Annotated in this window: 30 protein-coding genes and 2 tRNA genes; 9 read left to right on the forward strand and 23 right to left on the reverse strand. The window is 52.3% G+C overall.

Annotated elements, in window-relative coordinates; all coding sequences use genetic code 11:
- Positions 1–203: 203 nt before the first annotated feature.
- The 3 genes from K2G41_RS01935 to K2G41_RS01945 form a co-directional block, all read right to left on the reverse strand.
- Positions 204–276 (reverse strand) — tRNA-Phe (locus K2G41_RS01935).
- Between the two features lie 322 nt (positions 277–598).
- Complete coding sequence (locus tag K2G41_RS01940; RefSeq protein ID WP_300113669.1) at positions 599–1,921, reverse strand: NAD(P)-dependent oxidoreductase; 1,323 nt, start codon at positions 1,919–1,921, stop codon at positions 599–601.
- Positions 1,922–1,982: 61 nt separating this feature from the next.
- The gene (locus K2G41_RS01945) at positions 1,983–3,551 is read right to left on the reverse strand and encodes a glycoside hydrolase 43 family protein (protein ID WP_300113672.1); all 1,569 of its coding nucleotides are present in this window, start codon (positions 3,549–3,551) and stop codon (positions 1,983–1,985) included.
- Positions 3,552–3,852: 301 nt separating this feature from the next.
- On the opposite strand from K2G41_RS01945, the gene K2G41_RS01950 reads away from it, so the two are divergent.
- From K2G41_RS01950 to K2G41_RS01990, 9 genes are all read left to right on the forward strand, one after another.
- Positions 3,853–5,409 (forward strand): hypothetical protein, encoded by a 1,557-nt coding sequence (locus tag K2G41_RS01950; RefSeq protein WP_300113675.1) that lies wholly within the window; start codon positions 3,853–3,855, stop codon positions 5,407–5,409.
- Between the two features lie 120 nt (positions 5,410–5,529).
- Positions 5,530–7,713, forward strand: a complete 2,184-nt coding sequence (locus tag K2G41_RS01955; RefSeq protein ID WP_300113678.1) for a S9 family peptidase — start codon at positions 5,530–5,532, stop codon at positions 7,711–7,713.
- Between the two features lie 62 nt (positions 7,714–7,775).
- Entirely contained in the window at positions 7,776–9,107 is a 1,332-nt protein-coding gene (locus K2G41_RS01960; RefSeq protein WP_300113681.1) for a hypothetical protein, read from the forward strand.
- 34 nt (positions 9,108–9,141) lie between these two features.
- A complete protein-coding gene (miaA, locus tag K2G41_RS01965) occupies positions 9,142–10,047 on the forward strand; it encodes a tRNA (adenosine(37)-N6)-dimethylallyltransferase MiaA (RefSeq protein WP_300113684.1) in 906 nt (301 codons plus the stop codon).
- Positions 10,048–10,326: 279 nt separating this feature from the next.
- On the forward strand, positions 10,327–11,211 hold the full coding sequence (locus K2G41_RS01970; RefSeq protein ID WP_300113688.1) for a carbohydrate kinase: 885 nt from the start codon (positions 10,327–10,329) through the stop codon (positions 11,209–11,211).
- 156 nt (positions 11,212–11,367) lie between these two features.
- Complete coding sequence (locus K2G41_RS01975) at positions 11,368–12,813, forward strand: mannitol dehydrogenase family protein (protein ID WP_300113691.1); 1,446 nt, start codon at positions 11,368–11,370, stop codon at positions 12,811–12,813.
- A 7-nt stretch (positions 12,814–12,820) separates the two neighbouring features.
- A complete protein-coding gene (locus tag K2G41_RS01980; RefSeq protein ID WP_300113695.1) occupies positions 12,821–14,176 on the forward strand; it encodes an MFS transporter in 1,356 nt (451 codons plus the stop codon).
- A gap of 168 nt (positions 14,177–14,344) precedes the next feature.
- Positions 14,345–14,426, forward strand: a tRNA-Leu gene (locus K2G41_RS01985).
- Positions 14,427–14,551: 125 nt separating this feature from the next.
- A complete protein-coding gene (locus K2G41_RS01990) occupies positions 14,552–15,268 on the forward strand; it encodes a TlpA disulfide reductase family protein (protein ID WP_300113697.1) in 717 nt (238 codons plus the stop codon).
- A 44-nt stretch (positions 15,269–15,312) separates the two neighbouring features.
- On the opposite strand, the gene K2G41_RS01995 is transcribed toward K2G41_RS01990, so the two are convergent.
- From K2G41_RS01995 to K2G41_RS02090, 20 genes are all read right to left on the reverse strand, one after another.
- A complete protein-coding gene (locus tag K2G41_RS01995) occupies positions 15,313–16,089 on the reverse strand; it encodes a YaaA family protein (RefSeq protein ID WP_300113700.1) in 777 nt (258 codons plus the stop codon).
- A 42-nt stretch (positions 16,090–16,131) separates the two neighbouring features.
- Positions 16,132–17,196, reverse strand: coding sequence for a four-carbon acid sugar kinase family protein (locus K2G41_RS02000; RefSeq protein ID WP_300113703.1), 1,065 nt, complete (start codon positions 17,194–17,196; stop codon positions 16,132–16,134).
- Entirely contained in the window at positions 17,196–18,233 is a 1,038-nt protein-coding gene (pdxA, locus tag K2G41_RS02005; RefSeq protein ID WP_300113707.1) for a 4-hydroxythreonine-4-phosphate dehydrogenase PdxA, read from the reverse strand. Before pdxA ends, K2G41_RS02000 begins: the two co-directional genes overlap by 1 nt.
- A 1-nt stretch (position 18,234) precedes the next feature.
- Positions 18,235–19,380 carry an iron-containing alcohol dehydrogenase gene (locus K2G41_RS02010; protein ID WP_300113709.1) on the reverse strand — a complete coding sequence of 382 codons (1,146 nt, stop codon included), beginning with the start codon at positions 19,378–19,380 and terminating at the stop codon, positions 18,235–18,237.
- 29 nt (positions 19,381–19,409) lie between these two features.
- The gene (locus tag K2G41_RS02015) at positions 19,410–20,999 is read right to left on the reverse strand and encodes a sodium:solute symporter (RefSeq protein ID WP_300113713.1); all 1,590 of its coding nucleotides are present in this window, start codon (positions 20,997–20,999) and stop codon (positions 19,410–19,412) included.
- Entirely contained in the window at positions 20,996–21,880 is an 885-nt protein-coding gene (locus tag K2G41_RS02020) for a dihydrodipicolinate synthase family protein (RefSeq protein ID WP_300113716.1), read from the reverse strand. The genes K2G41_RS02015 and K2G41_RS02020 overlap by 4 nt, the downstream gene beginning before the upstream one ends.
- 338 nt (positions 21,881–22,218) lie before the next feature.
- The gene (gene gdhA / locus K2G41_RS02025) at positions 22,219–23,556 is read right to left on the reverse strand and encodes an NADP-specific glutamate dehydrogenase (protein WP_300113718.1); all 1,338 of its coding nucleotides are present in this window, start codon (positions 23,554–23,556) and stop codon (positions 22,219–22,221) included.
- A 175-nt stretch (positions 23,557–23,731) separates the two neighbouring features.
- Positions 23,732–23,902 carry a 4Fe-4S binding protein gene (locus K2G41_RS02030; protein ID WP_107032135.1) on the reverse strand — a complete coding sequence of 57 codons (171 nt, stop codon included), beginning with the start codon at positions 23,900–23,902 and terminating at the stop codon, positions 23,732–23,734.
- Positions 23,903–24,238: 336 nt separating this feature from the next.
- Complete coding sequence (locus tag K2G41_RS02035) at positions 24,239–25,663, reverse strand: hypothetical protein (RefSeq protein ID WP_300113724.1); 1,425 nt, start codon at positions 25,661–25,663, stop codon at positions 24,239–24,241.
- A gap of 1,160 nt (positions 25,664–26,823) precedes the next feature.
- Positions 26,824–28,326 (reverse strand): MFS transporter, encoded by a 1,503-nt coding sequence (locus tag K2G41_RS02040; RefSeq protein WP_300113727.1) that lies wholly within the window; start codon positions 28,324–28,326, stop codon positions 26,824–26,826.
- A gap of 3 nt (positions 28,327–28,329) precedes the next feature.
- A complete protein-coding gene (uxaC, locus tag K2G41_RS02045) occupies positions 28,330–29,745 on the reverse strand; it encodes a glucuronate isomerase (RefSeq protein ID WP_300113731.1) in 1,416 nt (471 codons plus the stop codon).
- Between the two features lie 141 nt (positions 29,746–29,886).
- The gene (locus tag K2G41_RS02050) at positions 29,887–31,398 is read right to left on the reverse strand and encodes an altronate dehydratase family protein (RefSeq protein WP_300113733.1); all 1,512 of its coding nucleotides are present in this window, start codon (positions 31,396–31,398) and stop codon (positions 29,887–29,889) included.
- 15 nt (positions 31,399–31,413) lie between these two features.
- On the reverse strand, positions 31,414–32,904 hold the full coding sequence (locus K2G41_RS02055) for a tagaturonate reductase (RefSeq protein WP_300113736.1): 1,491 nt from the start codon (positions 32,902–32,904) through the stop codon (positions 31,414–31,416).
- A 67-nt stretch (positions 32,905–32,971) separates the two neighbouring features.
- A complete protein-coding gene (locus K2G41_RS02060) occupies positions 32,972–33,937 on the reverse strand; it encodes a pectinesterase family protein (RefSeq protein ID WP_300113739.1) in 966 nt (321 codons plus the stop codon).
- A gap of 26 nt (positions 33,938–33,963) precedes the next feature.
- A complete protein-coding gene (locus K2G41_RS02065) occupies positions 33,964–35,655 on the reverse strand; it encodes a glycoside hydrolase 43 family protein (RefSeq protein WP_366145371.1) in 1,692 nt (563 codons plus the stop codon).
- Positions 35,656–36,020: 365 nt separating this feature from the next.
- Positions 36,021–37,355, reverse strand: a complete 1,335-nt coding sequence (locus K2G41_RS02070; protein WP_300113757.1) for a glycoside hydrolase family 28 protein — start codon at positions 37,353–37,355, stop codon at positions 36,021–36,023.
- Positions 37,356–37,659: 304 nt separating this feature from the next.
- A complete protein-coding gene (locus K2G41_RS02075) occupies positions 37,660–38,214 on the reverse strand; it encodes a hypothetical protein (RefSeq protein WP_300113744.1) in 555 nt (184 codons plus the stop codon).
- A gap of 203 nt (positions 38,215–38,417) precedes the next feature.
- Positions 38,418–40,793 carry a right-handed parallel beta-helix repeat-containing protein gene (locus tag K2G41_RS02080; RefSeq protein ID WP_300113747.1) on the reverse strand — a complete coding sequence of 792 codons (2,376 nt, stop codon included), beginning with the start codon at positions 40,791–40,793 and terminating at the stop codon, positions 38,418–38,420.
- Positions 40,794–40,821: 28 nt separating this feature from the next.
- Complete coding sequence (locus K2G41_RS02085) at positions 40,822–42,837, reverse strand: RagB/SusD family nutrient uptake outer membrane protein (protein ID WP_300113750.1); 2,016 nt, start codon at positions 42,835–42,837, stop codon at positions 40,822–40,824.
- Between the two features lie 22 nt (positions 42,838–42,859).
- On the reverse strand, positions 42,860–45,856 hold a 2,997-nt coding region (locus tag K2G41_RS02090), incomplete at its 5' end, for a TonB-dependent receptor (RefSeq protein ID WP_300113753.1).

The raw sequence follows: 45,856 nt of genomic DNA on the forward strand, positions 1-45,856 counted from the left end.
CAAGTTCTTTATGTTCAGACTATCCACACTATACTCTTAATCTATGCACTCACCCACCGTATAAATCCGCTGACCCGTTTTAACAATTCAACCGGGTTTTGCATCTGATCCGTTATAGGTAACTTTATAGGGAACTCGCCCGATTTGGGTTGAATGAAAAATCGCTAACAATCTGTAAATTAGATTATTAGCGATTTTAGAGGTGGTGCCACCAGGAATCGAACCGGGGACACAAGGATTTTCAGTCCTTTGCTCTACCAACTGAGCTATGGCACCATCGTTATGTCTTTGCTTTTGGAGGTGTTTCTCCGTTTTTGCGTTGCAAAGGTAGGGGTTTTATTTGGTGTGTGCAAATTTTTTTGAAACTTTTTTTGGAATGAATGCATTTTTTTCATCTGATGGTTTCAGATGAAACCATAAATAAGTAGTAAAAAGCAACTGTAAACAATTGATTAAAAGTTTAATACAGATATAAGATATGCACTAATATGATTTAAGCTTAGATCAGTTCATTAAAAGCCAATACCGATCCCAATAGGTTTCAATATCGGGATCGGTATTGGCTTTGTGTCAGTGTAGGCTACGATGGAGAGATTTCTCAGATCTCCTCGCTGTCAATCTTTGCCATGAGTTTGATTGCATCGACATATTGCATGATGCCTTCGGCGACTTTCTGGGCGTCCTGCATGGCGTGGACAACAGTTGCGGGACGATTGGTGACGTCGCCACCGGCAAAGACACCCTTGCGGCTGGTCATGCCGTAGGGATTCTCTCTGGCGAGCACATAGCCTTTTTCATCCACCTTTATGCCTTCAGTTGTTGAGACAATACGGCTTGCGGGCTGACTGCCGACTGCCATTATGACCTTATTGGCCGGAAGGGTAATCGTCTCGCCTTCGCGGTCGATGACGACCTCGCTTATCTGTCCATCCTCGCCACGGATCTCGGTGATGGAGGAATTCCACATAAATTCAACACCTTCCTCGACGGCTTCGTCATATTCGGCACGCAGGGCACTCATCTTTTCGATGGAGCGGTGATAAACCACCGTGACCGACTTGGCGTCCATGCGCAGGGCTGTGCGGGCGGCATCCATAGCGGTGTTTCCACAGCCGATCACATATACTCTGTCGCCCTCCTTGACCGGAATTTCATCGCGGCCGATGAGGCCGGAATTATAGAGACTGACGCGACGCAGAAAGTAGATGGCCTGACGGACGCCATCGAAATGGTTACCGGGGATGGAAAGTTTTTTAGGTTTGCCCGCGCCCGTACCCATGAAAATTGCGTCGAAGCCCTGTGCGAACAGGTCATCTACGGTGTAGTCACGCCCGATGGTGACATTGCAGTGCACCCGGACTCCGAGCTCCGAGATTTTCTTGATTTCGTGGCGCACCACATCCTTGGGTAAGCGGTATTCGGGGATACCGAACATGAGGACACCACCGGCATCAGGCTCCATCTCGAAGATCTCGACATCGAAACCCTTGCGCGATAGCTCGCCTGCGACGGTCAGCCCTGCGGGGCCGCTACCGATCACTGCCACGCGGCCGCGCGTCTTGGGTACGAGATGCTCATGTGTCAGGCTCATCACGCTGTCGAAGTCGGCCACGAAGCGTTCAAGCTTACCGATGTTGATGTGTGCATTCTTCTTGTTAAGGATACAGTTTCCCTCACACTGACGTTCGTGGGCGCAGACGCGTCCGCATACAGCCGGGAGGTTGCTCTTGGCGTTTATGATGGACATCGCGTTTCCGAGATTGCCCATGGAAAGCTCATGAATCCAGTCGGGTATATCCTGACTTATAGGGCATCCTTTTTTGCAAAGGGGATTTTTGCAGTGAAGACAGCGTTTGGCCTCATTGATGGCCTCAAGCATAGTGTAGCCTTCGGATGCTGAATCATTAAGACGTCTGTTCATAATTTTTATTAGAGATCACGATTTATAGATCAGTTCATTATTCGTTCCGGTATTCGTAGTATTATCGTCGGGAGAGTGACGGCGGTCCGTCGTGAGTGTAGCGGAAGTAATCGAAATGGGTTTCGCCGGGTAGTGGAGATGTCGTATAAGCGTAGAGACCCGTGCGCACGCCTTTCCAGAAACCGCCCTGCATCTCAAACGGCATTCCGAGGGGCTTGAAAGTCTTGCCATCGGTGCTGTAGGAATATGCAAAAAGATTGGCCGCCGTGTCGATCTCAAGACGGATGATCACAGGACGGTTCTTTCTCAGTCCGGGCAGCGGCTGTCGGAAAGTCACCGTGCTGTCAGCCTCCAGATAGATCACGGGGACATTTCTGCCGTCCGTTTTCTCCATCATCACACCTGCTCCCATGAAACGCTGGCCGAGACATGCGAGTCCGCTGCGGTCACCCTCCTTCATATCGCTCCAGTCTATGGCTGTCGATGCGACGGATTTGAATCCCATGATCTTTTGGGTCAGCTGATTGCGCGCTTCGCGCAGCTTTGCCGCATTGAGCGGCCGTAGGGTCAGATGACCTTTACGCTTGGCGAGCGAGATATTTTCATCCACGGGATTATGGTTGGTCTGCCACTGGATGCCGGGACGGTCGCCGTCAAACTCATCGGAGGTCTGCGGGGTGAAGGATTCAGCAGATTTGCCGAATGGCATCGGGACTATGTGCATCGGTTCGCCTACGCCATTACCGTCATAGTCAGTTCCGATCACAGGCCAGCCGTCAGCCCAAGTGACGGGTTGCAGATGGAGCACGCGGCCTCTCGTGCCGGCTGACTGGAAGTGATAGAACCACCAGTCGCCCTGAGGGGTCTCAATGAGCGATCCCTGATGCGGGCCGTTGATGTCGGTCGATCCGCGTTCGAGCACACGGCGTGATTCATAAGGGCCATAGATGTCGCGTGAGCGCAGTATCGTCTGCCATCCTTTGCTTACACCGCCTTCAGGAATACTTATATAGTAATAACCATCCTTTTTGAACATCTTCGGACCTTCCGCCACCGGCCCTTTATAGACAGTGACACCCTCGTCGAGAAGTTCACGTCCGTCAGGACTCATGCGGTGTATGATGATAGGTCCGGCCCGGTGGCGGCTACGCACGAGGTATGCCTGTCCGTCCTCGTCCCAGAAAGGGCAGGGGTCTTCCCATTTATCGATCCCTTTCACGAGATGCAGCGGTTGCCAAGGACCGGCGGGATTCTCGGCATTGGTCATGAAAAGACCCTCCTCCGGAGTGCATACGAAAATCCAGAGTTTTCCGTCGTGATAGCCGAACGCAGGAGCCCAAGTACCCTCGGCATACTTTGTCATGTCGGAATAGCCCGGCAGGTCGATGCGGTCATAGACCTGACCGATTATGCGCCAGTTGACCATGTCGTCTGATTCGAGCATGGGCATCCCCATGTAATGGAACTCCGAACAGGTCAGATAATACTTGTCGCCTATACGTATGATATCCGGATCGGAATAGTCGGCGTTTAGTACCGGATTGGCAAACGTCCCGTCGCCGAGATCGCCCCACGCGGGTATGCCGTTTCTGTCCGTTCCCCTCGCAGTGAAGAAGATAGCTAATGCCAAGGTCAAAACAATTGCGGTTCTCACGTCTGAAAAATGATTAAATAAGCTATTACTGCGCAAATTTACGCAGATTTTTTCATCCGTTTGAGAAATTTTGGTTACAATTGTCGGCGAGAGTGGCGGTTTTTGGAAATTTTCAGCTATCTTTGCATTGTGGCATACTGAAGTCTCACGGCCCGGCTGACGGGCTGCGTTTCAGTCAGGTGGCACCAGTGCAAGAATTAACGCTATACCTTGAAATCGGACGGACGTCGGTCATACAGCCGGCGTGCCCACTCAATATTGTGCAAATATGGCTATAATGAGACTTTTACGTCGTGCTTTCGGCTTTTCACCGGAAACGGAGGAGGATATTGATTACGATCCTTCCGTCCCGACCTATGCCTCAAACGAACAGACCGAGGATGACGGACAGACTACACAGACTGAAGCAGAACCGGAGGAGCCTGCCGCTGATCTCAGTGAGGAGGCCGTAGCAGTGACCGAGCCGGTTGTTGAGCCGGACACAGCCGGGATTGAACAGGACAGTGCGCTGACGGACGATATCTTTGATGAGGTGATCGAGCTTTTCAACCGTACACAGCCGGACTTTGTCAGGGAATGTCTGAACATCGAAGCTCAGCGACGCTACATACTTAATTCTCTTTCTGAAAATCTCCGGCAGAGGCTGCGTTCAGCCCTTTCGCCGCAAGGAAGCCAGTGGGAAAGTGAAAAGGATAGGCTTGAAAAGAAAATAGCGGAGCTTGAAAGTAATGATGACAGCGAGAAGGAGACTCTGCGCAAGGAGAATCATAAACTCCAGCTGACCGTTGATTCTCAGAAACGTGCCCTCCTTGACCGCATTCAGGATCTCGAATCACAGCTTTCACAGCAGGCAAAGGAACACGATCTCCTTTGTTCCCGCAAGAATATCGCTGATCCCGAACAGCTCAGCCGGGCCAATGCAAGGGTGATGGAACTTGAGGCTGAGGCAGAGACCATGCGTGACCGCAACGAGCAGCTCGACAGCCGCATAGCCGAAATGGATCTCCAGATCAAGGATCTCGAATCAAAGGCATTGGCTGAGGAGACGGTGGAACAATCAGTTGAACCGACGGCTGACCCCGCCACCCCGATGTCTGAACTTCAGACCCGGATTGACAGTATCGAGAAGCTCAATTCAGTACTTGAGACTGAAAAAAACGCCATAGTCGAGGAGCGCGACAGCCTTGCCGAAGAGAACCGCAGGCTTCATTCCGAGCTGTCTGAACTTGACGCGCAGTGCGCTGCGCTGCGCGAGGAAGTGTCGCGCCAGACCATTCTCCGTGAGCAGCTTGAGGTCAAGACCGCAATGAGCGACGCGATGATCAACGATCTGCGCAATCAGGCTGCTGCCGCCCGCAACGAACTGGAACAGATGCAGCACGAGCAGGAATCGGTCCTCCTTCAGATTCAGGAGCAGCTTGACGGTTTCGAAGATCTGAAGGCACGGAAGGATGCCAAGATCCATGAGCTTCAGGAGTCGAACGCATCGCTGCGCCGCACGATAGAGACCAATCTCTATAATCAAGCCAATAGCGAGATGAAACTCCGGAGTGAGATCAAGGATCTGAAAGCAGAGATAGCCCGCCTTTCGCCTGATGATCATAAGGAGTCGGAGAGCACTGTCAGCTATCCGACCACAAAGCATGCACCTGCGGTGGCAGAACGTCCCGCCAAGCGGCGCGGACGTCCGAAGAAGGCACGCATCGACACTGATCTCGACAATACTGACTGGTTTGCGGGGACAGCTCCGAAGCACGACGATCCCGATTTCGGTTATCACGAGCCTCCGCGCAAGCCGGTCAACGATAATGAAGCGCAGCTTACGCTCTTCTGATGTAATTCACTCCTTAGGAATCGCTTAAACCGACGACTATCAAATACAAGCAATCAATCCACGCGCTCACGACTTTAGTCGAAGCGGCTTTCACAATATGAACTCTCTCCCGCAATGAATATGAAAAAAGTTATAGCATACGTCGCCATGGCAGCCGCCGCTTTTCAGATCAGTGCGGCCGACATATCTAATGATAAGGCTCTTGCGGACTACGTCTATCCGCTCAATGCTCCCGCGCGTCTCGGCCGTCCGGCCTATACTGCCGACGGTCTGCATTATCTCGCCCTCTCGGCCGACGGTCAGAAGGTGATCAAGTACGAGACCGCTTCCGGAAAGGAAGTGGAGACGGTGATGGATGTGACCCACACCCGTGAGACTACCATCTCATCCATCCAGAGTTTCGTTCTCAGCCCTGATGGAACGAAGCTTCTTGTCAGCCGTGACAGAAAGGCGATCTACCGCCGTTCATCCATGTCGCGCAACTATGTCTATAACATCCGCACACGTCAGCTCCACCCGCTCTCGGTCAACTTCGAGTATCAGCGGGAACCGCTCTTCTCGCCCGACGGACGTATGGTGGCTTTTGTCGGTCCGGACAACAATATCCATCTCCACAAGATAGACTACAATACCGAGGTCGATGTCACGACTGACGGAAAGACCGACCATGTGATCAACGGTGTTCCCGACTGGGTCTATGAAGAGGAGTTCACCACATCTGTCTCAATGGCATGGGCTCCCGACAACATGACGCTCTGCTACATCAAGTACAACGAATCCGAAGTTCCCGCCTATTCGTTCCCGCTCTACGAAGGCACTTGCGACCCGATGGAGCAGTATGCGCTCTATCCCGGATCGTTCACATATAAATATCCCGTGGCCGGTGAGCCTAACTCAAAAGTGAGTGTCCACAGCTATGATGTCGATAACCGCAAGACCAAAAATCTCACCATACCCACAGGAAATTTCGAATACATCCCCCGTATAGCCTACGGCGGATCACCCGACCGCCTCATAATCACAACGCTCAACCGTGCGCAGACACGCATGGAGCTGTTCTCGATGAATCCGCGCTCGAATGTGGCAAAATCGATCCTCGTCGAGGAAGAGAAGGCTTGGCTTGAATCTGCGGTCTATGAGAATCTGACCCTCAACGCCGATAATTTCGTGGTGCTCTCGTCGCGCACCGGTTATACCCATGCTTATCAATACACCTATTCGGGTGCTATGACCCGTGCCATAACCGCTGGCGATTTCGATGTGCTCGAATATTATGGCACAGATGCCCGTGGCAACCATTATGTTCAGTCAACCGCTACAGGCCCGATCAACCGGGTGGTGTCGCGTATCGATGTCAAAGGTGTGATGAAACATATCACTCCGGAGAAAGGTTGCGCCTCAGCATGGTTCACGCCTGCCAAGAATTATTATACCGTCAACTACAGCAACGCGCAGACTCCTCCCGTCTATACTCTCCGTACGATAGCCGACAAGGATGTGCGAGTGCTTGAGGACAATGCAGCCGTGAAGGCCAAATATGCCTCCGCTCCCAAGTGTGAGTTCTTCACGGTCGATACTCCTGACGGTTCGATAAACGCGTTCATGCTGAAACCGGCTGATTTCTCATCGTCGAAGACCTATCCGGTCATCATGACCCAGTACAGCGGACCCGGTTCGCAGAAGGTGCTCGATTCGTGGTCTATCGACTGGGAACAATATGCGGCCATGAAGGGCTACATCGTCATCTGTGCCGACGGACGCGGCACCGGTGGCCGTGGGCGAGCTTGGGAAACGGTGGTTTATCGCAACCTCGGTCACTACGAGACCATCGACCAGCAGGCCGTGGCCCGTTGGGCTGCATCCCAGCCCTATATCGACGGTAAGCGCATCGGTATCTGCGGCTGGAGCTACGGAGGTTACGAGACACTGATGTGTGTATCCACCCCCTCAACACCCTTTGCTGCGGCTGTGGCCATCGCACCCGTGACAGACTGGCGTTATTATGACACGATCTATGCCGAACGCTACATGCTCACCCCGCAGGAGAATGAGGACGGTTACCGTGTGTCGGCCCCCGTGAACCTCACCTCCAATCTTTCGGTACCCCTGCTCATGATGCACGGCACTGCTGATGACAACGTTCACTTCATGAACACCGTGCAATATACCTCCGCGCTTCAGGCTTCAGGCAAGTGGTGCGATATGTTCATATATCCCAATATGAACCATTCCATCCACGGTTGCGGCGCACGTCTGTCGGTCTATTCTCGTATGCTCGCATACTTCGCGGCTAATCTCCGCTGATCACCGCACTTCTTCTCGCTTCAGAATTAAGAACAGTAGTAATATAACCGCACATTTTATATATGTCACAACATATCACAAATGAGAAAGCCATTTTCACGCTATGGCTTAACTGGACAATAGCTGTCGGAGCTCTTGCCATGCCGCAGTTCTGCGCACTGGTTCTTCCGCGTCCATGGATTCCGGCCGTCACTTTCCTGATGATGTTCCTGCTCATCCTTTACCGCAACACAGGTCATAAATTTCAGGTTTCGTCCTGTGATCTTGTCCAGACCATCTGTGTGCGCACCCTCTGCATCTCTGCAACGATAATGGTGCTTATTTCCATCATCTATGCGCGCGGTTTAATCTCGTTCTTCTATCCGCAGGAGCTTATCAACGTACACGTCCCTTATCTCTCGGTGCTCATCCTTGCCCCTGTAGCTGCTATCAACTGCCTCTACTACGCCCTGCGTGGTGACAAGGCGGGAGTCTGTCGCCGCTGCATCATAAAGTACGGGCCCGCGACTGAACGCGGATTTCTTGGAAAAATCTTCTCGCAGGAGAGCCGTTATCAGGTTCACTGCCTGTTGCTGATCGCTACGGTTCTGTCGGCAATAAGTTGGTTCTACTATGCATATTTCTATGTCAATGTCAACATAAATAGTGCCGATAACTTCTTCTACAACTGGATCCCGCTGATTTTCTACGGACTGTCGATCATTTTCTTCGGTATGCGCTACTTCACTCTCTGGAGCTACTATTACAACCATATCGAGCTTAATCCCAGAGTCCGCATGGATGGCTCCGGAGTCCGTTTCCTCATTATTCACGATGACAGTGTGTTCCTCTCGCGTGTTTCGGAGTTTGACGATATCCCCGACGGAGATAAGTACGACACTCCTGCCAATCTCAGTCTTCGTCACTACCATTATGTGAGTCTTGAAGAGGCTGCCACATATCTGAAGAATATGAGCGGTATGTCGGATGATGACTTTTCACTCCGTTTCATGTACAAGAGCAATGACCTGTCGGGCATGGCCAATGTGTTTCATTTTATTTGTTGCGTGTCATCCAAAAGTGTCGTTGACGAGACCTCTCTGAGAGGTGAGTGGTACACAATCCCTCAGCTCCAGCGTCTGCTCTACAATCATGAGATGTCCCATACGTTGGCAGCCGAGATCCATCGTCTCCACACCGTGACCATGGCTTGGAAAACATACGATATTGATGGATATCGTCTCTACAAGATCAAGAACTATCGGCCGGCTTTCAGGCTTAAAGGAATCTGTGAGTGGAATGTCGATTTCAATAATCCCCGCTGGCTCGATGTGGCCCGCTTCAACGAGGACTCTCCGCTGTTCAAACTGCGCCGTCTGGTGCGTCGCCGTAACCACGCCACCGCACGCCATTGATGTATATAATATCCTTTAAAACAATCATTTCATAATGAGTAAACCACTCATAGTCATCACCGGACCGACTGCGTCCGGTAAGACGCGCCGGGCTGTCAGTCTGGCGCGTGCCATAGGTGCTGAGATCATAAGTGCTGACTCGCGTCAGGTCTATCGCGGGATGGATCTCGGTACGGGTAAGGATATGGAGGAATATGGTGACATCCCTGTGCATCTCATCGACATCTGTCCAGCGGGCTATAAATATAATCTCTACGAGTTTCTCCGCGACTTCGAGACTGCCAAGGCCGACATCGAGAGCCGTGGGAAAAGGGTGATACTCTGCGGTGGCACCGGACTCTACGTTGAAAGTGTGCTGAAAGGTCTGCGTCTCCCCGAAGTTCCGGAGAATCCAGAACTCCGCCGTAGCCTCGAAGGTAAGTCGCTCGACGAACTCACCTCCATGCTTTCCGAGATGAAAACCCTCCACAATGTGACGGATGTCGATACGGCCAAGCGTGCCATACGCGCCATAGAGATCCAGACCTATTATGCCGCTCATCCCGACGCCGCCCGTCAGGCCGAACCGCATCCGCTGACCGATGCGGTGGTCATCGGTGTGGATATCGATCGTGAGTCGCGTCGCCGTCGCATCACGGAGCGTCTCCACTCACGTCTGGAGGCAGGAATGATCGATGAGGTCCGCCATCTACTTCAGTCGGGTATCCCTGCGGCAGATCTTATATATTACGGACTTGAATACAAATTCCTGACTCTTTATCTGACAGGTGCATTGACGCGTGACGAGATGGTCGGCGGCCTTGAAATAGCTATCCACCAGTTCGCCAAACGGCAGATGACATGGTTTCGCGGCATGGAGCACCGTGGTTTTCCCATCCACTGGCTCGCATACGACCTCACTGATGACCGCTTCACCGCTGAGGCGATGAAACTGATATGATTATGATGATGCGTCTGATCTCCTCATTTTTACTTATCCTTTGTTTAATTAGTCTATTTGTCCAAACACGGGTAGGCTTTAAACCGCGGGGCTATGGTTGAACCATGCTCCGCGGTTTCAATTTATGTGGATATTCAATGCCGGTTTGATCAATTTTATAATATCCGTATTTTTGGAAAAATTAATGATAGATGTGATTTAAAACATATCTGTTGATTAATCTTTTGATGGGAGAGGGATGTTGTTCATTATACAGCAATTATTTAAATTAATAAAGTTATGGAAGATAAAGTAGTAGTCGGTATCGGTGAGGCCTTGTGGGATGTCCTGCCTGACGGTAAGAAGATTGGAGGTGCGCCCGCCAATTTCGCATATCATGTCTCGCAGCTGGGACTGCCCAGCATGGCTGTCAGTGCTATCGGCCACGATCGTCTCGGCGAAGAACTGACCGAGAAATTTGAAGAGCGGAAATTGAGGACAAGCATGGCCGTCGTGGATTATCCGACCGGAACTGTGCTTGTGGAGGTTGACGAACTCGGCATACCTTCCTACGATATCAAGCAGAATGTGGCGTGGGACAATATTCCTTTTACGCCTGAGCTGGAAGCTATCGCGGCAAAGACGGTGGCTGTAAGTTTCGGTTCGCTTGCACAGAGGAATGTGGTGTCACGCGAGACCATCCATAAATTTCTTGATGCGATGCCCGACGACAAGGAGACCCTGAAGATCTTCGACATCAATCTGCGTCAGGGCTTCTATACGCCCGAACTCATCGAAAAATCTATGGAGAAATGCAATGTGTTGAAGATCAACGATGAGGAACTTGTACTTATAAGCCGACTTTTCGGCTATCCCGGAATAGATCTGAAGGACAAGTGCTGGATACTCCTCGGCAAGTATAACCTCAAGATACTCATACTCACCTGTGGAGTCAACGGAAGCTATGTTTTCACTCCGGGACATGTGTCGTTTGTCGAGACGCCTAAGGTCGAAGTTGCCGATACGGTCGGCGCGGGTGATTCATTCACGGCTGCATTCACGGCTGCATTGCTCAAGGGACTTCCCGTTGATGAGGCTCATCGTCGTGCGGTTGCCGTATCGGCATTCGTGTGTACACAGCACGGAGCCATGCCGCAATTGCCTGACGAACTTGTGAATGTCTGATCGGGTGGATGTCGTGGGGGCTGTATAAGAATGGATAAATTCCGGATTGTAGGGTCTGCGCTTGCACAGGCCCTACAACCGAGTTGCTTTTGACACGGCATCAATGTCAGTCGGAATATTCAATTAAATTTTACACATAAATACAAACATATTATTATGAAAAGCACAAAGGTAAAGGCGGTTGACTATGACCGCAGTAAAACGAAAAGTGGAATTCTTCATATAGGCGTTGGTAACTTTCATCGCGCCCATGAGGAAGCCTATACGGACGCATTGCTACGGATTGATCCCTCGCAGAACAATTGGGCCATTACCGGCGCGATGTTGCTTCCGTCGGATGAAAAGCTCTACAATGCCCTCAAAGATCAGGACGGCTTATACACTCTGACAGTGTGTGGACGTGACGGTGTCGATGAAGCATACGAGATCGGATCACTCAAAGAGGTGATCTGGGCCCAGAAAGATCACGGAAAGGTGATTGAAAAGATTGCTGATCCTGCTATAAAGATCGTTTCTATGACCATTACCGAGGGTGGATATAACATTGATAAAAAAACAGGTGAATTTGATCTCTCGAATGAGGCTGTCAAGAAGGATCTCGCCAATCCGTCCGCTCCCGTCACGGTGTTTGGTTTCGTGGCCGAAGGATTGAGACAGCGTCGCAATGCCGGAGCGGGGAAGGTGTCAATACTTACCTGTGACAACCTGCAGCATAACGGCGACACAGCTAAGAAGGCTTTTACCAGCTTCATCAAGGCTCAGGATCCCGAACTGGCTGAATGGGTTAAGGATAATGTTACGTTCCCGAACTCGATGGTCGATCGTATCACTCCCGCCACACTCCCCGCCGATGTCGAGCGTCTGAATGCCAAGAACGGCACTGATGATAAAGCACCGGTATATTGTGAGGATTTCATCCAGTGGGTAGTGGAGGATAATTTCGCCAACGGTCGTCCGAAATGGGAGAGGGTAGGTGTCGAGTTTACAGATGATGTTGCTCCTTACGAGAATATGAAATTGTCGCTCCTCAACGCCTCGCATACATTGCTTTCATATCCGTCGTTCCTCGCCGGTTACCGCAAGGTTGATGAGGCCATGAAGGATAAGCGTATCCGTAAATTCGTGGAGGATTTTATGAACATTGACATTACCCCCTACGTCCCTGCGCCCGGTAATATCAATCTCGATGAGTACAAACAGACTCTTGTCGAGCGTTTCGGCAACAGCTCCGTCAGTGATCAGGTGGCACGTCTGTGTTTCGATGGACTTGCCAAATTCCCGGTATATATCATCCCCAATCTTACCAAGATGGTGAAGGACGGCAAGGATCTGACGCGTGTCGCCTATCTTTTCGCATCTTATTATGATTATCTGAAATATAAGACTGATGATAAAGGAGATAAGTATGAAATAGCCGAGCCGTGGATGGATGCCGCTGTCGAGAAAGCCCTTGCAAGCAATGATCCCCTCGATTTCCTTGATTTGCCTGCATTTGCCGGTGCGGATCTCAGGAACTCGAAACCTTTTACGGATCTCTATCTGAAATTTGTGAAGGAGATACGCGATAAGGGGGCTATGGCCACATTGGAAACCATTATATGATGATGCGATGACTGATAGCAAAGCAAATAAGCTTGGACCGTTCGTGGTTCTGACCTTCATCTACTTCGTGGTGGGTTTCCTGACAACTGTCAACGGGCAGTTTCAGGGACCGCTGCAGGTGGCGTTTCTGTCGCATGCCGATGCCATCCGCAACACACTGACCACGATGATATCCTTCTTCTTTTTCCTCGGATATCTCGTGAACAGTTCGCTGGGAGGCCGATGGATCGACACCAAGGGCTACAAGACCACTCTCCTGCGTGCTCTTATGATCATGATCGGAGGTCTTGTGCTCTATTCGCTTTCATCGTTTATAGCAATGCAGTGGGGAATGACCGGAGTGACACTCGGAGAGGATCTCGTCCCTTGGGGCTACTTCGTTTTCCTTCTCGGATCATTCTTCATGGGAACGTCGGCGGCTATACTGCAGGTAGTGATCAATCCCTACATAGCGGCATATAATCTTCCCGGAACAAAGCCCGTGCAGCGAATGAATATCGTTTGCGCCATCAATTCCATAGGCACTACCATCGCGCCGTTCTTCGTGACAGGCGTCATCTTCGCCGGAGTAGCGATGGAGGCGGTGATGCCGGGTCAGCTTCTGATACCGTTCCTTGTTATTGCGGCCGTAATGTTGCTCGTGACAGGTGTGACTTCGCGTCTCTATCTTCCCGATATCAAGGGCACTCGTAGCGACGCAGGAGAGAAACTTCCGCGAAGCGTGTGGAGTTTCAGGCATCTCGCACTTGGCGTAGTAGCTATCTTCTTCTATGTTGGCACTGAAGTGTCAATTGGTGTCAATGTCAATCTTCATGCCATGCAGATGATCGAATCGGGTCACAGGCTATCGTTTTTCGGACTTGAGAATATAGAGCTTGCGGGCTTGAATCTTGGAATACCTGCCTTGCTGGCTACGCTCTACTGGGGAGGCATGATGGTGGGACGACTGGTATTTTCATTTTTTCCGAAAATACCTCCCCGCCGCTTGCTCATATCCGTGACCTCGTTGGCATCAGTACTGGTGATTCTGGCTATGGTGCTTGACAATCTCTGGATTCTGGTCTCTGTCGGACTACTCCACTCGGTGATGTGGGGTTGCATCTTCACTCTTGCTGTGGCGGGATTGTCGAAATATACCTCAAAGGCATCGGGAATATTTATGATGGGAGTGTTTGGCGGTGCTGTCTTCCCGCTCCTGCAAGCTGTGCTTGCCGACAGTCTGGGCAACTGGCAGTGGACATGGTCGATAGCACTCCTGTGTGAACTGTTCATGCTCTATTACGGCATCAGCGGTTGTCATGTCAAGGACAGTGAGGCTCTCGCCAATCTGCGTGCGGAGGCTCCCGGCGATCCGGGTATGTAGGCCATTCAATGCCCCAAATTAATCAAATGACGGGATGCATCGGGATTGAAGTTAATACCGATGCATCCTGTTATTTGTTTTTTATTTCTGCCTTTTCAAATTTATTTGGAAAGTTGGGTGAAAAGTCATAACTTTGCAGACAGAAACGATCATTGTTTTCATAAACCCGCGCATGTGGCGTAATTGGTAGCCGCGTTAGACTTAGGATCTAATGTCTCAGGACGTGGGGGTTCGAGTCCCTTCATGCGCACCTCATTGCTTATTTTTCGGCTGACATCTTCATGAATGTCAGCCGTTTTTTATAAAAAACAGTATTCATCTAACCTTGATCAAACCATGCGCCGACTCCTCATTTCATTTTGTGTACTTATCGGGATGTATTCATTATCTCCTCTACCTGCAATAGGTAGAGTCAGGATTATCAACGGTGTGTTTTTTGAGAAATCACCTTCCGGACTCAAATCCAGCGGTTCGGATGACCGTATGTTTTTCTCCGTCGCTACTGTTAATGATGTGGCGGCTTTCTGTACATACGATCCGGGAATTACACTGACAGAAGAAATGATGACCACGGCAATCCCCGTTGATGAGGTGGAGGAGGGGCACGAACTTCTGCGCCGCTATAAAGATCAAATAGAAAGAAATAAGAACCGGCGTATTCCTTCGACTCCGGGTCCGCAGATAAGAGTGGGTGATAGGTTCCCGAAATTTTCAGCTACTGACGTTGACGGCCATGTATGGACCAACGCCGATGTTGAGGGCAAAGTAATGGTGCTCAACTTGTGGTTTACGGGGTGTGGGCCGTGTAGGGCTGAAATGCCCGAACTTTCGGAGTGGAAGGACGAGATGCCTGACGTGATGTTCTTTTCTTCGACTTACGAGAGTCCGGAAGTGGCCCGTCAGGTACTTGACAAAGGTATTTTCAACTGGATTCCTCTTGTCAACGACCGGCAGTTCTGTGATTTTTTAGGAGATACGGGGTATCCCTTTAATGTTGTGGTCGATAAGACAGGTCATGTTGTAGCTGTAGTGCCGGGAACTTCCATTGAGAAGCGCGAGTGCCTTAAAAGGGCAATTATGTCAGTGAGGTGAAACGAATATTAACCATCGGAGAAGGCCTTGTGACTATTTATTCATCAGACGGTATGAAACACTATTGATCCGTCGGCTTCGGGAGCGTCCGTTCCTGCATAGCTTTCCGAACATAGGCCGAGCAGTCCTTCAGGATCAGTTATATTTTCCGTCACGATCTGGCGTAGCAGCTGACCGCGCAGTGTCTTGAGCCGTCCGGCATTCGGGGTACGGGTTTTTCCGCCGGGAAGCATCTCGCGGAAGTCGGCTTTCCACACCCGCGCATGACTGCTGACAGTTTTCCAGTCGATACACCGCGCTGCATCACCCGGAAGAAGATTGAGTATATTTTTCTCGCCCATCTCGTTAAGATAATGGACTATGGCTTCCGTCACCATTCCGCGCCAATATGCGGCAAAGCTCTTGCCTTCGGGTGCGAGCGGAGTGGTGAAGTCGAAGCGGTAAGCCTTAATGAAATCGTCGGGGCGCAACCATCCGTAGAGCGAGGATATGAGTCTTATTCTTTCGTCTGCACGTAACTTTGCGTCCGACGGCAAGCTTGGATAGTCGAAAGCCTTGAAAACCACTCCCGTGAAACTTTCAATTGCCCTTCCGCCTGTGATTTTATTGGGAAACTCATAGATCATCTGCAGCAGCTTCCGCGCCATCTGCGGACTGATTTTCACATCCGCTGCAAGCGAATCGACCGACGCATCGCGCAGCGATTGCATTATGCCGTAGGCTTCCTCTTCAAACATTGGAGTGTGTGCGGCATATTCTTCCCGGCCTACATTAGCGGTACAGCCTGCCATTGTCTTCGATTCAGCTATGAGTAGAAGCATTTTTGCAGAGATATAAAATAAACGTAATATATGTTCCTGTGGTCAGAACAGCCCTCCCCACGGATAACTGCCCGGTTTCATGGTCACGTACATGCCGCCGGCACTTCTCATGCGTATAACTCCCGGAGCTATCTCCTGAGTGATCGTGAATGAGTCGCACCCAAGCCGTCGGAGGATTGCAAAGGCTGTAGCACCACCTTCGATCACCAGTTCGTGCGGCTGACGTATGTTTACAAGAGCTTCAATGATCCCGGCCATGGTCTCGCGCAGATAGACGGCTATTTCCTTTCCGGTCCGATGGCGGTCACGGATGGCTATGATGATTGAGCTGTTTTTGCGATATGCTTCGGCAAGTTCTGCTGTCCATTCTGAGGCCGAAGCCCCGTCATAGACTTCTGTCGGCATGTAGGCGGTATCGATTCCGCAGTCTATGGGCTTGCTTTGGGTGCTTCCGCAGACGATGATGGTCGAGGCAGGGTCGAGGCTTACTTTTCCGGCCTGTCGCTCCTCTGTCGATGCATGGCGTTTCAGGAATGTAGTGAAGAGGTCGGCAGCTCCCGCAAGTAGTGTTGTTCCGGATGCCGTCGCAACGGCTTCGTCGATGTCTGCCTCACTCGTCGCATCGGCCATACGGATTCCTCTGGCTTCAGCTCCGGGGAAACGTTCGGACAATGATGATGAAAAGGCGGGGAACTCAGGATCAAACGAGAAATCGGTCTCGTGTAGGGGAGTTTCAGCGATGTAATATATTCCGTCCCTGATTATGCGACCCTTTGATGGGTTGGCGGGGATATAAAGCGCGTCTTTGTACCCGCTGCATTCGAGAAGGGCCTCAAGCTCGTCGGCCACGTGGCCGCGCAGGGCTGAATCGGTCTTTTTAAACAGATGTGTCACACCGGTGATCCCGCGTAGTGCTGTCGCTACGCGGCGTGACTCGCTGACGGCCTCTTCACGGCTCATCGAGCGCGTATCCGTGGCTATCACGAGCACATCGCAGTCCGGTGCGCTCACAGGTTCGGTGGTCAATTTCACACGAAGGCCGAGACGGTGGGCTATACCCGCCATCTCGGCTGCTCCTGTGATGTCGTCGGCGATAACTGCTATCATCAGTCCTTTACGCCTAAACGGTATTTAGCCATGCGTGTGGCATAGTCGATGCTGAGCATCATGGCGTCTTCACTGGCAATTCCCTTACCGGCTACGTCAAAGGCCGTGCCGTGATCCACACTCACGCGGATAATGGGGAGTCCGAGAGTGATGTTGACACCCTTTGCACTCTGCATCTTGCCGGTCTCCTTGTCCCAGTTGAAAGCACAGACTTTCAAGGGGATGTGGCCTTGGTCATGATACATGGCCACACAGCCGTCATACTTGCCTGACTTGGCCTTGGCGAAGATCGAGTCCGGGGGAACGGGACCATCGACATTGAAGCCGCGGGCTTTCAGTTCCTCGATCGCAGGGATGATTTCGAGAGCTTCCTCGTCGCCAAACATACCGTTTTCGCTGCTGTGGGGGTTGAGCCCGGCTATGCCTATGCGGGGATTCTCGATTCCGAACTGGCGGCAGGCATCCGCGATGAGTTCGGTCACTTCGATGACGCGCTGTTTCTTCACGAGGTCACATGCCTTGCGCAGGGGGACGTGGGTCGAGACGTGGATGACGCGTATGTTCTCGTCAGCCAGCATCATGGCATATTTCTTTGTGTTTGTGAAGGTAGCGTAAAGTTCCGTATGGCCGTCGAAATGATGTCCGGCGAGGTTAAGGGCTTCTTTGTTGAGCGGTGCGGTAACAGTTGCGTCAACTTCATTGGCCATGGCGAGTTCGATCGCCTTCTTGATGCTGACGAAAGCGGCGTTTCCACACTGGGGCTGCACCTCTCCGAAACGGAAGGTGTCCATATCGACGCAGTGGAGATCATACACATCGATTGTCCCGAATTCAAATTTCGCGTCGCTGACCTTATCCACGGCGTTGACCTTGAGGTCGAGGCCGAGCAGGCGCACAGCCTCACGGATCACGGCCGCATCACCCATCACGATGGGACGGCACTGTTCGTAAGTGGATTCATGGCTGAGGGCGCGGACCACGATTTCAGGACCGATACCGGCGGGATCACCCATTGTGATCGCTAAAATAGGTTTCATATCAATAGAGTGAATTATAGATGTCCTTGGCATCCTGTTCGGTTACTTCACGCGGATTATTCTTGAGGAGACGCTGCACTTCCATAGCTGCTTTGGCCATGCGATCGACGGCTTCCTGCGGGATGTTGAGCTCGGTGAGTTTCTGAGGGATACCGACGGCCTTGGAAAGCTCGCAGATGAAATCGACACCGTTCTGCGCGGTCTCGTCGTCATCCTTGCCTTGGGGAGCACCGCAGGCGATAGCCACTTCGGCATAACGCTTGAGATTGGCGGGACGGTTGAACTTCATAACCGAGGGGAGAAGGATGGCGTTGGAAAGTCCGTGGGGGATATGGAACTCTCCGCCGAGGGGATAGCTGAGGGCGTGGACGGCTGCCGTGTTGACCGGGCCGAGTACCAGACCGCCGTAGAGCGATCCGAGGGCAAGAGCCTCGCGGGCCTCCACATCGTTGCCATCCTTGACTGCGCGGAGCAGATTGGCGGCGATGAGGCGGATTCCCTGAAGGGCATAGATGTCAGCTGCGGGATGGGCGAACTTGTTGGTGTAAGCCTCGATGCAGTGTGTGAGGGCGTCCATGCCGGTATCGGCTGTCACCTTGGCGGGAACTGTCATGGTGAGCTTGGGATCAACGTAGGCTGCGTCGGCCAAGAGATAGGGGCTGACGATACCTTTCTTGAGCTTGTCGCGCTCGTCGAGCAGGATAGCGTTGGGCGACACCTCACTGCCTGTTCCGGCAGTGGTGGGCAGACAGGCCAGCCATACGCCTTTCTTCTTGATGAATCCCGTGCCGAAGCAGTCCTCTGCCTTCTGGTCGCTTTCGATAAAGGCGGCGACGAGTTTGGCCACGTCGAGCACCGAGCCACCTCCGATACCGGCTACGCTGTCAGCTCCGAATTCACGAGCTGTTTTCAGGATTGCCTCGAAGTCGTTGAGTGTCGGCTCAGCGACGATATTCTGAAACACTTCGATGCTCACACCCTTCTCCTTCAGTTCGTTCAGAGCCGGCTCGATGAGGGGCACGATCGGGGGTGCGGTGAGCACGAAAAGGCGTTTGTGGCCGAGTTTGAGATAATCTTCAACAAATGTATTGATACAGCCTGAACCGAATACGATTTTCTGCGGCTGCAATAGGGTTATAGGTTTCATTGGCTTGGAATATTCTGCAAGATTGATGATTATACTGGTTCGACATCGAGCTGCTGTGCAGCTTTCTTCTTCTCCTCAAGATAGCCGTGGATGGTGAGTTCTTTGGCGGCGAGGGGAGCGGCGAAGAGGTAGCTTGCGGCATAGCCGACCACGAGCACGATGATGTGGCTATACACGCCGAGCATGTACTTATGGTGTGAAAAGTTCCATTCTCCGAGATCGAGGAGGGTTTCTTTGACACCTGTGCCGTGGATATCGACCTTGGTCGATGTGAGGACTGCGTATGCCGTGAAGAGGACTGCTGCGGCAATGCCCACGTAAAGTCCCTTGGCGTTGGCTCGGCGGCTGAGCAGACCGAGCAGGAAGATACCGACTATGCCTGCGGAGAAGATGGCGTAGAGCGAGAACAGTGCGCCGAGCACACCCTCACCGCCCCAAGAGATGTAGAGGATGGCGACTCCGACCGCTCCGATGCCTGAGCAGACCACCATGATGCGTCCGAAACGGAGCTGCTGCTTGTCGGTGGCGTTCTTCTTGAAGCGCACGTAGTAATCCTGCACGGCGATTGCCGAGAGGCAGTTGAGGTCGGTGTCGAGGCTCGATATGGCTGCTGCTGCAAGAGCTGCGATGATGAGACCGCGGATGCCCACGGGCAGCTCATTGCTGATGAAGTAGGGGAACACTTCGTCAGCCTTTATGCCGTCAGGCAGGCCGGGAGCGGCCTCCGAATGATAGTAAGCGAAAAGACATGTGCCGATGAACATGAACATCGCCCAGATGGGCACACTCATGAGCACGCCGATATAGGCTGCTTTTTTAGCGTCCGAGTCATTTTTTGCCGTGAGGTAACGCTGCACGATGGTCTGGTCGGTACCGTATTTCTGAAGCGCGTAGAACACACCGTTGAGCACCATCACGAGGAAGGTCAGCTGGGCGAGATCCCAGTCGTATGGCCCGACGTCGATCTTATTGTTCTCACTTGCTATGCGGAGCACTTCCGACGGACCTCCTTCGGGGAGGAAGAGCAGGAGAACGACGCAGATGAGGCCACCGCCGATAAGGAGTCCGCCTTGAGCCACATCCATCCAGACGATGGCTTCCATGCCGCCGAGGAGTGTGAGGAAGATGATGGTGATACCGAGCACGATGACGATAGCGTAGATGTTCATGTCAAGGAATGTCGATAGGGCCATCGATACGAGGAAGAACACCGTTCCGGCCTTGGAGAAATGACCGAGAGTGAAAGCGAATGAGCTGTACATTCGTGCGAACAGTCCGAAACGCCGTTCAAAGTATTCGTAGGTCGATAGTTTGACCACTCGTCTGAACAGCGGGACTATCACACCGATGAGGGCGAGGAGTACAAGCGGCACCATCAGTCCCTGCACGAGCAGAATCCAGTTGTCGGCGTAGGCCGCTCCGGGATAGGCGAGGAAGGTGACGCTTGAAATGAGGGTGGCGAAGATTGACATGCCGACCGCCCACGCGGGGATCTTTCCACCGGCGGCGAAATAGGTACTCGTGTCCTTCTGTCGGTGGGCGAAATAAATGCCGACTCCGATTGCGGCTGCAACGGAGGCGAAGACTATCAGGTAGTCGATCCAGTGAATGTCGTTCATACCTTTGCTCTGATTTCCTGTTCCTCTTTTTCTGAAAGTCTGGTCAGGGGCATGAGCATCCAAGGTTCGCAGAGACCCTTGGCCTGCATCATCACTTTGAGCGCGGTCAGTGACTGGCCCAGTGTGCGTCCGGCCTGATAGATCTTAGCGATCTCGTTGGTCTCGTCCTGAAGGCTGTTGGCAAGAGCCATGTCACCCTTGACGGCCGCGTCATAGAGATTGGCGAACATTTCGGGAACGTAGTTGCCGGTGCTGGGGACGATGCCGTCGCCACCGAGCGAGAGCGAGTAGGCCGACTGTGCCGCCCATCCGCAGAAGTATGCGAAATCGTCGCGCTCCTTCGAGAAGGCGATGCACTGCTGCATGCGTTCGAGATCGCGCTCGGAGTCTTTAAGACCAACGATATTGGGGTGTTCGGCGAGGCGTTTCACCACATCCACGGGGATTGTCATGTGGGTTGTAGCGAGGATATTGTAGAGCATGAGAGGACCGGTGATGCTGTCGGCAAGGTTCTTGTAGTAGCCATACATCTGCTCCTCGGTGAGGGCGTAGTATGACGGAAGGGTTGCCACGATCACGTCCGCTCCTGCCTTCGTGTAGGCTTCGGCCTGACGGAGCTGCTCGGAGAAACAGTTACCGGTGAGTCCGGCGTAGATTAAGATACGGCCTTTGGCAGCTTTAACGGCAGTTTCGACCAAGAGGAGTCCATCAGTGGCAGAGACACTGTTGCCCTCGCCGGTAGTGCCCATCAGGAGAGGAGCGACACCGTTGACAGCAAAAAACTCGATGATTCTTTCCACTGCGGCTACGTCAAGCTGCTGGTTCTCGGTTACGGGGGTGACCATAGGCACCACTACGCCACGATACTTGCAATTACTCATTACTTATTGTTTTTTAGATTCAGGTTTTTGATATTGATAGGTTTTTTTAGATTTAGTGAGTCTTGAAGACTGTGGATCTAAGGTAAAACACGATGTTTCAGGCAAAGTTAGCAAAAATAATCGAGCCGAGACCGATTTGGATGAAAAAAATTGCTTAGGGAGGACTTATTGTAGCATTATGCTTTGACTATAGTTAGGAAAGAACTCGTACTTGATATGATTAAAGTGAGCATATAATAAAAAAATAGAGGGCTGCATCGACAATTGTCTGTCGTGATGCAGCCCACATTTTATTTCCTATTGTCTGATCCGTGATATGGATCGGAGTTGTCGGACTATCAGATGATACCTTGGCCGATCATGGCGTTTGCCACCTTCATGAATCCGGCGATATTCGCACCCTTCATGTAGTTGATGTAGCCGTCGGGCTCTGTGCCGTGCTTCACACACTGGGTGTGGATATTCTTCATGATCTCGTGGAGACGACGGTCAACCTCTTCCGCACTCCACTGGAGGTGTTCGGCATTCTGGCTCATTTCGAGACCTGAAGTAGCCACGCCGCCTGCGTTCACAGCCTTGCCGGGAGCGTATGTGGTCTTTGATGCGAGGAAGGTGTCGATGGCTTCGGGTGTGCAGCCCATGTTGGATACTTCAGCCACGAGTTCTACGCCGTTTTCAACGAGTTTCTTGGCATCGTCGCCGTCGATTTCGTTCTGAGTAGCGCAGGGGAGGGCGATATCCACCTTCTGCTCCCAAGGTTTGCGGCCGGGGAAGAAGGTAGAGTTGGGATACTTTTCAGCGTAGGGAGCGACGATGTCCTCACCGGTTGCGCGGAGATAGAGCATATAGTCGATCTTGTCACCGGAGATGCCGTCGGGATCGTAGATGTAACCGTCAGGACCGGAGATGGTCACAACCTTTGCGCCGAGCTCGGTAGCCTTGAGTGTAGCACCCCAAGCCACGTTACCGAAACCTGACACGGCGATAGTCTTGCCCTTGATGTTGTCGTTCTTCTCGGCGAGCATGCTCTGAACGAAGTAGAGCGCGCCGAAACCTGTGGCTTCAGGACGGATGAGCGAACCGCCGAAGTCAAGACCCTTGCCGGTGAAAGTGCCGGTGCATTCGTTGACGAGCTTCTTGTACATGCCGTACATGTAACCGACTTCACGGCCACCTACGCCTATGTCACCTGCGGGAACGTCGCGGTCAGGACCGAGGTTCTTCCAGAGACAGAGGATGAATGCCTGACAGAAGCGCATGATTTCAGCCTCGCTCTTGCCACGGGGTGAGAAGTCACTGCCACCCTTTGCACCACCCATCGGGAGTGTGGTGAGTGCGTTTTTGAAAGTCTGCTCGAAGCCGAGGAATTTGAGGATCGAGAGATTGACGGATGCGTGGAAGCGGATGCCGCCTTTGTACGGGCCGATGGCGTTGTTGAACTGAACGCGGTAGCCGATATTGTTCTGTACTTCGCCCTTGTCATCGACCCAAGTCACGCGGAAGGTGACGATGCGGTCAGGCTCGACCATGCGCTCGATGATTTTGGCTTTTTCAAATTCAGGATGCTGGTTATAGACATCCTCAACGCAGATGAGAACCTCTTTGACTGCCTGAAGATACTCCTTTTCACCCGGATGCTTGGCTTCCAGATTGTTGAGAATGGTGTTAATATCCATGATAAAAGAAATTAATAAAAAGGTATGTATTGATGATTTGGTTAACGCTGCAAATGTAATAATTAAATTTGATAGGGCGAATGAAAAAAATCAAAAAAAGCTGCAACCATGCTTTATAACATAGTTGCAGCTTTTGAAGTCTTGTCTTTTTAATGTTGAGACGTCCTGCGTTGGATTATTCGCCGGGGATGATAGCCTCGCTGGGGCAAACTTCTGCGCAAGAACCGCACTCGATGCAAGTATCGGGATCGATGTGGTAGATGTCGCCTTCAGAGATAGCGTCAACGGGACAAACGGGCTGGCAAGTGCCGCAAGCCACGCAAGAGTCAGTAATAACGTAAGCCATGATAGATTAATTTTGGTTTTGGTTGATAATTTATACGAAAAATTTGATGTAATCTGCTTTGGGCAGTCAGTAGTGGGTGTGATTGATTCCATACTGAGTGTCGGTGTCGGATGCCTCAGGCCTCCTTGACCGATATTCTGTGCAAATGTAGTGCTTTTCTTTGGATTTGGAAGTCTTTTTAACAAAAAAAGTGGATAAAATTTGAGAAAAATGAGATGAACGGCGTGTTAATCACTCATATACATATAGTTGATAGGGATATTGACCCATAAAAAATCGATCGGCATGGAGATGCCGATCGATTGGATTTTAAGGACGTTTTATCAGATGTCCGGATTAGCGGATGATAACCTTGCTTACAGATGAGCCCTGACGCTTGATGTAGAGACCGTTTGCGGGGTTCTCAACGCGTACACCCTGAAGGTTGTAGTATTCAACAGGAGCATTTTCGTCAACTGCAACGTTGCTGATTGCGCTTGTTGAAGAGTCACCGGTTACAGTGATGAAATAGATGTGGCAACCGTTGGTGTTGTAGATCTGCACGTCGTTGGTTGCAGCAGCAGTTGCGGGTACGAGCCATTCCTGTTCAGCGTAGGTTGTGGGAAGTTCAACTGCGCTTCCGTTGGGAGCTTTGAGGGTTTCACCGTTAACTGAGAGCTCAACGCCACGTGCATCGGTGTTCTTGTGTGATTCAACACCCATTTTGATTGTTGCACCAGCGGGAACACCGGGGATCACGAAGTAGTTGATTTCCTTGCTGCCGAGCCAGAGGTATGCAGGACCGTGATAGGTGCCGAGGCTTGTTTCGGGATAGTTGACTGCGATTGCGAGTGAGCGGTTAGTCTTCTCGTTAGTGTAAACGAGGCCCTTGAGTTCTTCGATAACTACGTCGTTAGCTGTGAGGTAGCCTTCTGCATTCTTGCCTTCTGCGTAAGAAACCTGCCAGAAGCAGTTGTCTTTAGTTGCTTCAGTAGGTTCGGTATCGTCAGCTTTCTCGATGTCTGACCAGTTAGAACCTGCCTTGAGGTTAGCAACGGTGGCCTCGCTCCACTTTGTGAAGTCCCAAGACATGAGCGCGTCAGTAGAAGGCTCTGAGGGTTCGGTGGGTTCAGTTGTGGGGAAATCACCAGTGAGCTCGCCTGTGATAACAACGTCGCTGAAGCCCATCTGCTTGTTGTTGGCAAGATTATAAATCATAAAAGTGACATCAAGTGCACTTTCTGAGGCTGCACCTGTCAGGTCATAACTTAATGTGCTGTAATAATCATTATCCTCATTGTTACGATTGGGGTGGAAGTTCTCAGCGAGAGTGTTGGGATTTCCGCCAACTGTGTATGTGAGGTCATAGTTGCCACCACCAGTACCGATCACGTTTGCTTTAAGAGTTAACTTTGTAGCTTTGAAAGTATAGCCTGCATTAGGTGTTACGACGAAAGAGAGTGAGTGGCCTTCTGTTGCTGCTTTAACCTGCTCTGTGGGCTGAACGAGTGCTTCGATCATGCCGTTGGTATTGCGAGGATTTCCCCATGCAATTTCTGAACCGAGTACAGGCTCACCTACAGTCATATACTCTGCATAACCGGCTGTGATGACAGGGGTAAGGTCATTTGAGTAAGAGGTTTTAGGTTCTCCTGTGTCCGGATCAGTTGTTTCAACTGCCTTGGCCATCGGCCATGTGATGGAAACATCTACAGTTTTAACTTCTGCGCTTACAGAAATAGCTGTAGCGGCAGCAGCAAAAAGGGTAAAGATTTTCTTCATAGAAGATTGATTTAAGTAAGAAATTAATGATAAAAAGTGATTGTCTGTAAATTTCGATAATCTGAATCGAGGAGCTGAGAAATTTATTAGCTTTTTGAAATCAAATAGTTGGAACTATTTTTTCATGGTGAGTCAATTAATTCAAACGTGATGCGAATTTACGCTTTATAATTAAAGTTGGCAATGATTTAACGCTATTTAACCAAAAATATCTTATGAAGCGACTTATTCTGTCGAAGTTTCGACGTATCGGTAGATTATATTATCGAAATGCGGGAGCTGATCCATTGTCGGACATCTTCGATGCCCTTTCACAATAATATCCATATAGCCCCACGCCTCGTCGCCGCCGTGGGATGTGCGCCCTTGCGGGCTTACATCTCACCGACGGCTCCTCGTGGTGGGGCTATGATTGCATCACCGCTTCGCGGTTTTCATATCCGTGTTGCCGCATTGCGGTGTTTCATCACTCCGTGTCGCCCCGGCTGGGTGGGATCTTGCCGTTGTGGGGATAATAAACCGCGAAGCGGTGATGCAATCATAGCCCCATCACGACCGAGCGTAAGCAGGATAAAAATTGACCGTAGGGAAATTTTTTATCCTGCCGTAGCGAGGGAGGCATGGGGTATGCGAGGTATTGTCGGCGAAGGGCATCGAAGATGTCCGACAAAAGAATTAACAATCTTCCGCAAAATGATTTTTATATTGTCGAAATACGGGAGCTGATCCATTGTCGGACATCTTCGATGCCCTTTCACAATAATATCCAATCATAGCCCCACGCCTCGTCGCCGCCGTGGGATGTGCGCCCTTGCGGGCTTACATCTCACCGACGGCTCCTCGTGGTGGGGCTATGATTGCATCACCGCTTCGCGGTTTATAGGTATGAATTCAGGTTGCCACCGTTATCTCCGCCACTTCGCGGTTTATAGGTGTGAATTCAGACTGTCCCCGTTGCCTCCACCGCTTCGCGGTTTATAGGTATGGGTTCAGGTTGCCACCGTTATCTCCACCGTTTTGCGGTTTATAATAATGAAAAACACAGGACCGCATAAATGGATATGCGGTCCTGTGTTTTTGGGGATGCGATACTCAATGGCTGTTGCGTGATATTTTAGTCATATCGTTTGGCAACCATTGATATGCAGTGGCGATATTCCTTAGGGGATGACCTTCTTGTAGCGCGGTACGAGGAGGATCATGATCAGCCAGCCGATGAGGTAGGCGACACCGCAGATGCAGAATACGATGAAGTAGCCTGCGGGCTTGCCTGTGAAGCTCATGAACGAGAGGTTGACCTGAGCGGAATAGTCGAAGAGGATACCGGAGAAGTAGTTGATGAGGAACGATCCGAGACCGCCGGCCATACCGCCGATACCGATGATGGTTGCGATGGTCGATTTCGGGAACATGTCACCTACAACAGAGTAGATGTTCGCGCTCCATGACTGGTGGGCTGCACCGGCGATACCGATGATGATGATGGGAAGCCAAGGCGACACAGAGCTGAGGGGCTGCGCGAGAAGCGCGAGGAGGGGGAACACTGCGAAGATGAGCATTGCACGCATACGGGCTGCGTAAGGGTTGATGTTGATGCCCTTGCTGGCTGCGCGGTCAATGAAGATGGTCGGGAGCTTACCGCCATAGATCGAAAGCATGGTGATGAGATAGAGTACGAAGATCATCAGCATACCCTCGCCTGACGATGTCGAAAGCTTGAACACGTCGGTGATGTAGGCGGGAGTCCAGAAGAGGAAGAACCACCACACACCGTCGGTCATGAACTTACCGACAAACACGGCCCAAGTCTGCGGATACTTGAAACACTTGAAGAAGGGTATGGTGGCAGTCTCGCTGTCCTCGATCTCAGCCTTCTGCTTGGGAGTCTCGTCAGGGGTGTCATTGTCCTGCTCGATGTAAGCGAGCTCGGCTGCATTTACGTGGGGATTCTTTGCCGGTTCCTTGTAGAGGAAGAGCCAGAAGCCCATCCAGACGAAGCCGAGTGCACCGATGACGATGAAGGCCATTTCCCAACCGTTGCCCCAGCCGATGCTCTGGAAGAACTTGGCGAGCGGGCCGATGGTGAAGGGTGCGATGAGCGCGCCGACAGCCGAACCTGCGTTGAAGATCGAGGTGGCGTATGCGCGGTCACGCTTGGGGAAGTATTCGGCGGTCACCTTGATGGCTGCGGGGAAGTTTCCGGCCTCACCGAGGGCGAGGATCGTGCGTGCGCCGAGGAAGAAATAGACTGACACTGTAGCGATAGTCACAGCCATTGTTCCGGCGGCATCGAGAAGTTCATGGGCGTTGTGGAGACCCAAGGTCACTTCAGTGGCCCAGCCGCAGGCAGCGTGGAGACACGCGCCGGCCGACCATACACCGATGGCCCAGAGGTAGCCTTTCTTTGTGCCCATCCAGTCAATGAAGCGGCCGGCAAGAAGGTTGGCCACGGCATAGACGATGGAGAAGACGGCGGTAATGAGACCATAGTTGGCATCGGTCCAGTGAAATTCGGGAGATATGAACTCTTTCCAAGTGAGCGAAAGCACCTGACGGTCCATATAGTTGACGGTCGTGGCAAGGAAGAGCAGCGCACAGATGGTCCAACGGAAGTTGGTCATCTTGTTGTTGGCGGCTGCGAGGGGTGAGATTGCTGCTGCCATGACTTAGAACTTGAAGTAGTTTTTAGCGTTGTTGTAGCTGATATCCTCGATCATTTTGTTGACACGTTCCTGCTCATAACCGGTGTAGGGGATGAGACCGTTCTCGACATCGTTGCCGACGAGGTTACAGAGTGTGCGACGGAAATATTCGTGGCGGGGATATGAGAGGAATGAGCGTGAGTCAGTGAGCATGCCGACGAAACGGCTGAGCAGGCCGAGGAGCGAGAGAGCGTTCATCTGCTTCTCCATGCCATCCTTCTGATCAAGGAACCACCATCCTGAACCGAACTGGATCTTGCCGGCCACAGAACCGTCTTGGAAGTTACCGAGCATGGTTGCGATGACTTCGTTGGCACTGGGATTGAGGTTGTAGAGGATGGTCTTGGTAAGCTTGCCCTTGGTGTTGAGCTTGTCGAGGAACTTGGCACATGCCTTTGCAGTGGTGAATTCGCCGATCGAGTCAAAACCGGTGTCAGGACCGAGGAGCTTGAACATCTTGGTGTTGTTGTTGCGGATGGCACCGTAGTGGAACTGCTGGGTCCAGCCTGAGTTGTAGTCCATCTCGCCAAATACGAGGAGCATCGCGCTCTTGAACTTCAGGATTTCCTCCTTGGTGAGTTCCTTGCCGCCATAGACCTTGTCGAAGATGGCTTCGATCTCGCCGTCGGTGAAGTCTTCGGCATAGAATTCCTCGATGCCGTGGTCAGATAGACGGCAACCCATTTCCTCGAAGAAGTCGTGACGCTTCTGAAGAGCGTCGATCATGTCCTGATACTTGTTGATCTCCACTCCTGAAACCTCGGCGAGTTTCTCGACGTAGGCGCGGAATTCAGCGGGATTCTCGACGGCCATAGCCTTGTCGGGACGCCAAGTGGGGAGCATCTTAATCTCGAAGCCGCTGTCGCGCACCTGCTTGTGGTATTCGAGTGAATCAACGGGATCGTCAGTAGTGCAGACGGTCTCCACATTGTAGCGGCGCATGAGACCGCGGGCGGTCATGTTGGGATCGTTGAGGAGTTTGTCGTTACACTCGTCGAAGATCTCACGTGCGGTTTCGGGGTTGAGCAGCTTGTCAATGCCGAACGCAGTCTTGAGCTCAAGGTGAGTCCAGTGGTAGAGTGGGTTACGGAAGGTATAGGGTACTGTCTCGGCCCACTTCTGGAACTTTTCCCAGTCAGTGGTGTCAGTGCCTGTGCAGAAACGTTCGTCAACACCGTTTGAGCGCATGGCACGCCACTTGTAGTGGTCGCCGCCGAGCCAGATTTCGGTTATCGATTTGAATTTGTGGTCATCGGCTACCATCTTGGGGATGAGGTGACAGTGATAGTCGATGATAGGCATTTTAGCAGCGTGTTCGTGGTATAACTTCTGTGCTGTTTCGGTCTGTAGCAGGAAGTTTTCATCCATGAAAGGTTTCATGAGGCTGGGTTTTAGGGTTTAGGAGTTAAACTTATGAGAGATTTAAGGAGGGAGGTTTGCGTGAGAGTGTGTGAGAGGCTTCAGGGATGAGTCAGGCGGCATAATCGCCGCGCGCATCCCTGAAGCCTGATGAGGTTTTGATTAAAGTGTCACACCGTTCTTGAAGATGGAGATCTCGTGGATGCCGCTCTTTTCAGAGTTGACTTCCTCGCCTGACGCCACTTTGAGCACGTAGGCGATGAAATCGTCGAGCACCTGAGCCATCGAGCTGTCCTCGACAAGACGTCCGGCGTTGAAGTCGATCCAAGTGGGCTTGCGCTTGGCGAGTCCGGAGTTGGTGGAGACTTTCATCGTGGGGACGAATGTGCCGAAAGGCGTGCCGCGACCGGTGGTGAAGAGCACCATCTGGCAGCCGGCGGCCGCGAGGGCAGTAGAGGCCACGAGGTCGTTGCCGGGAGCTGAAAGAAGGTTGAGACCGTGGTTGTGGATACGTTCGCCGTACTCCATCACACCGAATACGGGGCTCTTGCCTGACTTCTGTGTGCAGCCGAGGGCCTTCTCTTCAAGAGTGGAGATACCTCCGGCCTTGTTGCCGGGCGAGGGGTTCTCGCCGACGGGCTCGCCGTGGCTGAGGAAGTATTCCTTGAAGTTGTTGATGAGCGAGACTGTCTCGCCGAGAAGTTCGTTGTCGGCACAGCGGCGCATGAGGATGGTTTCAGCTCCGAACATTTCAGGCACTTCGGTGAGCACGGTAGTGCCGCCCTGCTGTTCGCACAGCCAGTCGGAGAACTCGCCGAGGAGCGGATTGGCGGTAATGCCGGAGAATCCGTCGGAACCGCCGCACTTCAGGCCGATGCGGAGCTTGGATGCGGGCTGTTCGGTACGCTTGAATGTGCGGGCCTGTTCGTAGAGCTCGCGGAGGATCTTGAGGCCGGCTTCAACTTCGTCGCCTTCAACTTCCTGACACACCATGAACTTTACGCGTGAACGGTCATAGTCGCCGCAGAACTCCTCGAACACCTTGGGCTGGTTGTTCTCACATCCGAGTCCGATTACGAGCACACCACCTGCGTTGGGGTGGAGCACCATGTCGCGGAGGATCTTTTTGGTATTCTCATGGTCGTCGCCGAGCTGTGAGCAACCGTAGTTGTGGGGGAAAGCAAAGATGCCGTCAACACCCTCAGCCTTGGTCTCGGTGTTGAGACGGTCAACGATCTGCTTTGCGATACCGTTGACGCAGCCAACTGTCGGGATGACCCAGACTTCATTGCGGATACCGACCTGTCCGTCGGGACGCTCGAAGCCCATGAATGTGGCCTCCGTGCCTTTGTTGGCAGCACCGGGAGCGGCGGGCGATGGATTGTCGATGGTGATGTCCGAATAGTCGAGCTGACCTTCAAGGTTGGTCTTGATGTCGTTGTGGTCAAGGAAGGCACCGCGCTTCACTTCGTGGCGGGTATGACCTATGGGGAAGCCGTATTTGATGACGTTTTCACCCTCGGCTATGTCGCAGAGCGCGAATTTGTGGCCTGCGGGAATGTCGGAGACAAGGGTGATTTCGTCACCATCGACGTTGACAGTCGTCCCCGATGTGAGCGGGTTGATGGCGACTGCAACGTTGTCGGCGGGATTGATTTTGAGGAAATCCTTCATGTGTATGGGAGTGGATTATGCTTCAACGACTTCTTTAACGGTCTCAAGCATACCCTTAGCCTGAATGGCGTTGAGATACTCGGTGACGAGATCGGTGAGGCCGGGGATCTGGTTGAGATCGCCGTGCTCCTCGCCCCAGATGAGATCCTTGGCGGCGAGAACGCCTTCAGCAACCTTGCGGGTGTCGCCGGTAGCCCAGAGCTCGGTGAGGAGATCCATGATCTTCTTGTCGTCGTTGGGGACGATTTCAGTTCCATCCTCGCGCTTGCCGCCCTTGTAGTAAGTGATGAGGGCTGCGAGACCGAGCACGAGACCCTTGGGAAGTTCGCCCTTGCGCTCAAGATAAGTCTTGAGTCCGGGGAGGTCGCGGGTCTGGAATTTCGGGAACGAGTTGAGCATGATTGAAGTCACCTGATGATCAACGTAGGGGTTGTTGAAGCGTTCGAGCACGTCTGCGCCGAACTTCTTGAGCTCGTCCATCGGGAGGTTGAGGGTCTGCATGAGCTCGTCGAACTGCACCTTGTTGATATATTTGCCGATGACGGGATGGTTGCAGGCGTCACGCACGATGTTGACACCGCTGAGGAATGCTACGGGTGAGAGGACGGTGTGAGGACCGTTGAGAAGTGTCACCTTGCGCTCGTGGTAGGGAGCTTCAGAGTCGGTGATGAGCACCTGAAGACCAGCCTTGTCAGCGGGGAATTCCTTGCGGAGATCCTCGATGGAGATGTTTGAAGCGCGTTCGATGACCCAGAGGTGGAATGCCTCACCTTGAACGACGAGGTTGTCGGCATAACCGAGTTTCTCCTGAATCTGCTTGATGTCCTTGCGGGGGAAGCCGGGGACGATACGGTCAACGAGTGTGGCGCAGACGTAGCAGCTTTCGTTGAACCAAGCCTTGAATGCTTCGTAGTCACCGTCGAACTGGTCCTTCCAGAGCTCGATGTACTTGTTGATGATGTCTTTGAGGTGGTGGCCGTTTTCAAAGATAAGCTCGCAGGGCATGATGATGAAGCCCTTGTCAGCAGCACCGTTGAAAGTCTTGAAACGACGGTAGAGAAGCTGGGTGAGCTTGCCGGGATAAGAAGCGGCAGGGCGGTCGGCGAGCTTGCATTCGGGATCGAAAGCGATACCGGCCTCAGTAGTGTTGGAGATCACGAAGCGCATTTCGGGCTGATCAGCGAGTGCGAGGAACGCGTCAAACTGAGTGAAGGGGCTGAGTGCGCGGCTGATCACGTCGATACGAGTGAGCGAATTGATGACCTCACCGTCGAGGCGACCCTGAAGATTGACGTGGTAGAGGCAGTCCTGACCTTGGAGAAGCTGGGTCACGAACGCGTCGGGAGTTCCCTGAACAACGACTACAGATGAGTTGAAGTCGGTCTTGTCGTTCATGTTCTTGATGATCCAGTCAACAAATGCACGAAGGAAGTTACCTTCACCGAATTGGATGATTCTTTCGGGGGCCACTGCTTTAGGAGCGGTGAGTTTGTTTAATGCTTTCATGATTTGAAAATATTGTGATAGTGATTTATTGATGCTAAATGAGATGTGTCATTACAGACGGTAGGATTTATTTGTCGTCGGCGACGGGATTCCAGCCGCTGGCCTGCGCAAAGACCTCTACCGGATCAAGGCAGGCTGCTGCATCGCTGTCGCTGACCTTCATGGCCCATTTCACACGGCCTTCCTGAGCTGCGCCCGGTCCGCGCGATCCGTATTCGCCGTAGCGTGCGGTGCGTTCATTCTCAGGTTTGCTCCAGTTGTGCCATCCTTCGGGGCGGATGTGGCTGCCCATATCGCAGTTGATGAATACGGTGTGGGCGTAGGGTCGCCAAGGGCGTCCGAGATATACTTTGGTCACGCCGTCGGCTGCGGTGAGCTTGCAGTTATCGAAGATGTAGCCGAATCTCACATCGCCCGGAGTCGATGCGGCGGTGATGTATGAATCACGTTTACTGAAGATCTCGCAGTCCTTGAAATAGGCTGTGGCCGGTCCGAAAATGAAATCCGTTGTACCTTCGATGTAGCAGTGGTCGAAGTAGAGGCGGGCGCGGTCACCACCGGTGAAGATGGTGTCCTGATTTCCGAGGAAACGGCAGTTGACGAAGCGGATCTTGTCACCTTCAGTGTGGAGTGCCACGGCCTGACCGAGCTGCGGAGCATCGTTTTCGATGGTCAGGTTCTCGAAAAGTACGTCGCACGCATCGACACGGACCGTGTAGGTGCGGAATGTGCCCATCTTGTCGATGTTGGCATGGTGATCGTATGTGATTATTGTGCTGTCGGCATTTTCACCGATGAACTTGACGTTGCGAAGCCACGACGGGATGATCAGTTTCTCTTTATAGACGCCGTTGGCTATATTGATTGTGACATCGTAGTCCATATAGGCACGGACCGCTTCAAGAGCTTCGGCTATGGTGGTGAAGTCGCCTGTCCCGTTCTGATTGACGGAGATAGTACGCTTATAGTCAGCTGCGGAGGCTTGCAGTCCGGCAATGAGGATGAGCAGGAGGCTTATGATTCTTGTTTTCATTGTTTCGGGTGTTTTGATGTTGATTCTCACTTTGTGATTCTGAACCAATCGACATCGAGCCAGCCGCTGTCGTTACTATCCCAGTTACGGACGCAGAACAGACCTACTTTCGAGCCGATCCAGTGGCCTGAAGTAAGCTTGAGGGGTTCGCCGAAGTCAGTGAACTTCTTGCCGTCAAAGCTGTAGGAGAACACGGCTTCACCCTTGTAGTCATCCTTTTCCTTGGGCTGTTTCGGACCTACGTTCTTCACGGTGACGCGGAGATAAAGCTCCTTGTCGCCGTCGATCTTCACGGCCTTTACTTCTTTTTCAGGATTACCCTTGTTGGCACTTGTTGACATCACTTCTGTGAGATAGATGCCGTCGGCGCGGCTGTCAAGAGCGAGGGCGGCGTAGTTGTAGCCCATCACTGCGATACCTGCGCGTTCGCCGGTCTCTGTCTTGCCATTACGCTTGCGGGGGAAGAACTGTACCTTCGCGGTCGCGGTGAAGTTCTCGGCAGGGAATTTCTGAAGAAGAAGGTTGGAAGCATCGTAGAGACGGGGGCTGTCCGTGGTCTTTTGAGAGAACAGACGGAGTGTGCCGGTATTGGCTTCGCAGAAGTGCCAGAGGGCGTTGGGGTTACCCTTCCACTGCCACTGGAGGCCAAGCGTGGTAGAGTCAAACTCGTCGCTTTCAACAGGATTGGCAGCGGGATATGTCTTGCCCACGTTGGGTTTGCGGTATTTCATCACAGGTTCGCCGCGTCCGTCACCGTCAGGATCGACACCGATCACAGGCCAGCCGTCCTCACGCCAAGCCATCGGCTGGAGGTGGACCACACGACCGTAAGGACCTTTGTCCTGAAAGTGGAGGAACCAATGCTCCTGTCCGTCAGGAGTATCCACCCATGCGCCCTGATGAGGACCATTGATCTCGGTATTGCCCTGATCCATCACGTTGCGCACTTCGTAAGGACCCCATGGGCTCTTTGAACGGAGTACTTCCTGCCATCCGGTAGCAACGCCGCCGGCGGGCGAGAAGATATAGTACCAGTCACCTACCTTATACATTTTCGCACCCTCGATGGTCTCGTTCTCGATGTGGCCGTCATAGATCACACGGTCCTGACCGATGGTCGATTTTCCGTCGGGAGTCATCTCGATCATGCCGAGTATGCTCTTGACACCGGCGCGACTTCCTGCATAACCGTGTGCAATGTATGCCTTGCCGTCCTCATCCCAGAATGGACAGGTGTCGATGATTCCCTTGGCGGGAAGCACATGCACGAGCGGTTCCCAAGGACCTGCGGGATCTTTGGTCTTGGTCATGAAGATACCGAGGTCGGGATCTCCGTAGTAGATATAGAATTCACCGTTGTGGTAGCGGATTGCGGGTGCCCACACGTGGTTGCCGTGGCTCGGATCGGGAGCAGCTTGTGCGTAAGAGGGCATTTCGGCTATGGCGTGGCCGATGAGGGTCCAGTTGACGAGATCTTTTGAATGCAGGATGGGCAGACCGGGGATATCACAGAAGCTCGAAGCTGTCATGTAATAATCGTCACCCACGCGTACGACATCCGGATCGGAATAGTCGGCATTGATGACGGGATTTTTGTACTGACCGTTGCCGAGATCCGGTGACCAGACCTGCGAGGTGTATGGCTTTCCATCTGCCATTGCGCCCATTGTAGAGGCGGCGAGAAGGGTTAGCAGGGTGAAACGTTTACTTAAATTCATCATAATTAAAGAAATGTACTGTGACCTGTCGGCTCTGGATCATTGCAACTGGCGCGCTGAATCCTACTAATACATAGTAAATTAGCCGTTTAAGGTAAGTTTTTGAAAGTTATAGATTTAAGTGCGTAAAATTTCTCCCAAAGTTAGTGAATTTCTGTCATAATGCAACAAACTTTTAAAATAATTAACGCTTGGGGAGGATAAAGTTTAGAGTTTAAGGTTCAGAGTCCGGACAATACTTGGCTCTATCCGTGTCGGGGATAGTTCCCGATCAGGAAGAAGACTGCTGTATTGTCCGGACTCTGAACCTTAAACTCTAAACTTTATCCTAATTAATATGTACGCGCGCTCATGCGCACGTGAATTTATTTGACAAGCTTACCGTTGATGTAGAGATTGTTGAAACGGACATTCTTAGTGAGACCAGTGATGGAATTGCCGTCGGAGGTCACGCCCTCGAAGTGACAGTTATCGACATTGATGTTGTCGATATTGCAGATTTCCTTGAAGCCTTCGATCATCACGCCATATTTGCTCTTCTGGCAGGTGATATTGTCGAGCCATACATTCTTGACTGTCGGGGGAAAGCTGCGGTCGCAGTTCTCGTTGGGCTCATAGACGAGATTGATTTTCAGGACAGATTCCTTGCACTGACCCACCTTTACGTTACGGACATAGATGTCCTCGATTACACCGCCGCGACATGCGTTGGTCTTGATGCGCACCACGCGGTCAAGTTCGGGGCTGTCCATGACGCAGTCCTCAAGGAAGAGGTTCTTGAAACCGCCTGAGATCTCGCTACCGACCACGATACCGCCGTGACCGTTCTTCATCTGACAGTTGCGGACAATGATGTTTTCCGAAGGTATGCCCTGTTCGCGTCCGTCGCGGTTGCGTCCGCTCTTGATGGCTATGCAGTCATCACCGGTGTCAAAATAGCAGCCTTCGATCAGCACATTCTTGCACGATTCGGGGTCACAGCCGTCACCGTTAGGACCGTCGTTCTGAATGTGTACGCCCTTCACCGTGAGATTCTGGCAGAGGAGGGGATGAATCACCCAGAATGCCGAGCGGAGCAGCGTCACGTCCTCGATCAGCACGTTTTTGCATTCAACGGGGTTGACGAGCTGCGGACGCATTCCGTAGCCTTCGCCGAGAATACGTTTCTCAACAGGTACGCCGTTCTCATTCCATTCCTGAAGGAGCGGACGGCCGATCTTCTGAGTGATCGGGCCTTCGACATAGCCACGCTTTCCGCTCATCTGCCACCAGTTGTCGTTTGACGCACCGCCATCGACCGTACCCTTGCCGGTAAGGGCTATGTTCTCCTGCTGATAGGCATAGATCATGGGCTGATAATTGTAGCAATCCATGCCCTCCCAACGGGTCTTGACGATGGGATACTGTGAGGGATCGTCCGAGAAGAGGAGTGTGGCACCCTCTTCGAGATGGAGATTGACATTGCTTTTCAGGGTGATCGGTCCGGTGAGCCATGTTCCGGCGGGGATCACGACACGGCCGCCACCTTCGCTCGAACAGAGGTCGATCACTTTGTTGATGAGTTCCGTGTAGAGGAAGCCTTTGGTCTTTGATTTCTTGCCGTAGTCAAAAAGCTTGTAATCCTTCTGGCGGAAGGTCGGTGCTTGGATTGACTTCTCGATCTGCGGATAGAGAGTAGCCCAAGCCTCGGTAGCGTTCATGCTTTTTGCGCCGCATGATTTTCCAGCCTTGCAACAGCTTTCGGTTTTTTCTTTCTTACAGCAGTCCTTTGATGCTCCGGCCTTGCAGCAGTCCTTGGCCTCGCCTTGAGCGGCGGCAGAGAGACCGATGAAGAGGGAGGCGGCAATGATTGCGAATTTCTTCATGGTTGGAGATTGATTTATTGAGTTATTGATGATTCCTGAGTGAAAAATTGGTTCAGTCCGTCTGCAAAATTAGCATTCCGTTACCAAACTGGCAACCCCATGCCTGTTTTTTCTGTCATGGGCGATACGTTTCAGCCTTTTACTTTCCCTCCGGGTAGAGGTTATCGACGAGGTGAAGGATGTCGGCCTTGATGTTGGCGAGGGCGGGTGTGATATCGACTGTCGAGTCCTTGGCAGCTTCGAAGTGGATGCTACCGGCGACATACATGGTAAGGCTGTCGGTAGCGAGCCATTGGAGCTGTTCGCGTCCGCCGGGATGGGTGAAAACCCAGCGGGTGATAGCTCCGCTGTTACGGCGCACTTCATCAATATCGCGTACTGAGTCTGCGCGGAGTTCCATCATGACAAGGTGACGGCTGAAAGTAGGGATGAGGCGTGCGGAATCGACCATGACGATCGAGATGCGCCCTTCGGCACCGTAGTCAGGATATGCGATAGAAATCGTGCGGTACTCCTTCTGTGAATCCACTATCTGATGGACGGCACGGCTGTTGAGCTCCACGTTAAACGGAAGATTTGAGACGGAGGTATATTCCGGCGGATAGAGGTCGCCGGCCATCGGTTTAGGTTTTGACGTGTCGCCGCAGGCTGATAGAATAGCGGCCGTCATCATTATAGGGAGTAATTGTTTCATAATTCGTGACAAATTGGATTGTGATGGGATCGAATCGGGAGAATGCACCTTTGATGCGATTCATTTAAATGTTTATGCAAAGATACTAAAATCAGTCCAATACCGCATTACCGGCATGGCTGTAATTTCGTCATAAAAACGAGAGCGGCATCCGTGATCACGGATGCCGCTCTTATGAAGGGGATAATTCTTCTCAGTGAAGATTACTTGCCAGTACCGAGTGCATGGAATGCAGCGGGCATACCTGAAGTCTTGGTCCAGTTTTCTCTCGGAGCAAGTTTCCAACGGTAGTCACCGATGTTCTGCTGATAGATCTCGTGCTCGGTAACCTTCGAATCAGTGTTGTAGTAGAGATCGAGGGTTGAACGACGGTGCTTGTCGCGCTGGAGAGTCTTGTCAGCGTTCTCGTGTGTCGGAGGATTAACCTTGCTCATGAGTTCGGTGGGGAGGAGGGGATATTTACCTACACGGACAACGAGGTCATTGTCGGGGTGCATGGCTGATCCGGGCTCGCCGCCGTTGAATGAGTAATCCTTGAACTTACCGACAGTGTTGCTGCTTGAAGAGAGACCCATAGAGGTGAACACCTTGTCATCTTCCTGACGGGTGGGATCCCAGCTCATGCCGTAGTTGTGATGAACTTCGAAGAAGATCTCGGTAGGAGTACCGTTGACCTGACGGAAGTCGGCGATACCGAAGTTGGTTGCACGTTCGTCATCAGCATCCTTGGCAACAACGAAGAGGTTGTTGGTGATCTTGTACTTCGAACCGGTGGGGATGTAGCGCATACCGAAGATAGCGGTTGCAGTCACGGTGTTGAAGTTGATGATGGTGTTGTGGTCAAACTCGATGTTCCACTTCACGCTGCTCGGCCAAGGATTGCTCTTGTTGTTGTCGTTGAAGAACGAGTTGTTCGGGCAGTCGATGATAGTGTTGTTGCGGACGATACAGTTGTTGAACACGTTTGAAGTACCGGTTGCAGGAGTACCGTCAGATGCGATCCAGCAATAGCCCTGACCCTTGTTGTTGTAGTTCATACAGTTCCAGAACACGTTGTTCTCGATGAGGATGTTGTTGAAGGTCTTACGCTTCGAACCCTGTGTACGGAGGAAACCGCGGATGAAGCCTTGGAACGTACAGTTCTTGATCTGGAATGAGTTGAAGGTCACTGCAAGACCGCTTGAGTACATGTTGGCGAAGTAGTTACCGCATGCACCACCCATGCCGGCTTCCTGATCGTTGTAGTTCTGAGCCAAGGGCACTGCGAAGTCGATGTCCTCGAAGATCACGTCATCGACAAAGATAGGAGCGTCAGCCTCACCTGAAGCCTTTGCCTTACCGAAGATCCAGTTGCAAGTACGCGGAGAGTTGATACCGGAGTAGTCGATACCTGACATATAGACTGTGGCACGCTTACCCTGTGCGGCATCTTCCTTACGGGTACGGAGGGTGAAGCCCTTCATGATGTCGGTGTTGGTGTAGAGGTAGTAAGCCTTTCCGCCTTCAAGTTCGAAGATCGTACCCTCGGCGAGAGTGATGTCCTTATTGTAGTTGGCGATGATGGTGTCGAGGCGTGAGCACTTGTACTCATGAGCTGCCTGAACGGTGTCGGACATGACATTCTCTTCCTTCCATTCAATTAAGATCGGTTCGCCAACCTGACCTGCGGTACGGGGAGATACGGTGTTATACACAGCATCCACATATACAGGTTCCTTGCTGTTGTAGAGGTTAACGACGTAGGCCGAGTTGGGCGAGAGGTTGGTGACCTCCACATAACCCTGCTCGATTTCCTCTTTGGTGAGTACGTGAACGTAACGCTTGTTGTGAGCGTCGTAGGTAAAGTTGGGGTCATTCATCTCAGAGTCGGGGTTCGAGGTCGAAACAGCGAAGTGGAGCTGGTCGAAGATGAACTTGCCGTCCTCCATCATGAAGTGCTCTTCCCAGAGAGAAGCGTCACCGAGACCTGCGGTAGCCACATTGTTGTCGAACTTGACGCGGATCGAAGTTTCGGTTTTGTCATCGAAGCTGAGCACGTCGGGCACATCGTAGCGGTCACCTGTGGTCAGACCGAAATAGTTAGCCCAATCTGAAGTGCTGCCGTGGCCGAACCACTTGGAGTGGTAGGGGCTGTCCATGTCGATCGAACCGTCGGCGCGGCGTGCCTTCTCCGAGAGGGTACGGATCGAGAAGTAATACACCTGTGAATACTCGAGATGTTCGAGAGTCATGCTCAATTCCTCAGGCTTCATGATGGTGTCAAGGTGCAGATAGGTGTCGCTGAGCCAGTTTTCAGGATGGCCGAGCACGCTCTGTGCGTTGCAGACGCGGATGTGGTATCCGGCGCAACCGTCAACTCTACTCCATGAGAGGAAGATTTTGTTGACGACCTCGGTATCGACGTGCGATGAGTGCGCGTCGTCGCTCATACCGGTGTTGTTGTCCGAGAGGAAGAGTGTCATGTGCTCCTGTCCCTCAATCATGTCCGGGTCGTTGGGCACGATATTGTCAGTGTCATCGTTACATGCAACGAGCGCGCAGGATGACAGTGCAAGTAAACTATATAAGTACTTTTTCATTGTGTCAGATGGTTAAATAAGGATTTTATCAATAACCGTAGCCATAGTAGTTCACGTAGGCACCGGCACCGTCGCGGATAGCTGCGCGCGGGTAGGGGAGGATGTAGCGCACGGGCGGGAACACTTCGGGAGTGGTAGTGAATGCGCGTGCATCGTTCTTTCCATAGACGAGGTAGTCGATCTCGGTGTTGCGGTCACGGTAGATGTAACCTGAGAGTGAGTAGCAAGGCTCTGCACCGATCGTACCGTCGTCAGTACGGTGTTTGGTGTACATTTCGGCATTGTTGTCATAGACTGTGCGATCAACGTCGTTGATGTTGTAGCTCTCCCAGAGACGGAACACGTCGATGTACTGGAGCTGAGAGTTGGGGAAACATGCGATCTTGATGGGGTCGCCTGTCTCGTTCACGTTGTTGAGCACACGCCAGTAGGGAGTGAGCATAATGTTGTTGTCGTAGAATTCCGAGGGGAGACCGTCATGGAGAGCGAGCTCTTCAGAGTAGGTGGGAGCTGAAAGGCGGTTGTCGGCAACACAGCAGTGACGGAGGAAGGTGTAGTAGAGTTCCTGACCGTAGATGTTGTTGCGGACGAGGTCGCGCCAGCGCAGGTTCTCACCTGCGAATTCATATTTACGCTCGTCAAGGACAGCCTTGAGGAACGACTCCTTGTCGGCAGCCTTTGCGATGTAAGCGTCAACCTTTTCGGCTGCATTCTCTGAGTAGCGGAACGCACGCTCGCGCACCTGACGGAGAGCTTCCTGAGCCTGACCGGTAGGACCGTTGTGAACCTCGTTGGCAGCTTCGGCATACATGAGGAGCACGTCAGTGTAACGCATGTAGGGGTAGTTGATACCGGTGTTGCCTGCTGAAGTGTTGCCGAGGGGTGACTGTGACCAAAGCTTGGACCACTTGTTGTTGTAGAGTGTATAAACGTTGTTCTCGAACGAGGGTACACCCTGATAAGAGTAGTTCCAAGTACCGAAGAGATACTGGCGGCGGATGTCTTCGGGATCGAAGAGGTAGGGGGCGATGGAGTGAACCTTCGCGCTACCGCTTGTGATACCCCAAGCGAAATCGGTCTTCGAGTCATTGGAGTTGAACTTCAGACCGTGGATGTAGCCGATGTTACCGCTGTTGTCCTTAGCGAAGGGGATTTCGAAGATGGGGTCATCGTTGTTGTTGACAATGTAGTTACACTCATCGATAAACACCTGATGGAAATCCTTGGTGAGCGAGTGGCTGCCGGACTCGATTACCTTCTGTGCATACTCCTCGGCTGTCTTGTAGTAGTCGAGATAGTTGTCGGGACGCTCCATCTTGCCGTAGCTGTCAGGATTGTTCTTGTCGGGCATGAGGGTGTAGCCACCTGCGGTGAGAGCGATACGAGCGATGAGCGAGTGAACGAGCTCCTGACCGATGCGCTCCACGCCGTCAGAGATCTCGGCGGTTTTCTTCATGGTGGGAGCTACTTCCTCAAGGTCGGCGATCATGTCGTCGAGGATCTGGTGACGGTCAACGACGGGGAACTTGATACCGGTTTCGTTGGCGGGAGTGAGGCTGTAGGGGATATCACCGAAGTACCATACCATCTCGTGATACATGATGGCACGGATAGCCTTGGCTTCGCCGAGCATCTGGAGGACTTCTTCGTTGCCTTCCTTGTAGAGCTCGCTGTTCTCCACACCCTTGATGAAGAGGTTACAGTGCTCGATGACAACGTAGCCCTGACGCCAGAGGTTGTTGGCATCGCTGCTCTCGTCGGTCACGTCGAAACGACGTGTGTTGTTAGTTCCGTAGGTGTCACCTGTGTATGTGGCGAAATCGATATCGCTGTTGAGCGCGAGGTTGCTGATGAGCAAGCTCGAATAGGGTGACATGAGCTTGGAGTAAAGGCCGTTGAGCGCAAGGTTCATGTCGTAGGCCGAAGTATAGACGTAATCGTAGTCGAACACCGACGGTGATTCTACGTCAAGATAGTCGGAACAAGACGACAGACCCAGACCTGCTACAGCTACACCAGCAAAAAGTATATTGCGTAGTTTCATTGTAATTTTACTGATTTAAGATTTAGAAAGTAACATTGATGCCGACAACATAACCGCGTGAACGGGGGTAGCGGTTGTAGTCGAATGAAGGAGTAAGACCGCTCATCACATCAACTTCGGGGTCGTAGCCAGAGTAGTTGGTGATAGTGAAGAGGTTGCTGAGTGAACCGTAGAAACGCAGACGTGACATACCGGCCTTCTTGGTGATGCTCTGGGGAAGAGTGTAGCCGAGAGTGATGTCGGTGCAGCGGAGGAATGAACCGTCCTCTACGAAGTAGTCCATAGGCACTGCGGTCACGAGGTCACCGGGGTTCCACATGGTTGCGCCCTCATTGTAGGCAACATAGTCCTGCCATGAAACATTGTAAGCATTGGCATAGAGGTTCTCCGAGTTGAAACGCTCGGTGTAACGCCAGCGGGTGTTGGAGAACTTGGCGAGCACGTTGTTCCAAGTGGTATTGCTCTTGGCACAGCTTGAGAGAGCCTGAGCGGTTGCGTTATATACGTCGAAGTCGAGGAAGTAAGTGAAGTTGGCGGTGAGGTCGAAGTTCTTCCACTGGCCGTTGAGTGAGAAACCACCCTGAAGTTTCGGAGTTGTATTACCGATGATGGTCTGGTCAGCTGAAGTGATCTGGCCGTCGCCGTTGAGGTCCTTGAACTTAACCTTGCCGGGCATGGTCGCGCTGCCGACGTATGAGTCACCGATCACGTTGTTGATGACGGTGAAGTCACGGCCTTCGAGAGGCATGTGGTTCTCGTCACGTCCGTCGCGGGGGTGAGCCTTATTGCTGTCGCGGGGATCGAAGTAGAATTCGTCGGCTGAGTAGAGACCGTCATAGACGAAACCGTAGATAAGACCTACCTGATCACCTACGCGGAGACGATACATGTCGTAGTCCTTGATGTACTTGGGAGCCTCATTGCCCATTTCGTTCTCAGTGCCGTTGAGCTTGTCAACCTTCATCTTGTTCGCACCGAGGGTAAAGGTGGCTGAGAGGTTGTAGTCACGTCCACGGAGGATCTCGCCGTTAACGGTAAGTTCGACACCCTTGTTGGTGATCTGACCGATGTTCTGCCACTGGTAAACGTAACCGGTGTTGGTGAGCATGCTTACGCGATGGAGAAGGTCGGAAGTGGTGTTCCAATAAACCTCAGGAGTGATGGTCAGACGGTTGTTGAACATCGAGAGGTCGATGGCAAGGTTGCGGGTGAGGGTTGACTCCCACTTGATGTGCTTGTTGGGGAGGTAAGAACCGGTGTCGTAGAAGAGTTCGCCGTCGGTTGTAGATTCGCCGAAGCCGGGGCCGCCGGATGAGTTCATGTAGTAGATATCGTTCCACATGTCGGCCTTGGTAAGGTTCTTACCTGACTTACCGATAGCGGCGCGGATCTTGAAGTTGTTGATCCAAGTCACATCCTTGAGGAAGCCTTCCTCGCTGAGGACCCAACCACCGGAAACAGAGGGGAAGAAGCCCCAGCGGTTGTCGCTTGCATAGAATGACGTACCGTCGGCACGTGCGGTGAACGAGAGGAGATACTTATGGTCAAAGTTGTAGTTGATCTGACCGAAGTATGACTGGAGACGGTTGGGAGTACCCTTTGAAGAGGTAGCTACATAGTTTTCACCCATGCCCATCATCGAGAGAGCCTTGTCGGCAGTGATGTCGTGGGGGAAGTAGCGGTTTGCCATAGAAGTGGCTTGGCTCTGGCTGTGCTGGATTTCATAACCGAGGAGGAAGTAGAAATTGTTCTTGTCCTTCAGAGTCCAGTCGTAGCTTGCAGTGGTTGTCCAGATATACTTGTCGTTCTGCGACTTGTCAATCATCGCAACGGGGAGGTTGCGGTTCGATTTTGCAGTGCTTGTGCCGACAGCATAGAAGCGGTCGAGCTGCTTGAAAGCGACACTGTAGGCTCCTTCTGTGCGGAGAGTGAGGCCTGAGATGGGCTTCCATTCGAGTGAAGCCTGATTTACGAAGTCGTAAGAGTGCTTCTTGTAAGAGTTGCGCTTGATGTCGTTGACAGGGTTGGTGTAAGAGAACTCAGCCTCGTCGTCAGCATCGAAGATGCCTTCCTGCCAGCCACCGAACTCGCGGAGACCGTTGGTCGGACGATAGAGGAGCACGTCGATGATACCACCTGTACCCACATGGTCACCACCCTCACCGAGGTCGCGGCGGTAAGTCATCTTGGGGTTGAAAGTGAAGGTGACGTTCTTGCCGAGCTTGGTGTTGAGTTTGGTGTTGATGGTCGTACGGCGTACGCCTGACTGAAGGATGATACCCTTGTCTTCTGACTGGGTGATAGAGATGTTGTAACGGGTCTTGTCGTTACCGCCGCCGATCGACACGTTGGCCGAGTAGCTCATCGGAGTGTTGCCCATCACCTCATCCTGCCAGTCGTGGGTAGGCATGTTCTTGTACATGGCGAGGTCGTAGGGGTGACCGAAGTTGAAGCGGAACTTCTTGGCCTCTGACGAGCGGGTCGATGTACCGATGATGCGGTCATACTGGTAGTCAACAAAGTTGTAGCTGTCCATGAGGTCGAGCTGCTTGGTGATGTGGCTCCAAGTAAGTGATCCGTTGAACGATACCTGAGTCTTGCCTTCCTGAGCGTTCTTGGTAGTTACGACAACTACACCGTTACCACCCTTCGCACCATATATAGCGGTGAGAGATGCATCCTTGAGGATGTCGATGCTCTGGATGTCGCTCGGCGGGATGTCGTTGATGTTGTCCTGCTGGAAACCATCGACGATGAAGAGGGGGTTTGAGTCAGAACCTTCGCCCACGGAGATAGAAGCTGTACCGCGGATACGGATGTTGACATCGGCACCCGGCTGACCATCGACTGACGATACCTGCACACCTGCCACCTTACCCTGAAGGGCAACGGCTGCGGAGCTTACAGGCACAGCGGCGAGCTTGGCACCTGAAACCGAACCTACAGAACCGGTGAGGTCGCGGCGAGCGCGTGAACCACCGTAACCGATCACGACGACTTCATCGAGGGCTTCGGAATC

Source organism: Duncaniella sp. (genome assembly GCF_029056165.1).
In the GTDB taxonomy this organism is placed as follows: Bacteria; Bacteroidota; Bacteroidia; order Bacteroidales; family Muribaculaceae; genus Duncaniella.

Bases quoted from the DNA above. Each gene is read 5' to 3' on its own strand.
- miaA (WP_300113684.1), top strand. From the start codon at position 9,142: ATGAGTAAACCACTCATAGTCATCACCGGACCGACTGCGTCCGGTAAG.
- K2G41_RS01960 (WP_300113681.1), top strand. From the start codon at position 7,776: ATGTCACAACATATCACAAATGAGAAAGCCATTTTCACGCTATGGCTT.
- K2G41_RS01950 (WP_300113675.1), top strand. From the start codon at position 3,853: ATGAGACTTTTACGTCGTGCTTTCGGCTTTTCACCGGAAACGGAGGAG.
- K2G41_RS02015 (WP_300113713.1), bottom strand. From the start codon at position 20,999: ATGAACGACATTCACTGGATCGACTACCTGATAGTCTTCGCCTCCGTT.
- gdhA (WP_300113718.1), bottom strand. From the start codon at position 23,556: ATGGATATTAACACCATTCTCAACAATCTGGAAGCCAAGCATCCGGGT.
- K2G41_RS01980 (WP_300113695.1), top strand. From the start codon at position 12,821: ATGACTGATAGCAAAGCAAATAAGCTTGGACCGTTCGTGGTTCTGACC.
- pdxA (WP_300113707.1), bottom strand. From the start codon at position 18,233: ATGAAACCTATTTTAGCGATCACAATGGGTGATCCCGCCGGTATCGGT.
- K2G41_RS01955 (WP_300113678.1), top strand. From the start codon at position 5,530: ATGAAAAAAGTTATAGCATACGTCGCCATGGCAGCCGCCGCTTTTCAG.
- K2G41_RS02060 (WP_300113739.1), bottom strand. From the start codon at position 33,937: ATGAAAACAAGAATCATAAGCCTCCTGCTCATCCTCATTGCCGGACTG.
- K2G41_RS01990 (WP_300113697.1), top strand. From the start codon at position 14,552: ATGTATTCATTATCTCCTCTACCTGCAATAGGTAGAGTCAGGATTATC.
- K2G41_RS02040 (WP_300113727.1), bottom strand. From the start codon at position 28,326: ATGGCAGCAGCAATCTCACCCCTCGCAGCCGCCAACAACAAGATGACC.
- K2G41_RS02000 (WP_300113703.1), bottom strand. From the start codon at position 17,196: ATGATAGCAGTTATCGCCGACGACATCACAGGAGCAGCCGAGATGGCG.
- K2G41_RS02050 (WP_300113733.1), bottom strand. From the start codon at position 31,398: ATGAAGGATTTCCTCAAAATCAATCCCGCCGACAACGTTGCAGTCGCC.
- K2G41_RS02085 (WP_300113750.1), bottom strand. From the start codon at position 42,837: ATGAAACTACGCAATATACTTTTTGCTGGTGTAGCTGTAGCAGGTCTG.
- K2G41_RS01970 (WP_300113688.1), top strand. From the start codon at position 10,327: ATGGAAGATAAAGTAGTAGTCGGTATCGGTGAGGCCTTGTGGGATGTC.
- K2G41_RS01995 (WP_300113700.1), bottom strand. From the start codon at position 16,089: ATGCTTCTACTCATAGCTGAATCGAAGACAATGGCAGGCTGTACCGCT.
- K2G41_RS02020 (WP_300113716.1), bottom strand. From the start codon at position 21,880: ATGAGTAATTGCAAGTATCGTGGCGTAGTGGTGCCTATGGTCACCCCC.
- K2G41_RS01975 (WP_300113691.1), top strand. From the start codon at position 11,368: ATGAAAAGCACAAAGGTAAAGGCGGTTGACTATGACCGCAGTAAAACG.
- K2G41_RS02065 (WP_366145371.1), bottom strand. From the start codon at position 35,655: ATGAATTTAAGTAAACGTTTCACCCTGCTAACCCTTCTCGCCGCCTCT.
- K2G41_RS02030 (WP_107032135.1), bottom strand. From the start codon at position 23,902: ATGGCTTACGTTATTACTGACTCTTGCGTGGCTTGCGGCACTTGCCAG.
- K2G41_RS02010 (WP_300113709.1), bottom strand. From the start codon at position 19,380: ATGAAACCTATAACCCTATTGCAGCCGCAGAAAATCGTATTCGGTTCA.
- K2G41_RS01940 (WP_300113669.1), bottom strand. From the start codon at position 1,921: ATGAACAGACGTCTTAATGATTCAGCATCCGAAGGCTACACTATGCTT.
- K2G41_RS02070 (WP_300113757.1), bottom strand. From the start codon at position 37,355: ATGAACGCTACCGAGGCTTGGGCTACTCTCTATCCGCAGATCGAGAAG.
- K2G41_RS02075 (WP_300113744.1), bottom strand. From the start codon at position 38,214: ATGAAACAATTACTCCCTATAATGATGACGGCCGCTATTCTATCAGCC.
- K2G41_RS02055 (WP_300113736.1), bottom strand. From the start codon at position 32,904: ATGAAAGCATTAAACAAACTCACCGCTCCTAAAGCAGTGGCCCCCGAA.
- K2G41_RS02035 (WP_300113724.1), bottom strand. From the start codon at position 25,663: ATGAAGAAAATCTTTACCCTTTTTGCTGCTGCCGCTACAGCTATTTCT.
- uxaC (WP_300113731.1), bottom strand. From the start codon at position 29,745: ATGAAACCTTTCATGGATGAAAACTTCCTGCTACAGACCGAAACAGCA.
- K2G41_RS02080 (WP_300113747.1), bottom strand. From the start codon at position 40,793: ATGAAAAAGTACTTATATAGTTTACTTGCACTGTCATCCTGCGCGCTC.